The sequence below is a fragment of the Streptomyces cellostaticus genome, from assembly GCF_023630175.1.
GTDB lineage: Bacteria > Actinomycetota > Actinomycetes > Streptomycetales > Streptomycetaceae > Streptomyces > Streptomyces cellostaticus_A.
In genome coordinates, this window is the sequence record NZ_JALLIN010000044.1 from 1 (window position 1) to 55,267 (window position 55,267).

The following is a 55,267-nucleotide window of genomic DNA, read 5'->3' on the forward strand; positions in this document are numbered from 1 at the left end:
GGGGGCCCGGCGGGGGGGGGGCCCCCCACCCCGTGGTCGGACGGTGTCCGCTCAGCTCGTCAGGGTGCCGGTGGCGAGGAGGCCGAGGAGCGCCACACCGATCACGATCCGGTAGATCACGAAGGCGTTGAAGGAGTGCTTGGCGACGAACTTCAGCAGCCAGGCGATGGAGGCGTAGGCGACCACGAAGGACACGATGGTGCCGACGGCCAGCGGAGCGGCGCCCACGCCCGCGCCGAGGGCGTCCTTCAGCTCGTAGATGCCGGCGCCGGTCAGGGCCGGGATGCCGAGGAAGAAGGAGAGCCGGGTGGCCGCGACCCGGTCCAGGTCGAGGATGAGCGCGGTGGACATGGTGGCGCCGGAGCGGGAGAAGCCGGGGAAGAGCAGCGCGAGGATCTGCGAGCAGCCGACCAGCATCGCGTCCTTGAAGGAGGTGTCGTCCTCACCCCGCTTGTGCCGGCCCATCTGGTCGGCCGCCCACATCACGCCGGATCCGGCGATCAGGGAGCCGGCGACCACCCAGAGCGAGGCGAGCGGGCCTTCGATCAGCGGCTTCGCGGCCAGGCCCACCACGACGATCGGGACGGTCGCGGCGATCACCCACCAGGCGAACCGGTAGTCGTGGTGGTAGCGCTCCTCGGGCCTGGTCAGGCCGCGGAACCAGGCGGAGACGATCCGCTTGATGTCCTTGGAGAAGTACACGAGCACGGCCGCGATGGCGCCGACCTGGATCACGGCGGAGAACCCGACGACGGACTTGTCGTCCACGGGGATGTCCATGAGCCCCTCGGTGATCTTGAGGTGGCCGGTGGACGACACGGGGAGGAATTCGGTCACCCCCTCGACGACTCCGAGGACGACGGCCTGACCGACGGAGATGGCGCTCATGGGATCCAGTTCTGAGAAGGGTTGGTCGACAGTGCTGTAGACGTTCCTACCATGCCCGGTTCGGCGGACCGGGCGCTACGCCCACAGGGCGCCGGCGAGCCACACCCCGGCGAAGGCCGCCGTCAGACCGGCGACCACGCTCGCCGCGGCGTTGGCCGCAGCGTAGAGGGCCGCACCGGCCTCGGTCAGCCTGAGCGTCTCGTAGGAGAACGTCGAGTACGTCGTCAGAGCCCCGCACAGGCCGGTACCCAGCAGCAACTGCAGGTGCTGACCTGCGGCTCCCGCGGCGGCGGCGCCGGTGAGCAGCCCCAGGACCAGGCAGCCGGTGACGTTCACCACGAAGGTGCCCCAGGGGAAGAGCGAGTCGTGCCTGGCCTGGACGGCCCGGTCGGTGAGATAGCGCAGGGGCGCGCCGACCATGGCCCCCAGCACGACCAGCAGCCAGTTCACAACGACCTCTTACCCTCCGGGTCCGTTTCGTCCGGGTGCGCGGTCCGCCCCGTGTACCGGACCACCTCGCACTCCTCCAGGGTGACCAGGCCCTCGTCGACCAGTTCGTCCAGGTGCGGCAGGAACGCCCGGATCCGCTCCTCGGTGTCCACGACGACGATCGCGACCGGCAGGTCCTCGCTCAGCGACAGCAGCCGGCTGGTGTGGATGCGCGAGGAGGCACCGAAGCCCTCGACACCCCGGAACACGCTGGCCCCGGCGAGACCGGCGGCGTGCGCGCGGTGGACGATCTCGGAGTAGAGGGGCTTGTGGTGCCAGGTGTCGTCCTCGCCGATGTACACGGTGAGCCGCAGGGCCCGGCCGGTGAGGGATGTCATCGCTGCCTCCTGGTGAGCAGGAAACGGGCGGCGGCCGAGGCCGCCCACACCGCCGCGAGTGCCGCGAGCAGGGTTGCGGCGAGACAGGCGAGAGCGGTGCGCGGGTGCCCGCCGTCGGCCAGCTTCTGGATGTCGACGGCGTAGGTGGAGAAGGTGGTGTAGCCGCCGAGCACGCCGGTGCCGAAGAAGGGGCGCACCAGGCGGTGCGCGGCCCACACGTCGGTGATCAGCACCATGAACACGCCGATCACGGCGCAGCCGGTGACGTTGGTCCAGAAGGTCGTCCAGGGGAAGCCGCCGGGCGGCGTGGGCCAGGCGAGGGCGAACGCGTAGCGGGCCGTGGCCCCGAGGGCGCCGCCGGCGGCGACCACCGCGACGACGGGGGCCTGGGTACGCCACGGGGACCGCCGCCGTGGCGCGGGGCGGGCTCGGAGGCTTTCGGCTTCCGGGGCTGTCATGCTCGTCGGTCTCCTGTTCGGCCCGGTCACGACGGGTGATCACGGCCGGGCACCAGGGTACCGCCGGGTCGCCCGGGGGCCGGAGCCGCGCAGACGGCGACGCCCGGCTCCCAGAAGCTGCCGAGCACCAGCAGGCCGCCGGTCACGCAGACGCTGGTGACCATGCGGAAGCGGGAGCGGTGGCGGCTCAGGTGGTGCACCGTGCGGCCGTGGTCGTCGACCGCCACCACGCCGATCGTTCCGCCCGGGCGGAACGGGGCTCTGACGGCGGCGCGGGCGGCCGCGCGGCGGACGCCCGGCGGGGCGCGGTGCAGCAGCCCGAGCGGAGGGACGCGGGGCCCGGCCAGGGCCACCCAGATCGGGCCGTCCGGGCCCTCTCGCCACATGTTGTCGGGCATGCCCGGCAGGTCGGCGAAGTGTTCGGACCGGCCGGCGCGCGGTCCGCCGAGGTGGTAGCGGGTGAGCCGGCAGGCCCCTGTCTCCGCGACCACCAGGAAGGTGCCGTCGCCGCTCACGGCGAGGCCGTTGGCGAACTGGAGGCCGTCCAGCAGCACTTCGGGGGTGCCGCCGCCGGGCGGGAGGCGCAGCAGCCGGCCGGTGCCGGTGTGCTCGACGATGTCGCCGATCCACTGGTCCAGGGGGTAGCGGCGGCTGGAGGCGGTGAAGTACACGCTGCCGTCGGCCGCGGCGACGGCGTTGCTGCAGACCCGCAGCCGCTCCCCCGCCACCGAGTCCGCCAGCACCCGCACGGCGCCGTCGGGGCCGACCCGCAGCAGGCCGCGTTCCGCGTCGCACACCAGCAGACCGCCGTCGGCGAGCGGCTCCAGACCGAGCGGGCGGCCGCCGGTGTCCGCCAGTGTCTCGACCCGGGCCCTGCGCGGGTCGGCCAGGTGGCGGATCCGCAGGACGCGGCCGTCCGCCGTCCCGGTCAGGACATGGCCCTCGGCGTCGGTCACCACGTCCTCGGGGCCGCGTCCGCCCAGGCGCACGCGGTGCAGCGGCACCAGTGCCGTGGTCATACATCCTCACCAGCCCTTCTCGAACATGCGGGCCACCTCGGCGATGCGGATCTCGTCACGCCGGTAGTGGGTGCGGCACCGGATCCGCCGGGTGCGCAGCAGGCCCAGGCGGGCCAGCAGGTCGAGGTGGGCGGCGGCGGTCCGGCGGGGCACGCCCAGCCTGGCGGCCACGGCCCGTGCGGTGACGCCCGACTCGGCGGCTTCGCCGGGCCGGCGCCCGGCCGGGAAGTACGCCGCCGGCTCCTTGAGCCACTCAAGGATGGTCTGCCGTATGCGGCCCTGGGGGGTTCCCGTCATCCGTCCGCCTCCGTCTCCGGCCTCCTCGTGCGCGGTGTTCCCACTGTGGCGCAGCCGGGCACGTCGCGTAGGGGACTCGTCGGCCCTTGACCGGTACCGAACGGCCGCCGCGTGCCGGGATCCCGCCGCCATGGGGCAGGCCCGGCCGTCCGCTCACGACCGGGCCCCGCCGGCGCCGGTCCCGGGCGGGCCGGGGCCGCCCGGCACGGTGACGGTGGCCGTGGCGACGGCGCGGCGACGACACCCGGAACCCGTTCGGCGCGACCGGTCAGGATCGGAGAAGCGGTGGCGGGTCCGCCCGCCCTAACGTGGGAGTCACCGGCGGACGACAGCCGGGGCAGCGACTTTCGAGGAGTGGGATTCCATGACCGCCGGCGCGCAGACGATCATCTACCCCGTCAAGGACCTGGAGAAGGCCAAGGCGCTGTTCTCGGCGCTGCTGGGGGCCGAGCCCTACGCGGACGAGCCGTACTACGTCGGTTTCAGGACCGCCGGGCAGGACATCGGTCTCGACCCGAACGGGCACGCCAAGGGCATGACCGGGCCGGTCCCCTACTGGCACGTCACCGATCTGCGGGAGCGGCTGGCGGCGCTGGTGGCGGCCGGTGCCGAGCCGCTGCAGGACGCGCAGGACGTCGGCGGCGGCCGGTTGATCGCCTTCGTACGGGACGCGGACGGCAACCTGGTGGGCCTGCTCCAGGACCCGGCCGCCTGAGGCGCCGCCGGACGCCGCCGCTCGACGGGCGGACCCGGACCGAAGCGAAACTAGTTGCACACTCAATGATTGGCCGGAACGGTGCTACGGTGCCGGTATGGCAGTCAACACGGCCGATGCCCGGCTCGAGGAGCGCTGGCGGGACATCCTCACCGTGCACGCGCGCACGATGTGCGAGATCGATCGCGTCCTGCATCCGCACGGGCTCGGCGCCAGCGACTTCGAGGTGCTGGACATCCTCGCCTCCGAGTCACCCGCGAACGGCGACCAGTGCCGGGTGCAGAACCTGGTCGGGCGGGTCCATCTCAGCCAGAGCGCGCTGTCCCGGCTGATCGGGCGGCTGGAGAAGGACGGCCTGGTCGAGCGCTCGGTGTGCGCGGAGGACCGGCGCGGGGTGTGGGTCGCGCTCACCCGCAAGGGCCGCGACCTGCACACCCGGGTACTGCCGCTGCAGCGGGCCGTGCTGGAGCGGATGCTGGCCGAGCGGGCCGGATGACCCCGGGCGGACCGCGGGACGCCCTGGTGGGCCCCGCGGTCCGCTCACGCGTGCGGGCCGCTCAGCGGGCCAGCAGGGTGCGCACCCCCTGGGAGGTCAGCGTCAGCCCGTGGGCGGAGCTGCCGTCGATCGCGAGGGAGAGGTCCTCCTCGGGCCACTGGGAGGCCAGGGCGCCGAGCGGTATCAGGCGGTAGCGGGAGATGAACGGCAGCAGCTCGGCCATCGTCCCCTCCGAGGTGAAGACCGGGACGACCGGATCGCCGTCGGCCTGTTCGAGGATGGGCAGCGCGACGGTCGAGCCGTCGGCGCCCTCACCGTCGACCGCCTCGTCCGGCACCGGGACGAGCACCTCGCTGTGAGCGAGCGTGTCCAGGGCGATCTGGTCCTCGGCGTTCACGGCGAGCGCGTCGAGCGCCTGCTGTGCCGGCGTGGGCGGGTGGTCGTCGTGGGCGGGTGTCTCCATGGCAGATCCCCAGGTAGCGGCGGTACGGGCACACGGCCGGGTGGCCCGGGCGTGCTCCCGCCTCGCGTACCCGGTTCCGATGAGGGCCATGCGTGCGGATTCCGGGGAGGAGCGGCGGCCGACCGGTGAGGACCGGCCGGGCACGGGCCGGATCGGGCGGGGCGACGGGTGCTCCGGCGGGAACGGCCGCCCGCCGGGCCGGTGCGGCACACGGCTGCCCGCGCCCGTGCGGGACCGGCTGCCGGTGCGCGGGACGGCCCGGCCGCCGGGCGGGGTCACCCCTCGTCGCGCGATGCCGCCCCGAGCCTGTCGAAGGCGGTGGGGCGAGGCCGGTCCCGCATGAAGTCGCTGATGCGCAGGGCGCATTCGCGTGGGGACAGCACGCTGGTGTCCACCTCGACGTCGTGCGCCCCGTGCGCGTGGACGTGGTCGTACTGGAGGGCGGCCAGTCCGGGTTGCCGGTCGCCCCGGACGCGTTCCCGGCGCTCCAGCTCGGCCAGGGGGCAGCGGACCGCGACCAGGACGGTGTCGCCGGGCACCAGCAGGCCGAGCAGGTCGAGCAGCCGCCAGCGGCGGCTGAGCGGATGGTCCACCACGAGGTTGTTGCCGCCCGCCGCCATCCCGGCGACGGCACGGTGGAAACCCATGACGGTGCGGTCGATCTCGGCCGGGAGGTCCGCGTCGGCGGCCGGGCGGCCGCCGCGCATGGCGTGGAAGGTGTCGACGGGCATGTGGAACCAGGTGCCGTCGAGGACCTCGAGCAGCGCCCGGGCGATGCTCGACTTGCCCGAGCTGGAGGTGCCGTTCAGCAGGACGACCGTGCCCCCGGCCGGTGTGTCGGGGATGCGCGCGTGATCCCGGTCGGCCGGGTGCGGAGCCGCTTCGGTCGCCATGGGTGGTCCTTCCTTCGGCGAGGGCCCTGAGCCGGGCGAGGCGCCGTGATCATCGCATCCCGGCGGGCACTGCGGCACGAGGGGTGGCCCGCCGGGGCCCGTGCGGGCGGGCGGGACGGGGCCCCGACTCGTCGTGACGGCCCGTGGTGGCCTAGTCTTCTGCGCTGGTGACGGCCCGGGCAACGAGGCCGGTTCTTTGGGGGTTGGTGGCATGGTCGCTGGTCGGGTGGTGCGGTTCGACGGTTCCCGGGGTTACGGGTTCATCGCTCCGGAGGATGGCACCGAGGACGTCTTCCTGCACGTGAACGATCTGCTCATCCCCGAGCAGCAGGTGCGTCCGGGCCTCGCGGTGGAGTTCGAGGTCGAGGAGGGCGACCGGGGTCTGAAGGCCTCGGCGGTGAAGCTGGCCCCGGGGGCCGCCGCCCGGCCGCCGGTGCTGCTCAGGAGCGGGGGTACGGGGACCTTCCCGGTCGCCGCGAGGCAGCCGGACGGCGACGACTCGCTGTGCGACGTCCTCACCCCGGACGAGTACCTCCACGAGGTCACCGAGATCCTGCTGGCCGCCGCGCCGTCCCTGACCGGGGAGCAGATCCTCCAGGTCAGGCTCGGGCTGCTGCGGTTCGCCAGGAACCACGGATGGACCGAGGACTGAGACGCCGGACGCCGAGCGCCCGGGACGTTCCCCGGTGCCTGTCACGGAAGTCCCCCGGTCCTTCGGCCGGGAGGGGCTCTCGCGACGGGCCCCAAGGGCCGTCCCGGAGTCCCCGGCGGGCGCACGACGACGCCACGGCACCTCGCCGCGTTGTCGGATCGCCCGGACACGACCGGCATGAGGACGACCCTCCGCCGTGCGACGCACCGCATCCGGCGCCGTGCGCCGACCCACCGGGGATCACGGGACAGCCCTCAGACCCCGTGCGGGACGACGGCGACCGGGCACCGCGCGTGGTGCAGCAGGGTGTGGGCGATCCTGCCGAGCTGCAGACCGGGGCGGCCCTCGCGCCGCACGGCGCCGACCACGATCAGATCGGCCCCGGCCGAGGCCTCCAGCAGCACCCGGCGGGTGGGGCCCTCGACCGCCCGGCGCTCGATCTCCAGCGCCGGGTGCTCCCGTTCGGTCTCGCGCAGCGCCTCGTCCAGGCCGGCCAGGGCCCGCTCCTCGCGGGACCGGGCGGCGTCGTCGGCGATCAGCATGTGGTCCACGGGCTGCTGGGCCGGCGTGTGCCAGGCCCGTACGGCCGTCAGGCCGCAGCCGTGCGCCCGCGCCTCGCGGGCGGCGAACCGCAGGACGGCGTCGGTGCCGGCCGACTCGCCCACTCCGGCCACGATCCGGCCCCGGGTCCCCGTGACGGCGGGCTCCGTCCCCCGGACCACGACGACCGGGCACTCGGCGCGCGCCGCCACCGCGAGGCTCACCGAGCCCAGCAGCAGGCCGGCGATCTCGCCCCGCCCCCGTACGCCGGTGACCAGGGCCGAGGCCGTGGGCGCCGCCGCCAGCAGTACGGCCACCGGGTCGGCGGGCAGCACCTCGGTGGACACCTTCACCTCCGGTTCGCGCACCCGGACCCGTTCCGCGCCCGAGGCGACGATGTGCTGGGCCATGACCTCCTCGGCGGGCCGGCCGGTGCCGAAGGACGGCAGGGCGCCCTCGTAGCGCTCCCACAGCGAGGCGTGGACCAGGCGCAGCGGCAGCCCGTGCCGAGCCGCCTCGGCCGCCGCCCAGTCGACCGCGAGCAGGCTGGGGTCCGAACCGTCGACGCCCACGACCAGCGGGAGTTCCATCGTCGCCCTCACCTTCTCCGTCCGGTTGCCGCGTACCCCCGTTCTCCCCCGTTCTCCCCCGTCGTCGGCCGGCGCCGCCGGCCCGGCCGGTCCCCGGTCAGGGGCCGGGGCTGATGCGGCGGCCGGTGAGCCGGGTGGGCCGGATCGACACCCACATCTCCCGTTCGCCGCCCGCCCACGGCTCGCCGTGGGCGCCCCCGGTGAGACGCCGTGCGGCGTCCGGGTCCGTGACGGCCCGTGCGGGGCCCACGGCGAGCACGCTCCAGCCCTGGCTGAGCGCCTCGTCCAGGTGGTCCACCTCGAAGGCGACCTCGGTGCCCACGGCCGCCGCGGGCACCGATCCCGGTGCGGTCCGGAAGGCGATCGCGTCGTCGACGACCTCGTAGTTGACCGGGACGACCGCGGGCCGCCCGTCGTGCGCCGTCACGGCGACGCGGCCGATGCCGTGCGTGGCCAGCAGGGCGCGGCACTCGTCCGGGCCGAGGTCCCGCAACCGCGGATGGAGGAGCGCGTGGCCCTGGCCGGGCGGCAGCCCGGTGCCCCCGCCGCGCAGCGCGGCGACGGTGGTGCCGAGCGCGTCGGCCAGCCTGACGAGGGTGGCGAGCGTCGGATCGGCGGGGTGTTCCTCCAGGTAGGCGAGGTAGTCGGGCGACATGCGGGCGCGGCCCGCCGTCTCCTCCCGGCTGAGTCCCCGCCGACGGCGTTCCACCGCCACACGCCGGCCGATGTCGCCGGCTCCGGGGGCGCCGAACCCCGGGCCGGCCCCGGACACGGCGCCGGGCGCCACCGGGTCCTGGTGACCGGGCGGGGGCGTGCCGTGCGCGATGTGGCGGATGTGGGCGTCGGGGCCGGGGAACACCAGCGACACCTGGTCCGTGTCCGACCAGCGCACGTCGTAGGGCGGTGTGCCGTCCTCGTGGTGGAGTCCGACGATCTCGCCGTCGCGCCGGGCGACACCGGTCGCCGCGCTTTCGACGACGAGCTGGTCGCCGAGGTGAGCTCGCATGGTCGCCGCCTCTCCTCAGAGTGCCGCCGGCCGCAGGGCCGGGCCCGGACCGGTCGTCTCCAGGCCCCGGACGTCCCGCTCGGCGGTGGTCAGGAGCTGCTTGGCGAGATCGACCATGGCCCGGCCCGCCGCCAGTTCGTCACCGATCTCCGGTACGTTCGCGTCCGCCGGGTGACAGCGCGCCGTCCCTTCGCCGGTGAGCGCCGTGGTACCGGTGTCCAGCACCACGTGTGCCTTCGTCGTCCCCTCGTCGTCCTCGAAGAGGTGGAGGCGGACCTTCCACTCAGCCGTGTGCGCCATCGTCTCTCTCCTCATCCGGATACCGGTCCGTGGGCGGCCGGCCGGAGCGGGCCGCGGGCGGCGGGTCCCGCCCCGGGCGGGTGGGTGCCTGCGGCGGCCATCCGCTCCTCGATGCGCCGCCGGACGTCGGAGGCGAGTGCGGCGAGCCGCCCGGACACCGTCGCGCGGGGCGCGACGGGGGCGCGGACACGGCGCGCGGCGGGCGGCAGCCCGTCCAGGTCGGTGGCGAACCGCGCCCGGCCGTCGTCGAGGGTGGCCCTCCCGACGGTGCGCCGCCCGCCGAGCATCACGGTCTCCAGCAGCGGGGTGCCGTCGCCGGGCGGCCGCTCGTCGGCGAGGGCGATCACATCGGCGTAACCGGGTCGTCGGAACACCTGCTTGGGGCCGGGCGCCGTCACCTTCGCCGACGACAGCTTCATCACCGGCCGGCCGTCGTACTCCACCATCTTGTACGCGGAGTCCAGACAGGGCGCGTCGGCCGAGACGCCGACGCGGGTACCGACGGCGAACACGTCGATCGGGGCTCCGGAGCGCATCAGGTCGTCCACCGCGTACTCGTCGAGCCCGCCGCTGGCGATGATCCGTACGTCCGGCAGACCGGCCTCGTCCAGGAGGGCCCGGGCGCGTACCGCCAGCGCCCCGAGGTCGCCGCTGTCCAGCCGTACCGCCGAGCCCGGTCCGCGGTCCAGGTCGCGCAGGACGCGGGCCGCGACGCGGACGCCGGCCTCGGTGTCGTAGGTGTCCACCAGCAGGGTCACCGGCCCCGGGTGGGTCCGGGCGAAGGCGCGGAACGCCTCCTCCTCGCCGGGGAACGCCTCCACGTAGGAGTGGGCCATGGTGCCCACCGCGGGTATGCCGGTCGCCGTGGCGGCGGCCACGTTGCTGGTCCCGGCGAAGCCGACCAGCGCGCCGAGCCGGGCGGCCTGGAACCCGGCCTGCGGGCCGTGGGCGCGCCGCAGGGAGAAGTCCACGACCGGGTGTCCGTCCGCCGCCAGCACGCAGCGCGCGGCCTTCGAGGCGATGAGCGTCTGATGGCTGATCCGGTTCAGCACGTACGTCTCGACGAGCTGCGCCTCGGGCAGGGGCGCGGTCACCTCCAGCAGGGGTTCGCCCGCGAGCACGATCCGCCCCTCCGGCACGGCCCGTACCCGGCCGGTGAACTCCAGTCCGAGCAGGGGCCGCAGTTCCTCCGGCGGCCGGTGCAGCGCGGCGGCGAAGTCCGCGACGTCCTCGGGGCCCACGTGCAGACCGGAGAGGTAGTCCAGAGCCGAGTCGAGACCCGCTGCGACCAGGAAGCCGCGCTCCGGCGGCAGGTCGCGGACGAACAGGCTGAACGTCGCGGGGCCGGACATGCCCTCCCGCAGGTAGGACAGGGCCATGGTGACCTCGTACAGATCGGTGGTCGTGGCCTCCGACATCGGCGTCGCCTCCTCGGCTCCCCCCGTCGTCCCACGATCGGACCGCGGCGGGCCCCGCTCACAGGGCCGAACGGCCCTGCCGCGCCGACGTCCGGCCCCGGCGGCCGGGCGGCCGGGTCGACCGCCACCGGCCGGCCGCGGTCTCGCCCCGGCCCCGGTCAGGTCCGGGGCACGACCGCGACCGGACACGGCGCGTGGTGGAGCATGGCGTGGCCGATCAGGCCCAGTTGGAGGCCCGGGTGCCCGTGCCGCCGGGGAGCGCCGACGATCAGCAGGTCCGCGGCGGACGCGGCGCCGAGCAGTTCCCGGCGGGCCGGCCCCTCGACCACCCTGCGGGTCACCCGGACGTCGCCGTAACGCTCCGTCAGACCGCGCAGCGCGTCGTCGAGCACCTGGGCCGGCGGGCGGCGGTGTGCCTCCAGGGCCCACGAGGGGGCCCGCGCCGTGGCGTGGGCGTCGATCGGCGCGGTCCAGGCGTGCACCACCACCAGCCCGCAGTGCCGCACCTGCGCCTCACGGAAGGCGAACGGGACCGCCGTACCGCTGCCCTCCCCGTTCTCCACGCCCACGACGACGCTGCCGAACCTGGACTCCCGGTGCTCGGCGGCGCCGCGCACCACGACGACCGGGCACTCGGCCCGGGCCGCCACGGCGAGGCCGACGGATCCCAGGAGCATCGCGTCGAGATCTCCCAGCCCTCGGGAGCCGAGGACCAGCGCGAAGGCGTCGTGTCCCTGGCCGATCAGGGCGGTGGCCGGGTCCGCGTGCAGCACCTCGCTGGTCAGCGGCACCGTGGGCGCACAGCGGCGGACACGCTCCGTGGCGGCGTCGATCAGGGCGGAGGCGTCCCGTTCCCCCGTCGTCACGTGCACCAGGTGCAGCGGCAGGCCGTGCCGGAGCGCCTCGCCGGCGGCCCAGTCCACCGCCGCGAAGCCGGCCTCGGAGCCGTCGAGGCCGACCACCACGGGAATCGCCACCGCCGTCCCTCCTCTCGGGCCGGAGGACCCGGTCACCCGGGTCTCCAGCTTCGTACGGGACGGGTGCGGCCGCCACGCGACCGGAGCCGGGGCCGGCCGGTCCCCCGGGCGGGGCCCCACGGCCCTGGTGCGCGTGGGCCGGAGGCGGTGTCCTGGGGTTGAGCCGAGGGCCGCGAGGAGACACGGAGAAGCGGCACGGAACCGTGCACCGTGCGATCAGGGCCCGCGAGAAGCGGGCGGCCCCCGGCTCCGGGCGTGCCCGGGGCGGTGACAGGCAGAGAGCCCGGCCATCCGGAGGTGTGTCATGGCGGACCCGGTCGTCGTCGGAGTGGACGGATCGCCGTCGAGCCTGGACGCGGTGGAGGTCGCGGCACACGAGGCGGCCGTGCGGGGCACGGAGCTGCGCCTGGTGCACGCCTTCGGCTGGCCGTCGATCCCCCTGCCGCCCGGCGGGCCCCCGTGGAATCCGGCCGCGGCGGGGGCGCGGAAGATGGTGGACGGCACCCTGGTGAAGGCCGAGGGGAGGGCCCGTGCGGCCGTACCCGACCTGGCGGTCACCCGCGAGGTGGCCGTCGGCGAGCCGCTGATGGTGCTGGAGATCGAGTCGCACACCGCCTCGCTCGTCGTGGTCGGCAGCCGCGGGCTGGGCGGGTTCGGCGGGCTGCTGCTCGGCTCCACCGGCGTGCACCTGGCCGCGCACGGCCACTGCCCGGTGCTGGTGGTGCGCGGCGGAGCCGATCCGGACGGCCCCGTGCTGCTGGCGTCCGACGGCTCACCGGCGGGCGGGGCCGCCGTCGGTCTCGCCTTCGCCGAGGCGTCGCTGCACGGCGCGGACCTGCTGGCCCTGCGGGTGTGGAACACCTGGAACGCCGACACGGGCGAGCCCGCCCATCCGCTGGACGTGGTGGTGGACGCCGAGCGGCTCCAGGCCCAGGAGGAGCGGGCGCTGGAGGAGAGTCTGCGGCCGTGGCGGGAGCGTCATCCGCAGGTCGCGGTGGAGCGGCGCGTGGTGCGGTCCCGGGTGCGTCCGGCGCTGATCGAGGCCAGCGGTGAGGCGCGGCTGGTCGTCGCCGGTGCCCGCGGCCGCGGCGGCTTCACGGGCCTGCTGCTGGGCTCGGTGAGCCAGGCCCTCCTGCACCACGCGCGCTGTCCGGTGGCCGTGGTGCGGGGCACCGGGACCTGACCCCGCACCGGCTGGTCCGGGACCGGGCGGACACGGCGGCCCATGGGGCCCGTGGGGCCGGCCGGACGGACGGCGCGTGTCCGCGCCCGGGCGGGCCGGGGCGCCGGGGTGCCGCCGGCTTCCTCGCGCCGGCGGCCTCGCGGCGGCGGCCTCGCGCGTCCGAGCCGCCCGCGTGCGGGGAGGTGCCCTCCGGCCGACGTGCCGCGAAGGACGCTGGACAGGTACCGCCACCCGGACCTCCGATCCGAGGAGAGGCGTCATGAGCCGCTACGTGTACGACTTCCAGGACGGAAGCCGCGACCTGTCCGCCCTGCTCGGCGGCAAGGGGGCGAACCTGGCCGAGATGACCCGGCTGGGCCTGCCGGTGCCGCCGGGGTTCACCGTCACGACCGACGCCTGCCGCGCCTTCCTGGCGACGGGCGAGGAACCGGAGGGCATGTCGGCGGAGGTCTCCCGGCACCTGTCCGCGCTGGAGGCGGCCACCGGGCGGCTGCTCGGGCAGCCCGACGACCCGCTGCTGGTCTCCGTGCGCTCCGGCGCGCGCTTCTCCATGCCCGGCATGATGGAGACGGTCCTCGACATCGGCCTGAACGACGCGTCGGTGCTCGGCCTGGCCAAGGTCTCCGGCAGCGAGCGCTTCGCCTGGGACTCCTACCGGCGGCTCGTCCAGATGTACGGCAGCACCGTGATGGGTGTCGATCCGGCCCGGTTCGACGTGGTCATGAACCGGCTGAAGGAGGCCCGCGCGGCCCGCGACGACCTCCGTCTCGACGCGGGCGACCTCGCCGGGCTGGTGGAGGCGTACAAGCGGCTGATCCTGGACGAGACCGGCCGGTACTTCCCGCAGTCCCCCGCCCAGCAGCTCCAGCGGGCGGTCCTCGCCGTGTTCCGGTCCTGGAACGCCGAGCGCGCCCGTCTCTACCGGCGGCGCGAGCGCATCCCGGACGACCTGGGGACCGCGGTCACCGTGCAGCGCATGGTCTTCGGCAACCTGGGCCCGGACTCCGGCAGCGGTGTCGCCTTCACCCGCGACCCGGCCACCGGGCGCCCCGGACTGTACGGCGACTACCTGTCGAACGCCCAGGGCGAGGACGTCGTCTCCGGTGTCCGCGACGCCGTGCCGCTGGCCGAACTCGAGCGGCTGGACCCGCGTGCGTACCGCCGCCTGCGCGATCACGCGCGGACTCTGGAGCGGCACTACCGCGACCTGTGCGACATCGAGTTCACCATCGAGCGCGGCACCCTGTGGATGCTGCAGACCCGGGTGGGCAAGCGCACCGCGGGGGCGGCGTTCGCCATCGCCGCCGAGCTGGTCGAGGAGGGGCTCATCACGGCCGACGAGGGCCTGGCCCGGGTCGGCGGCGACGGGCTGGCACGGCTGATGTTCCCCCGCTTCGACACCACCGCCGCGGGCACCCCGCTCACCCGCGGCGTACCGGCCTCGCCGGGCGCCGCGGTGGGCGCGGCCGTGTTCGACTCCGCCGAGGCGGTACGGCGGGCCGCGTCCGGCGAGCGGGTGGTACTGGTGCGGGAGGAGACCACACCGGACGACCTGCCCGGGATGGTCGCCGCGCAGGCGGTGCTCACCGGCCGGGGCGGCAAGACCAGCCATGCGGCCGTCGTCGCCCGCGGCATGGGCAAGGTGTGCGTCTGCGGCGCGCGGGACATCACCGTCGACGCCGGGGCGCGGCGCTTCACCACCCGGGCCGGCACCGTCGTCGACGAGGGCACCGTCGTCTCGGTGGACGGCTCCAGCGGCGACGTGTACGCGGGCGCGGTCCCGCTCGCCGCCTCGGCGACGATGCGCTATCTGGAGACGGGTGAGCAGCGGGGCAGCGAGGTCGCCTCGGTCGCGCGCGCCCTGGAGCACGCCGACGCGGTACGGCGGCTGGAGGTGCGGGCCAACGCCGACACCCCCGAGGACGCGGCACGGGCCCGGCGGTTCGGGGCGCGTGGCATAGGCCTGTGCCGGACCGAGCACATGTTCCTCGGCGAGCGGCGCAGGCTGGTCGAGGACATGATCCTCGCCCCGTCGGGTGCCGCGCGCGAGCGGGCCCTGGCCGCTCTGCTGCCGCTCCAGCGGCGGGACTTCGCGGGCATCCTGGAGGCGATGGACACCCTGCCCGTCACCATCCGGCTGCTCGATCCGCCGCTGCACGAGTTCCTGCCGGACCGCACGGATCTCGCCGTGCGGGTCGCCGCCGCACAGGCGGCGGGCGACCCGGCGGCCCCCCGTGACACGGCGCTGCTGGCGGCGGTGAACCGGATGCACGAGGCGAACCCCATGCTCGGGCTGCGCGGCGTACGGCTCGGGCTGGTGGTGCCCGGACTGGTCGCGATGCAGGTACGGGCGGTCGCCGAGGCGGTGGTCGAACGGGTCCGCGCGGGCGGCTCGCCGCACGCGGAGATCATGGTGCCGCTCGTCGGCGCCGTCGAGGAACTCCGCCTCGCCCGCGAGGAGGTGCGGCGGGTGCTGGCCGAGGTGAGCGAGGAGACGGGCGTGCCGGTGGAGTGCCCCGTCGGCACGATGATCGAGCTGCCCCGGGCCGCGCTGACGGCGGGCCGGATCGCCGCCGAGGCGGAGTTCTTCTCCTTCGGCACCAACGACCTGACGCAGACCACCTGGGGCTTCTCCCGGGACGACGTGGAGGCCGCGTTCTTCCCGGCCTACCTCGACAAGGGCGTGTTCGCCGCCTCGCCGTTCGAGACCCTGGACCGGGAGGGGGTGGGCCGGCTGGTCCGGATCGCCGTCGAGGAGGGCCGTGCCGCGCGCCCGGGCCTGCAGACCGGGGTGTGCGGCGAGCACGGCGGCGACCCGGCGTCGATCCGCTTCTTCCACGCCGTGGGAGTGGACTACGTCTCCTGCTCTCCGTTCCGGGTTCCGGTGGCCCGGCTGGAGGCGGGGCGGGCGGCGCTGGACGGCGTCGACACGGGGGACACCAGGTGAGCGCGGCGGCGTTCCGGTGACACATGCCGGGCCGGCTCTCCTCGGGCCGGCCCGGCCTGTGCGGGCGGGGGGCCCGGCGGGAGCCACCAGTCGGGTTCTTCTCCGCCGGCGGGAGCCACGGGGACCGGCCCGGTCTTCCGGTGTCTCCGGTGTGCCGGTGTGCCCCGGTCTTCCGCTGTGTTCGGCTTGGTTTCCGTGCGGTCGGTTTGGTTTCCGTGCTGTCGGTTTGGTTTCCGTGCGGTCGGGGAGCGGTTCGCCTGCCGTCCGGGCGGCGTCGGTTCGCCCGCGGTCCGGTTCAGCAGGCGTCGGGCACGACGGCCACCGGGCAGGCCGCGTGGTGCAGGAGGCCGTGGGCGACGCGGCCGAGGTGGAGCCCGAAGCGGCCGTGCCGGCGCCGGGCGCCGACGACGAGCAGCCCGGCCTCCTGGGAGGCGGCCAGCAGGACGTCCCGGGCGTGCCCCTCGGCGGCCCGGCGGGTCACCTCGAGACCGGCCGGCGCGTCCGCCAGGGCCTCCTCCAGCGCCTCGACGGCCCGCTCCCGCTCGAAGTGGGCGGGCTCGCCGGCGAGCAGCGGGTGCGCGGTGGTCGCGTGCCCGGGCCGCCGCCACGCCCGTACGGCCTCCAGGGGCACCCGGCGCAGCACCGCCTCCTCGGCGGCGAAGCGCGCGGCGGCCGAGACCGTCGGCTTCTCGCCGACACCGAGGACCACGGGGCCGCGCGGCGCCGGGCCGGACAGCTCGTCGTGCGGGCCGGACAGGTCGTCGTGGCTGCCGCGCAGCACGATCACCGGGCAGTGCGCCCGTCCCGCCACCATGAGGCTCACGGAGCCCAGGAGCGCCTCTGCCACCCCGCCGCGGCCGCGGCAGCCCAGCACCACCGCCAGGGCGGTGCGGCTCTCCCGCACCAGCCCGTGGTCCGGCTCCTCGGGCAGCACCTCGGTACTGACCGGGACCTCCGGTCGCCGCCGCTCGGCGCGCAGCCGGGCGGTGCCGACCACGTCCTGGGCCATGACCTCCTCCTTCGGCCTGTGCAGCTCCTGGGCGAGCAGGGCGCCCTCGTAGCGGTCCCAGAGCGAGGCGTACACCAGGCGGAGCGGCGCGCCGCGCAGGGCGGCCTCGTCGGCGGCCCAGTCCACGGCCCGCAGACTCGGCCCGGATCCGTCGACGCCGACGACGATCGGAAGCTGCATCGGGCTCTCCTGCGGTCGAGGGTCAGGTGTGCGGGACGACGGCCACGGGGGCCTCGACGTGGTGCAGCACGGCGTGGGTGACATGGCCGACGCGGGCACCGAGGGGGCCGGTGCGGACCCGGCGGCCCACGACGACCAGGGCGGCGTCGCGGGCGGCGCCCACCAGGACCCGCGCGGCGCTGCCGCACCGGCTCGCCTCGATCACCTCGACGTCCGGGAACTTCTGCCGCCAGGGGCTCAGCAGCCGGGTCAGGACGGTGGCCTGCGCGCGCGCGTGCGCGGCGTGCGCTCCGGCGTCGCCCCCGAGGGGGTGCACGGAGCCGGGCGGCTCGTTCCAGCCGTGCACGACCCGCAGGGCGGTGTCCCGGCAGGCCGCGGCGTCGAAGGCGAACTCCAGCAGCGTGTCGTCCGGCGCGCCGGTGTCGAGGCCGAGCACGACGGGCCGGAAGGGCGCGCCGGCCGACGGCACGCCCGACGGGTCCGGCCGGTGCTCGTCGGCGGCCTGCTCACCGGCCCGCACCAGTACCACCGGACGCTCGGCGCGGGCGATGACGGCCAGGCTGACCGAGCCGAGCAGGAATCCGCCGACCGGGCCGAGCCCGTGCGAGCCCAGCACCATCAGCTCGGCGGCGGCGGCCGCCTCGGTGAGGGCATCGGCCGGGTCTCCGGTGAACTGGTCGGTGACCACCTCGACACCCGGGTGGCGCAGCCGTACCCCCTCGGCGGCCTCGGGCGGGACGCCCCCGGTGCCTTCGGCCGCGCCGGGCCAGCGGACGTTGACGATCTTCAGCGGGAGCCGGCGCAGCAGGGCCTCACGGGCCGCCCATTCGACGGCGGCCCGGCTCTCGGGCGAGCCGTCGAGGCCCGCGGTGACGGTTCGGGTCATGGTCTCCACCTCCGGGGACGATGGGCGGTACGGGCGCGTGGGCGTGGGTGTGGGAGCCGGACCGGTGGGCCCGGGCGCCCGGCGCCCGCGGCCTGGTGAGGTCAGTCCGTGCGCAGGAGGTTCTTCACCTCCACCACGTCGGTGATCCGTTCGACCTCGGACAGCAGCCGGGCGCCGGTCGCCGGCGGCACCTGTCCCGCCAGTTCGACGATGCCGTCGTGGACGGTCACGTCCACCGCCCGGCGGTCGCCCGGCGGGCAGACGGCCCGGATCCTGGTCTCCACCTCCGCCTGGATTCCGGCGTCGTCCCTGATCAGCGTCTGCAGCAAGGCGTCCCGGCCCACGACGCCGACCAGCCGGCCCTCGTGGTCGGCGACCGGCAGCCGCTTCAGCCGGGACAGCGCGGCGAGCCAGGCGGCCTCGGCGACGGTGGCGCCGGGCAGCACGGTGATCGCGGGGCTGGTCATCAGGTCGGCCGCCGTCTCGCCCCGGGCCTTGCCGTGCAGACGCCGCTCCCGGAGGCGTCCGACGGGTCCGGGGCGGTGGCCGGAGGCCTCGAAGGCGACCTTGGCCAGCAGATCCGACTCCGAGACGACGCCCAGCACATGGTCCTCCCCGTCCACGACGGGCAGGGCGCCGACCTGTTCACGCGCGAGCAGCCGGGCGATCTCGCGGTAGGACAGGTCGTTCCGCAGGGACGCGGCGGGCACGTCCATCACGTCGCGCACCAGCGCCGGGCCGGTCCCGGACTCCGGACCGCTCCCGGGCTCCGCTGCGGAGGGCGGGGCGGGCGGTGCGGCCCGGGGTGCCGGACGGGAGGTCCCGCCCGGCGGGGCCTCCAGGGTGCCGGTGTGCCGGGCCGCGGCCGCGGCCACGGCGCCCAGGTACCGGACGAGCATGTCCTGCCGGGCACTCTCACCGGGGCTCCAGGGCCGGCCGGGCCGGGTCCGCCGGGCCTCCGCACCCATGGAGAAGTTCTCGTGGCTGTTCACGGTGGCCTCCGCGCTGCGTCGGGTTGCCTGTGCTGCGTCGGGTTGCCTGTGCTGCGTCGGGTTGCCCGCGCTCCCAGTGTCGCCGCGCCCGCGTGCGCACCGCCTAGAGCCGAACGGCCCTGCTGGAGCGGCGTGACGGCCCTATCCGGCGCGGGCCGGGGCGGGGACGGTGGAACCGGAGGAGCAGCCGACCGGCAGGAGGCCGGGAGATGAGCCTGCGGGACTTCCTGGAGCGGTTCCGTCCCACCGGTACACCGGGAGCGGCCGCTGTCGGCGTGCCCGCCGACCGGGCGGCGGAGCGGGCCGCTGAACTGGAGCCCGCGCTGACCCGGCTGACGGACGTTCAGCGGGAGGCCGCCCGGATCCGCGCGGCGGCGCACGAGGCGGCCGAGGTCCTGCGGCGGGACGCCGCGCGGGAGGCGGAGCGGATCGTGGCGGACGCGCGGGAGCGGGCGCCCGAGGTACGGCGGCGAGCTGCGGCGCCCGTCCTCGAGGACGGACGGCGGGAGGCCGCCGCCGTGCGCGCCGCGGGTGGACGGACCGTCGAAGCCGTCCGCGAGCGGGCCCGCGCACGCATGCCCGAACTGCTGGCCCGGACGGTGGCCGAGGCCCTGCGCCAGGCCGCCGGGCCCGCGAGAACACCGTGAACGCCGCATGGGTGGCCGCGACGGTCCGTGCCCGGGCCCTCGCCCGACGCTGCCCGGGCACCGACGGGGCACGGGCGCTCGCGGCCGGCGCCGGCCTGGACCAGGCGCTGCGGGAGCTGGCCGGAACACCGTACGGGCGGTACGCGGCGCCCGCGGCCGGGCTGCCCGAGGCACAGCGGGCGGTGTCCGCGACGCTGCTGTGGCACCTGCGGGTGCTGGCGGGCTGGCTGCCGCGGGGCGGAGCCCGCCTGCTCGTGCCGCTGGCCTGCGGCTTCGAGGTCGCGAACGTGGCCGCCCGGCTGACCGGGGACGCTCCCGGGCAGGTCCCGGCGGAGCCGTACCGGCTCGGTGCCCTGGAGACCGCCTGGCGCCGGCTCGAACGCGCCGGGACCGGAGCCGAGCTGCGTGCCGTGCTGGCCGCCTCCGCCTGGGGCGATCCCGGCGGTGACAGCGCGGGCGCCGTGCTCACCGGGATGCGGATGGCCGCCGCGCGGCGGACCGCCCTCGCGGTGCCGCAGGCGCGGGACTGGGCGGTGGGGCGCGCGGCGCTGCTCACGGCGCGTGAACGGTTCGTGCACGAAAGGCCGCTGACGGAGCCGGTGCGGCGCGACGCGGCCCGGCTGCTGGGGTCGCGGGCGGCGGGCGCGGCCTCGTACGCGCGGTTCCGCGGCCTGCTGCCGGCCCCGGCCCGCCGGCTCCTGGCCGAGGCCGGGGAGCCGGGAGCGCTGTGGCGGGCCGAGGTGCGCTGGTGGCGCACGCTCCGCGACGACGGTACCGCCCTGCTGCGCGACGCCCGGTTCGGTCCCCGCGCGGTCGTCGGCGCCGTCGCCGTGCTGTCCGTGGACGCCTGGCGGGTGCGGGCCGCCCTGGAGTCGGCGGCGCGGGGAGGCCGGGTCGGGGAGGCGTTCGATGCGCCGGCCTGAGCCGATGACGCCGGTCAGGATGCGCCGGGTGGCGGTGGTCGTGCCCGGCGCGGCGCTGCGCGACGCACTGGTGCGGATCGCGGAGGCGGGCTGTGTGGAGCTGGACCGGGCCGAGGACGCGGGCCCGGGGCCGGCGGCGCTGCGGCTGCGCCGGCTGCGGGCGCGCGCCGGGCCGGTCCCGGCGGAGACCGGCCCGGCCGTCCTGGCCGGCGCCGCCCCCGACCTGGACCGGCTGGAACGGCGCGACGGTGCGGGGCTGCTGACCGGCGAGGCCCAACTGGAGGAGCGTGCCGGTGCCGCCGTCCGGCGGGGCGACGTGGCCGCGCTCGCCGGGTGGTGCCCGGCGGCCCGGGTGCCGCACGTGGCGGAGCGGCTGGCCGCGGCGGGCGGTGCCCTGGTGCCGCTGCCCACACCGCGCGGCACCGATCCCCCGGTCCTGCTGCGGCGGTCGGGGCGGGTGTCGTTCACCCCGCTGGTGACGACGTACGGCACCCCGAGGTACGCGGACCTCGACCCCTCGTGGCCCGCGGGACTCGCCTACGTCGCGATGTTCGGGATCATGTTCGGCGACGTCGGGCACGGCGCGCTGCTGCTGCTCGGGGCCGTGGCGCTGCGCCTCGGCCGGCCCCGGCGGCTGGTGCCGCTGCGCCGACTGTGGCCGTTTTTCGCCGGTGCCGGGATCGCGTCGATGCTGGCGGGCGCCGCGTACGGGGAGTTCTTCGGGCCGACGGGTCTGCTGCCCGTGCTGTGGCTGGCCCCGCTGGAGAGCCCGGCGCGGCTGCTGGCCGCCGCCGTGGTCCTCGGAGCGGTGCTGCTGGCGCTCGCGCACGCGGCGGGTGCGGTGAACCGGGTGCGGGAGGACGGCTGGGCGGCCGGACTGTCCGCGGCGTCCGGGTGCGCCGGGCTGCTGTTCTACCTGGGACTGGTCCTGGCCGTGGCGGGCCTGCTGCTGGGCGTGCCGGCACTGGTGGCGGGCGCGGCCGCGCCGGCCGTGGCCGGGCTCGCGCTGCTGGCGTCGGGTCTGTTCCGGGCCACGGCGGGCGGCGGCGCGGGGGTGGCGGAGACGGCGGTGCGGCTCTTCGACGTGGTCGTACGCGCGGGGACCAACACCCTGTCCTTCGCGCGGCTCGCGGCCTTCGGCCTCACCCATGCCGCGCTCGCCGACCTGGTGTGGCGCGGCACCACCGCGCTGGCCGGCCGCGGGACGGCCGGGGCGGCGGGCGCGGTGGTGCTGTTCGCGGCGGGCACGGCCGTCTCCCTCGGCTTGGAGGCCCTGGTGGCCGGGGTGCAGGCGCTGCGGCTCGCGTTCTACGAGCTGTTCTCCCGGCTCTTCGAGACGGAGGGCCGTCCGTTCCGCCCCTGGCACGTCCCCGTGGCGGAACGTGCCGAGACGCTGCTACGAAGGTGATCCCATGCTCACCTGGCTGATCGTCCTGCCGGTCCTCCTGGCCGTGTTCGGTGCCGTGGGACCGCTGCGCCGGCGCCGCCCCGGACGGACGCTGCGCTGGCTGCTGGCGACCGACCTCGCTCTGCTGGTGGGCGCCTGCGCCGTCCTGGCCACGGCGCTCACGGCACCCGCGCAGGCCGCTCCGCAGGCGGCGGCGCAAGGCGGCGTGGGCGGCGCCGCCCTGATCGGGGCGGCCATCGCGGTGGCCGGGGCCTCGATCGGGGCCGCCGTCGCGGTCGCCTACACGGGTGCCGCCGCGCTGGCCGCGCTCAGCGAACGCCCCGAGATGTTCGGCCGGGCGATGGTGATCGTCGGCCTGGCGGAGGGCATCGCCGTGTACGGGCTGGTGGTCGCGATCCTGCTGATCGGAAAGGCCTGACGATGGGTACCGTTGCCGCCATCGGCGCCCGCACGGACGTGGGCGGGCTGGCCCTCGCCGGGGTCGACGTGCTGGTCGCGGAGGACCCGGACGCGGTCCGCGCGGCCTGGCGCCGGCTCCCCCGCGCCGTCGCCCTGGTGATCCTCACGGCACCGGCCGCCGAGGCGCTGGGCACCGGGGTGACGGCCCCGGATCCGTCCCGGCCGCTGACCGTGGTGATGCCGTGATGGCCGCGCCCGCGGACGCGCTGGAACCGGTGCGTGCCGAACTGCTGCGGGCGGCGCGCGCCGAGGCCGGGGCGGTGCTGGAGGGGGCGCGGGCCGACGCGGAGGAGACGCTGCGCGTCGCGCGCGCCACGGCGGACCGGGTGCTCGCCTCGGCCCGTGCGGCCGGCGCCGCGGACGGCACCGCCGCGGCCGCGGGTGAGCGGATCCGGGCGGCCGAGGACGCGTGGACCGCCGAACTCGCCGCACGTGCCGCGGCCTACGCGGACCTGCGGGCCGGGGTGCGCTCGGGTGTGCGGCGGGCACTGGCCGAGGACGCTCCGGCGCGGGACCGGCTGGTGGCGGCGGCGCGGGACCTGCTGGGCGCGCGGGCGCGCATCACGGACGCGCCGGGCGGCGGGGTGGTCGCCGAGGTGCCCGGACGCCGCGTCGACCTGTCGGCGGACGCCCTCGCCGACCGGGCCCTGGAGCGTGCCGGTGCACGGGCCGAGCACCTGTGGGAACTGCCGTGACCGGCCCGGGCGCGGGGCTCCCGGGCGGCGAACCGGGCCCGGCCGCCGTCCGGCACCCGGGCCCGCGCGATGCCCCGGCCCGGCACGGCGCTGCGCCCCGGATCCTGCGGGTCTGCGGGCCGCTGGTCGAGATGGAGTGCCCCGCGTCGGTCGCGATGCACGATCTCGTGTCGCTGGGCGCCGCCGGGCTGCCGGGCGAGGTGGTCGCCGTCCACGGCGGCACGGGCACCGTCCAGGCGTACGAGTACACGGGCGGCCTGGCGCCCGGTCAGCCCGCCGAACCGCTGGGCCGGCCGCTGTCGGTCGCGCTCGGCCCCGGTCTGCTCGGCGGGGTGTTCGACGGCCTGCTGCGGTCCCTGTCCGGCGTCGGCGACCTGCTGCTGCCCGGTGCCGGGGGTGTCGCGCCGGACGGGCGTACCTGGCGGTTCGCGCCCCGCGTGGCCGAGGGCGCCCGGGTGGCGGCCGGCGACGTCCTCGGGGAGATCGGGGCGCGGGTGCCGCTGAGCCTGCTGGTGCCGCCCGGCCGCGCCGGGACGGTGACCGCCGTCGCGGCGCCGGGCGAGTACCGCGCCGACGCCGTGCTCGCCGAGGTGGCGGGGTGCGCTGTGCGCATGACGCAGGACTGGCCGGTCCGCAGGCCGCGGCCGGCCGCCGGGCGGCTGCCCGCCGATCAGCCGCTGCACACCGGGCAGCGGGCGGTCGACCTGCTGTTCCCGGTGGCCCGGGGCGGTACGGTCGCGGTGCCCGGCGGCTTCGGCACCGGCAAGACCATGCTGCTGCAGCAGATCGCCAAGTGGTGCGACGCCGACGTGATCGTGTACGTCGGCTGCGGCGAGCGCGGCAACGAGATGGCGGACGTCATCGAGGAGCTGTCCGAGCTGGCCGATCCCCGTACCGGAGGACGGCTGTCGGAGCGCACTGTGACGATCGCGAACACCTCCAACATGCCGATGATGGCCCGCGAGGCGAGCGTGTACACGGGCGCGACGGTCGCCGAGTACTTCCGCGACATGGGCCTGGACGTCGTCGTGATCGCCGACTCCACCTCCCGCTGGGCGGAGGCGCTGCGCGAGTTCGCCTCCCGGATGGGGGAACTCCCGGCCGAGGAGGGCTATCCGGCGGGGCTCGCCTCCCGGCTGGCGGCGTTCTACGAGCGGGCCGGCCCGGTGCGCACCCTGGGCGGCGCCCGCGGTTCGGTCACGGTGATCGGTGCCGTGTCCCCGCCGGGCGGTGACCGCACCGAGCCGGTCACCGCGCACACCGAGCGGTTCGTGCGGTGCCTGTGGAGCCTGGACCGGGACCTCGCCTACGCCCGCCACTACCCCGCCGTCTCCTGGGTGGACTCCTTCTCCCGGGACGCGTCCGCGCTGGCCGCCGCGCACGCGCTGGCCGGTGACCCCGGGTGGGCGGGCCGGCGGGCCCGGGTGGCGGGTCTGCTCGCCGAGGCGGACCGGCTGGCGGACCTCGTCGAACTGGTCGGCGTCACGGCCCTGCCACCCCGGGAGCGGATCAGCGTGCTCGCCGGACGGCTGCTGCGCGAGGCGGTGGTCCAGCAGAGCGCGCTGTCCCCGGCGGACGCCTACAGCGCGCCGGGGAAGACCACGGCGCTCGTGGAGGCCGCGCTGCAGGTGATCGACCGCTGCCTCGAACTGGTGGACGGCGGCACGGGGGCGGACGCGGTCGAGGCGGTCGACTTCACCCCGCTGCTGCGGGCCCGGGAGGCCGCCGGTCCCGCCGGGACCGCTGCGGTGGACCGGGCCCGCGACACCGTGCTGGACCGGCTCGGGCGGACGGCATGAGCGGGGCCGCGGACGTCGAGTACACGGGGGTGCGGGAGCTGCGCGGCCCGCTGGTGGTCGTCGAGGGGGTGAGCGGGGTGGGCTGGGACGAGTTCGCCACGATCTCGGTCGGCCCGGGTGAACGGCGGCACGGGCTGGTCCTGGAGGTGGACCGCGACCTCGCCGTGGTCCAGGTGCTGGAGGACACGGCGGGCATGGACCGGACCCGGACCCGGGTGGCCTTCTCGGGCGCGCCCCTGCGCGTCCCCGTCGGCACCGGCTGGCTCGGCCGGGTCTGCGACGGGCGGGGCGAGCCCGCCGACGGCGGCCCGCCCGTGCTGGGCGACACCGACGCGGCGGTGGGCGGCGCCCCGATCAACCCGGTGCGCCGTGAGCCGCCGAACGAGCCGGTGCTCACCGGCGTGGCCGCCGTGGACGTGCTGACCACCCTGGTGCGGGGCCAGAAGCTGCCGGTCTTCTCCGCCGCCGGGCTGCCGCACCTGGAGCTGGCCGTGCAGATCGCGGCCCAGGCCGCCTGTGCGGGCGAGCCGTTCGCCGTCGTCTTCGCCGGGATGGGGCTGACCCACGCCGACGCCGCGTTCGTCCGGACCGCTCTGGCCGGGCGTTCGGCGGCACGGGACCTGGTCCTGCTGGTCAACACCGCCGACGACCCGGTGATCGAGCGGCTGCTGACCCCGCGCATCGCCCTGACGGTGGCCGAGCACCTGGCGTTCGCGCAGGGCCGCCATGTGCTGGTGGTGATGACCGACATGACGGCCTACGCGGAGGCACTGCGCGAGGTGTCCGCCGCGCGCGGCGAGACACCCGCCCGCCGGGCCTATCCGGGGTACCTGTACAGCGACCTGGCCTCCCTGTACGAGCGGTGCGGCCGGATCCGGGGCCGTCCGGGTTCGGTGACGGTCCTGCCGGTGCTCACGATGCCGGCCGGGGACATCACCCACCCGGTGCCGGACCTCACCGGATACATCACGGAGGGCCAGATCGTGCTGTCGGCGGAGGCGCACGCCGCCGGCGCCTATCCCCCGGTCGACCCGCTGGCCTCCCTGTCGCGGCTGATGCGCAGGGGCGCCGGAGCGGGGCGGACTCGTGCCGACCATCCGGATGTCGCGGCGCAGCTCATCGCGGCGCTGGCCCGGTCGCGGCAGGTGCGGGAGCTGGCCGACCTCATCGGGCGGCCGGCGCTCTCCCCGACCGATCTGCGCCATCTGGACCTCGCGGACGTCTTCCGGGAGCGGTTCCTCGCCCAGGGCGCGACCGAGAACCGCTCGCTCGACGAGTCCCTGGACCGGGCCTGGGAGGTGCTGCTGACGCTGCCGCGCAGCCAGCTCGGCATGCTCCCGGCCCGACTGCTCGACGCCCGGCGGCCCCCGTCCGCCGACGGCACCGACCGGGCGGGGACACCGTGAGCGGGCACGGGGGCCGGGTGCCGGTGGGGCGGGCCGGCCGGTCGCGGCTGCGCCGCGGCCTCGCTACCGCCGAGCGCGGGGCCGACCTGCTGGAACGCAAACTCCGGCTGCTGCTGGACCGGGAGGGCGCGGCCCGCGCGGCGGCCGGGGAGGCGGGCCGCGCCTGGCGGGAACGGCTGGCCGAGGCGGACACCTGGCTGGTGCGCGGGCTGCTGCTCGGCGGTGAGCGGGCGCGGGCCGAGGCGGCGCCGGCGGACCGGGCGCGGGCCGTCGTGCGGTGGGACACGCTGATGGGCGTACGGCATCCGGCGGCCCTGTCCTGGACGGACCCGGTGCGCGCCCCGGAGGAGCCGGCGCCGCCCAACACGGCACTGGCGCACGCCGAGAGGGCCTACCGGGCCGCGGTGCGGGCGGCCGCCGAGCACGCCGTCCAGTGGGCCGCGGCCGAGCTGCTCGCCGCGGAGGCCACCCGGACCCGGCGGCGGGTGCGGGCCCTGCGCCGGCACTGGATCCCCCGGCTGCGGCGGGAGCTGGCTGCGGTGGAGCTGGCGCTGGAGGAGGCGGAGCGCGAGGAGGCGCTACGGCGCCGCTGGGCCGGGACACGCCCGGGACGCTGACCGCGGGCGGATCGGACCGGCGCCGGCGGGCCCGCACCGGGCCCGCCGGGGACGGATCGCGCGTCAGTCCTTGTGCTGGATCTCGACGTGCCTGGCCTCCGTCCTCTCGGTGCCCAGGCCCACGCTGACGGTGAGCACACCGTCGGTGTAGTCGGCCGTGACGTCGTCCTCGTCGGCGCCGCGCGGCAGCGTCACGCTGCGGCTCATGGCGCCGTACCGGAATTCGCTGTGGTTCTTGTCCACGTCCCGCTCGGTGCGCTCGGCCTGGACCGTCAGGACCCCTTCGCCGACGACGACGTCGATGTCGTCGGTGACCATCCCCGGAAGTTCGGCGCGCATCACGTAGCGGCCGCTCTCCGTGTAGTCCTCGATGCGCAGGGCGGGCATCGTGAACTTGCTGGGAATGGTCTCGAACCAGTCGGGCATGTCCGGGAACGGGAACTTCTGCCTGCGTGTCAGTGTGGCCATCGCCGTGTCCTCCTCGGCGGTCGTCGGATCTGCCGACACCTCCAGTGCAGCGCGTGCGGTCCCGGCGCGCGTAGGCCGAACAGCCCTTCTTCCGGGCCCCTGGGCCCTTTCCGCCGCCGGTGCCGGAAGCCGGGACCCCCGGCACTGGCAGTCCGGCCGTCCCGGGACTTCCATGGAGGGAGCGGTGGTACTCCCCCGTGCCATCGCGGCGAGGAGGCGAGGACGATGAACGTACTGCCCCGGCCCCCGGTCCCGGCCGCCGCGGACGAAGGAGGCCGCCATGCCGGCTGCAGCTGACCGCCGGCCGGTCGTGGTGGGCGTCGATCCGGACCCGGGCCGGCGGATGGCCCTGGCCTGGGCGGCCGACGAGGCGGTCCGGCGGCGGGTGGCGCTGCGCCCGGTGCACGTCGAGGGAGTGCCGACCCGGGGCACCCGGGCGCCGGACGTCCCGTCGTCCTGGGAGCGGTGGAACGACACGCTGCACCGGGCGGGCGAGAAGGTGCTCGGCGACGCCGTGGACTTCGTCACCGAGCGCTGCCCGGACGTCGTCGTCGATCCGCTGCTCGCGGAGGGCGACCCGGTGTGGGTGCTGCGTGAGCAGAGCCGGGAGGCCACGGCGGTGGTCGTGGGCTCGCGGCATCTGAACCGGACCGAGGAGGTGTTCGGCTCGGCGGCCGTCGCGCTGCCGGTGGCGGCCCACGCGCACTGCCCGGTGGTCGTCGTGCCCGAGCCGGAGCACGTCACGCAGGAGCCCGCGTACTTCGTCGTCGGCGTCGACGGCAGCGAGCGTTCCGCCGTCGCCGTCGACCTGGCGTTCGAGGAGGCCGCGCTGCGCGGGGCCCAGTTGCGGGCCCTGTACGTCTGGCAGCCCGGGCCGCTGCGGATCTTCGACGAGTACGCGGCGCAGCAGGAGTGCCGGCGGCTGCTGTCCGAGACGGTGGCCGGGCGCCGGGCCCGCTATCCGGAGGTGGACCTGCGCCACGAGTTGCTGACCGGGCATCCCGTGCGGGCGCTCGCCGACGCCTCCGCGCACGCGCTGGGCCTGGTCGTGGGTACCCGGGGGCACGGCGGCTTCACCGGCATTCTGCTGGGCTCGGTCAGTCAGGGGCTGCTGCGGCACGCCCGCTGTCCCGTCCTGGTGGTTCCGTCGCCGACGGCGTGAACCGGGTCCGCCGCACACCCCGGGAGGAACAGTGAGCAAGCGTGCCCGAACCCTGCCGCGGATCGAGTCCGAGCGCTGCGGTGCCCGGCTGCCGTCCCGGGGCACCGCGCGCGCCCCGGCCGTGCGCCCCCAAAACGGCCGCGCCACCCGGGAGTCCCGGGGCGCCGCGGGTGAGTGGATGCTGCTGCCCGGCGGCACCTGGCGGCGCGTCCGCACGATCCGCGTACCGAGTCTGTTCGGCTGACGGGCGCCGCCCGCGCGCGGAGGCCGAGGACCGCCGTGCGACGACCCCGGCCCGTCGGGCATCCTGGGGAGGTGAGGGGCGAAACGGTGAGGGGAGCCGTGGTGGGAGAGCGCGCACAGAACGGGCGTGAGGCGGAGGCGTCAGGGATGTCCCCGCAGTTGCGTCTGGACGCGCTGCTGGACGATCTCCAGACCCAGGTGGCGCAGGTACGGGCGGCACGGGACCGGGTGCACACCCTCCTGGAAGCCGTTCTGGCCGTCGGTTCCGACCTGGACCTGGAAGTGGTGCTGCGCCGCATCGTGGAGTCGGCCGTCACCCTGGTCGACGCCCAGTACGGCGCGCTCGGCGTGCTGGGCGACGAGGGCACGATCAAGCAGTTCGTCACGGTCGGGATGGACGAGGAGACCATCGCCGGGATCGGTCACTTCCCGCGCGGCGAGGGCATACTGGGGCTGCTCATCCGTCACCCGGAGCCGCTGCGGCTGGCGGACCTCCACCGGCACGCCGCGTCCGTGGGCTTCCCGGCCGGGCATCCGCCGATGAACAGCTTCCTCGGCGCCCCCGTACGGATCCGCGAGCAGGTCTTCGGCAACCTGTACCTGACCAACAAGCGCGGCGGGGCGGGGTTCGACAACGACGACGAGGCGGTGCTGCGCACCCTGGCGGCGGCGGCCGGCGTGGCGATCGACAACGCCCGGCTGTACGAGGACGCGCAGCGCAGGCAGCGGTGGCTGGCGGCCAGCAACGACCTGACCCGCAGCCTGTTGTCCGGCGCCGAACCCAGGACGGTGCTGGAGTCCTTCACCGCGAAGGTGCGGGAGGTGGCCGGCGCGGCCCTGGTGACCCTCGCGGTGCCGGTCGGCGATCGCGGTGAGCTGGTCATCGAGGCGGCCTCGGGGGCGGGTGCCGACAGGGTCCGCGGCCTGGTTCTGCCCCCCTCGGCGCTGGCCGCCAAGGTCTTCACCTCGGGTGAGACGATCACCAGTGACGCGCTGAGCGCCGACCCGCGCGCGGAGGGCGGCAGCGCCTCCGTGGTGGAGCTGGGGCCGGCGTTCTTCGTACCGCTCGGCACGCCTGAGCACGTCCGCGGGGTGCTGCAGGTGGCGAACCTGCCCGGCGGCGCGCTCTTCGCCGACGCCGTGAGCGACATGGTCACCGGGTTCGGCAACCAGGCCGCGCTGGCCCTCGACGTCGCCGAGCACCGGCGGGACACCGAGCGGATGGTGGTGCTCGACGACCGCGACCGGATCGCCCGGGATCTGCACGACCTGGTCATCCAGCGGCTGTTCGCGGGGGCGCTGTCGCTGCAGTCGACGCTGAGCCGGGTGTCCGACCGGCCGCAGGCGAGCGAGCGGATCCGGCGGGTGGTGGACGACCTGGACGACACCATCAAGATCATCCGCTCCACCATCTACGCCCTGCGCGAGGGGGACCAGGCACGACGCGGCAGCGGGCTGCGCGCCCAGCTCGTCGCGGCCACCGAACGGGCCACCGAATCGCTCGGCTTCGCCCCGGCGCTGCGCATGACCGGGCTGCTGGACACCGTCGTCTCCGCCGAGCAGGGCGAGCAGTTGCTCGCCGTGCTCGGCGAGGCGCTGTCCAACGCGGCCCGGCACGCGCGCGCCACGTCGGTCGACGTCGCGGTCGGGGTCACCGACGCCGCCCTGCGGCTGCGGGTGGCCGACAACGGCCGGGGCATCGATCCGTCCGTCACCCGGTGCAGCGGGCTGGCCAATCTGCGGCGGCGGGCGGAGGAGCTGGACGGCTCGTTCGTCCTGTCGGCGAACGAGCCGAGCGGCACGGTCGTCGAGTGGACCGTGCCGCTGGCGCCCTGACCGCCGGGCCCGCTCAGCCGTCCCAGGTCCAGTCGGCCACCTCGGGCATGTCCGTCCCGTGCTCGCGGATGTACACGTGGTGGCGCCGGCGGGCGTCCTCCATGTGCTGGCGTACGGCCGCCGCGCGCACCGCCAGCCCGGGGACCCGGTCGATCACGTCCATGACCAGGCGGTAGCGGTCCAGGTCGTTGCCGACCACCATGTCGAACGGTGTGGTCGTGGTGCCGATCTCCTTGTAGCCGCGCACGTGCAGGTTGCGGTGCCCGGTGCGCCGGTAGGCCAGGCGGTGGATCAGCCACGGGTAGCCGTGGTAGGCGAAGACGACGGGCCGGTCCGGGGTGAACAGCCCGTCGTACTCGAAGTCGGTCATCCCGTGCGGGTGTTCCTCCTTCGGCAGCAGCCGCGCGATGTCCACCACGTTGACCACGCGCACGGCCAGTTCGGGCAGGTGCCGGCGCAGCAACTGGGCGGCGGCCAGCGTCTCCTGGGTGGGCACGTCGCCGGCGCAGGCCAGGACGACGTCCGGGTCGCGTGTTCCGTCATCGGTGCCGGCCCACTCCCAGACGCCGGCGCCGCGCGCGCAGTGCACCCTGGCCTGCTCCATCGGCAGCCAGTCGAAGCAGGGCTGCTTGCCCGCGACGATCACGTTGACGTAGTCGCGGCTGCGCAGCGCGTGGTCGGCCACCGACAGCAGGGTGTTGGCGTCCGGCGGGAAGTAGACCCGGACCGCCTCGGGACTCTTGTTGAGGATGTGGTCCACGAAGCCGGGGTCCTGGTGCGAGAAACCGTTGTGGTCCTGGCGCCACACGTGCGAGGTCAGCAGGTAGTTGAGGGAGGCGATGGGGGCCCGCCAGGGCAGCCGGCGGGTGGTGCGCAGCCACTTGATGTGCTGGTTGACCATCGAGTCGACGATGTGGACGAATGCCTCGTAGCAGGAGAACAGCCCGTGCCGGCCGGTGAGGAGGTAGCCCTCCAGCCAGCCCTGGCAGGTGTGTTCGGAAAGGATCTCCATGACCCGGCCGTGCCGGTCGAGGTGTTCGTCGACCTCGAGGGTCTCGGCCTGCCAGGCCTTGCCGCTGGCCGCGTACACCGCCTGCAGCCGGTTGGAGGCGGTCTCGTCCGGGCCGACCAGACGGAAGTCGCGGCGCTCGGTGGTGGCCCGCATGACGTCCTCGAGCATGTCGCCGAGGACACGGGTCGGTTCGTGCAGTGTGGCGCCGGGCTTGTCGGCGGCGACCGCGTACCGCTCCAGCGGGGGCAGCGGCAGTTCGCGCGCCAGCAGGCCGCCGTTGGCGTGCGGGGTGGCGCCGAGCCGCCGGCCGCCCTCGGGGACGCAGGCCAGGACGTCCGGTCGCGGCACGCCCCGCTCGTCGAAGAGTTCCTCGGGCCGGTACGAGCGCAGCCACCGCTCCAGTTGCCTGAGGTGCCCGGGGTTGTCCCGGACGGCGGCCAGCGGGACCTGGTGGGCGCGCCAGGTGCCCTCCACGGGCACTCCGTCGACCTCGGCCGGGCCGGTCCAGCCCTTCGGGGTGCGCAGCACGATCACCGGCCAGCGGGGCCGTTCGGTGGCACCGTCCTCGCGGGCGGCGCGCTGGACGGCGGAGATGCGGTCCAGGACGGTGTCCAGGGCGGCGGCCATGGCGCGGTGCACGGTGGCCGGGTCGTCGCCGGTGACGTGGACCGGGTCGTGGCCGTATCCCCTGAGCAGGTCGTCGAGTTCGGCCTCGGGGAGCCGGGCGAGCAGGGTCGGATTGGCGATCTTGTATCCGTTGAGGTGCAGGATCGGCAGGACGGCGCCGTCGTGGACCGGGTCGAGGAACTTGTTGGAGTGCCAGGAGGCGGCCAGCGGCCCGGTCTCCGCCTCGCCGTCGCCGATCACACAGGCGACGACGAGGTCCGGGTTGTCGAACGCGGCGCCGTAGGCATGGGAGAGCGCGTAGCCCAGTTCACCGCCTTCGTGGATCGAGCCGGGCGTCTCCGGGGCCACGTGGCTGGGCACCCCGCCGGGGAACGAGAACTGCCTGAAGAGCCGGGCCATCCCGGCCGCGTCGCGGGTGACGTCGGGGTACGTCTCGGAGTAGGAGCCCTCCAGCCAGGAGTTGGCGAGCACGGCCGGTCCGCCGTGGCCCGGGCCCCAGACGCACAGGGCGTTCAGGTCGCGGGCCTTGATGACGCGGTTGAGGTGGGTGTGCACCAGGTTGAGGCCGGGTGAGGTGCCCCAGTGGCCGAGCAGCCGCGGCTTGATGTGCTCCGGGCGCAGCGGTTCGGACAGCAGCGGGTTGGCCATGAGGTAGATCTGACCGGCGGACAGGTAGTTCGCGGCGCGCCAGTGGGCGTCCAGCGACCGCAGTTCCTCCTGTGCGAGGCGGTCGGGCACCTGCTGGGTGTCGACGGACATCGGGGTTCCTTTCCGTACCGGGTCGCAGGACCCGGGTCCTGGGGGTGGGCCGTCGGCCGAGGCTGTTCCCGGCCGTGCCCGGGTGCGGGGAGGCCGAGGCGGGCGGCGCGGCCGCGGTGGACGGGGCGGGGGCGGCGGGTGAAGCACCTGAACGGCTCGGCGAGCGTGTGGAACAGCCGGGTCGCGGGCCGGACCGCGAACAGCGGCAGCGGCAGCGGCAGCGGCAGCGGCACGAGTCAGCGCACGGGCCGCCACCGTTCCCGGCACCGGCACACCGGGCCCGGCTCGTCGCGCGGAGCGGCGCCGGGCCGGTACGGACGCCGGGCCGGCCGGGTGGGACAGCGGCTCGGTGGGCGCCGGATGCCCGGACGCACCACGGAGCACGCGGGCGGCCACCACCGCGCGGCGTGGCGGCTCCGAAGACCCCGTGGCAGGGCGGGCCGGGCCACCCTGGCCTGGACGCGCGCCGTTCCGGCCGCTCGCTCCGCTCTCCCCACGGCTGGGCCATGCCGTCCCCCTCCGTGTGGGCAGTGGTGCGGCCCGGCGGTCGGCAGGGGCCGCGGATCTTCCGGCCGTGCGGGGCGATCCGGAGGTCTGCTCCCACTGTCCGCGTCCGGGGCCGCCGGCGGAGGGGGCCGAACGGCCCAAGCGCCCGGCCCGTCGGTCCCCGGTTCCGCCCGTCCGGCGGACACCCGAAGGCCGGTGGCGGGGCCCGGGGGCCCGGCCGGGACATCCGGCGGACGGTCCCCCGCCCGGCGGGCGGCCCGGCCCGGCGGGGCATGTAGTGAAGGGCCGTTGGGCCCTAACGATGTCCGGTCCGCGGGAGGGACGATGGACGGATGTTCCCCACCGACGGCTTCCGGGTGCTCGACCGGCAGGAGTGCCTGCGCCTGCTGGCCGAGGTGCCGGTCGGCCGTGTCGTGTACACACGACGCGCGCTGCCCACGGTGCTGCCGGTCAACTTCTCCGTGGACACGGACTCCGCCGTGGTGCTGCGCACCTCGGCGAGCTCGGAACTCGTCCGGGCGATCGACGGGGTCGTGGTGGCCTTCGAGGCCGACGACTTCGACACCGGGGCCCGGACCGGGTGGAGCGTGGTCGTCACGGGCCGCGCGACGGTGGTGACCGGACCCGCCGAGCACGAACGGCTGTCGCGCACCGGCCCGCGCTCCTGGGTGGTCACGCACGACGGGGTCTTCGTCCGCATCGAGGCCGAGCTGGTCACCGGCCGGGAGCTGCCGGGCCGGCCCGACGCCCGCTGAGGGGGACGCGCCCGCCGGCGGGCGCCGCCCGGACCCGGGCCGGGGCCCGGCCCTCGGCGTGCACCGCCCACCCGTCCGGGGCGAAGCAGTCGTACCGGAAGTGCCCTGTCGCGTACGGCAGTCGGCCCACCGGGCGCCGGTCGCCGGCCCGGGAAGCGGCCGTCGCGCGACCTGACCGGCACGGCACCCCGCCGCCGCGCCCTCCGGCCGGGGGCATCCCGCCGCCACGCCCTTCGGCGGACCGGGCCCTTCGCCTCCTCGGAGGTCAGGCCGCACCGACGATGTCCAGGACCTCGCGGACGGGACGCCGGGGAGTGGCCGGGCCGAAGGGACCGTAGCCCAGGCGCAGCACCATCTGGACGTGGCCCCGGCCGACGACCGGATCGCGCACCAGCGGACGCAGGTCCGGGCTCTCCAGCGCGTGGGAGGTCAGGGAGGTGGCGAGACCCGCGAGGGTCGCCTCCAGCAGGACGCGTTCCAGTGCCTGGCCCGCGCGCAGCCAGTCGGCGGGAGTGTCGCCGGAGGTGCTCAGCAGGGCGAGGTGCGGATTGCGCTCGAACGCGGCGGCGCCCCGGTCGGCCACCGGCCGGCGCCCGGCGAAGTCCCGCAGCGGAGCGCGGCCGTCCCGCATCCGGGGTCCGAAGGCGTACTCGGGCACGCCGTCGGTGGCGATGTCCGCCTCGGGACCGAGCCGGGTCCAGCGCCGCAGGTCCGCCATGCCCTCGGGGTGCACGGCGTCCCGGCTCTCCGCGTCCTGGACCAGGTCGAGCACGGTCTCCACGTGCCAGGGCCCGGCGAAGAGCAGTTCGGCCCCCTCCTGCGCGGCCGCGGTCCGCAGGGCGGCCCGGGCGTCGTCGGGGATGTCCTTCTCGTCGAAGGGGTGGCGGCTGGTGTGCCGGCGCTGGATCGCCGGGTGCAGCCGCGCCAGGTCGGCCACGTCCCGAGCGGCACCGCCGTGCGCGGACGCCGGGGCCGGCGGCGGGGCCGACCGGACCGACGCGAGCAGCAGCGGTTCCGCCGGATCGGGCAGCAGCCGTACCTCCGGGCTGATTCCGGCGTGCGCGGCGGCGACGCGCAGGTTGAACAGCGCCGCGCCGCAGCCCATGTACAGCGCCCGGTTGGCGGGGTCGGAGTGGGGCATGGCCCGGCCGAGGTCCGGGCGCAGTTCGAGCACCCCCTCGTCCTCCCGCAGGCGGAAGCGCCATGGCTGCGCGTTGTGCATGGACGGGGCCAGGACCGCCGCCGCGACCAGGGCGGCCGCGGTCCTCGCGTCGAGTTGCTGCGGGTCCATCACACGCTCCTCACGGCTCGGGCCGCCTCGGCTCCCCGTCCCCAGTATCCGGTCGGCCGGCGCCGCGGACGCCGCGGTGCCGGGTGTGTCTCAGGCCGTACCGGGACGGACGAGCACGTTCTCGCCGGAGCGGCCGGCGGCGTAGTCCTCGATGTTGGTCACGGTGGTCCGGGCGATCTGGCCGACGGCGTCCCTGGTGAAGTACGCCTGGTGGGACGTGACCAGGACGTTGCTGAAGGTCATCAGCCTGGCCAGGCGCTCGTCGGTCATCACCTCGAGCGACTTGTCCAGGAAGAACACCCCGGCCTCCTCCTCGTACACGTCGAGGCCGACACCGCTCAGCCGGCCCGCGCGCAGCGTCTCCAGCAGGGCGTCGGTGTCCACCAGGCCGCCGCGACTGGAGTTGACCAGGATGGCGTCGTCCTTCATCAGGGCCAGGGACGCGGCGTCGACGAGATGGTGCGTGTCGGGCAGCAGCGGGACGTGCAGACTGACCAGGTCCGCCTCGGCGAACAGCCGCTCGCGCGAGACGTACTCCATGCCGAGGGCGAGGCAGTCCGGGCTCTCCGCGATGTCCCAGCCCAGCAGCCGCATCCCGAATCCGTGGGCGATCCGGGCGAACGCGGTGCCGATCTTCCCGGTGCCCACCACCCCGGCCGTGCGGCCGCGCAGGTCGCGGCCCATCAGGCCGTCGAGCCGGAAGTCGAAGTCCCGGGTGCGCCGGGCGGCCCGGACGATCCGGCGGTCCACCGCGAGAGCCAGGGTCCAGGCGAACTCGGCCACCGAGTAGGGCGAGTAGTACGAGACCCGGGCCACGGTCAGCCCGAGTTCCCCCGCGGCGGTCAGGTCGATGTTGTTGTACCCGGTGGAGCGCTGGGCGATCATCCGGGTGCCGCCCTCCGCGAGGGACCGCAGCACGGCGGCGTCCAGGGTGTCGTTGACACTGCTGAGCACGACCTCGTGCCCGGCGGCCGTCGGCGACGTGTCCCGGTCCAGGAACAGCCGCAGGCAGCGCAGTTCGTGGCGGCCGGCGGCCACGGTGTCGAACGCCTCCCTCAGCAGCGGTTCCTCGTCGGCGAGGACGCCGTACGCAACGATCTCCACGTGTTCTCCTCCGTCGCACCCGGTCACCCCTCCACCGTAGGGCGGGGCCGCCACCCGGTAAGAGGGCCGACCGGGCCGCGACGCGGGTCCGATCGTCCCCGGACACCCCGTCACCATGCCCGGCAGCGGCGCCCCGTCGCCGCGCGGTGACACCCGGCAGCGATCCGGGCGGGCCGCTCCTCGGCCGGGAGCCGCGCCTCGCGCGGCGCGCGGGCGACGGGCCCTGCGGTCCGTGCCGTCGAACCGCGCTCGTCGAGCCGTGGGCCACCAGGACCCGCCCGGTCCCGGCGGTCCGGCCTCCTCTCCCCGAGGGTGCGGCCGGTCGCCGTCACCACCGTGGTCCGTCCGCGGTTCCGCCTCAGCGGAGCCGGCGCAGATAGGGGTCCTGGGCGTCGCGCGGGACCAGGCGCACCCGCGCGTCGAGCACGCGGACCCGGTCCGGGGTGGCGAGTACGGGGTCGAAGTCGGCCGCGGCGAGCTGCGGCAGGTCGGCCGCCATCCGTGACATTCGGTGCAGCAGCAGCTCGAGTCCCTCGAGGTCCGCCGGGCCGCCGCCGTGCGCGGCGAACAGCAGCGGGGCGCAGCGCGGCGCGGTGATCAGGTCGTGCACGTCGTGGTCGGTCAGGGGGGCCAGCCGGGCGGCGTGGTCGCCGAGCACCTCGGTCGCGGTGCCGCCGAACCCGAACAGCACGAGTGGTCCGAAGACCTCGTCCTGGACGACACCGGCGAGCAGTTCGATGCCGCGGGCCGCCGGCGGCTGCACGACCGCGCCGGCGAGCAGTCCGGCGAACCTGTTCTCGAAGTCGCGGAAGGCGGCGCGCACTTGGGAGTCGCCCTGGAGGTCGAGGTGCACGGCGTGCCGTTCGCTCCGGTGGACCAGGCCCGGCCAGTGCGCCTTCATGACCACCCGGCCGTCCGGGCCGCGCAGCCGTTCGGCGGCCGTCACGGCCTCGTCCTCGCTCTGAACCCATGCCCAGGGCAGTTGCGGGATGCCGTAGCAGGCCAGCAGGTCCGCGCAGGCGCGCGGGTCGAGCCAGCCGCCGTCGGGACGCGTGGCCAGGAAGGTCCGCACGACCTCCCGGGCGCGTTCCGTCTCGACGCCGTCCAGGTCCGGGACGGTGCCCGCGGGGCGGGCGAGCCAGGCGGAGCGGCGGGCGGCGTGGGCGAGCGCCCGGGCGGCCGCCTGCGGCTCGGCGTAGGAGGGAACGGCGCCGCCGCCGGCGGCGGGCAGCAGCCGGACCGGGAGGTCCTGTTCGAGGCGGACCGCGGCCACCGGCCTGGCCCCGTGTCCGGGGGCTCCGGTGACGGCGCGGACCAGGTCGTCCCCGGTCGCTGCGGCGACCGCGGTGGGCACCAGCGCGACCAGGACGGCGTCGACGCCCGGGTGCCGGGTCAGCCGCTCCAGGCAGTCGGTGAGCTGCTCCTGGGTGACGGCGGCGGTGGCGTGGACCGGGTTGCCGGCCGCGGCGCCTTCAGGGAGCACGGCGAGCAGGTCGCCGATCAGTGCCGAGGTGAGCGGCGGCAGGGTGAGTCCCGCCTCGGCGCAGGCGTCGGCCGCGAGCACACCGGCGCCGCCCGCGTTGGTGACGATCGCGACGCGGGGGCCGGCGGGCAGCGGCTGGGAGTGCAGCAGCGCGGCGGTGCCGAGGAGTTCGCCCACCGAGCGGGTCGCGGTGATGCCCGCCTGGTCGAACAGGGCCTGCCGGGTCATGGTCCGGGTGGCGGCGGCCGCGGTGTGCGAGGCGGCGGCGCGGCGGCCGGCGGGGGTGCGGCCGGCGTCCACGGTGAGCACCGGCATGCGGCGGGTGACCCGGCGGGCGGTGCGGGAGAAGGCACGGGGGCCGCCGAAGGACTCCAGGTGCAGCAGGGCCAGGTCGGTGCGGCCGTCGCTCTCCCACCACTGGAGCATGTCGTTGCCGCTGACGTCGTACTTGTCGCCGAGGGACGCGAAGGAGGAGACGCCGATGCCCAGCCGGGACAGGCCGTCGAGCAGGGCGATGCCGACACCGCCGGACTGCACGGCGACACCGGCGGTGCCGGGGCGCGGGTGCCCTGCGGCGAACGTGGCGTCCAGGCGCAGGCCGGACTCGGTGTTGGAGACACCGAGGCAGTTCGGGCCGACGAGGCGCATGCCGTGGGCGCGGCACGCGGCCAGCAGCGCTCGTGCCTGGTCGGCGTCGAGGCCGGCGGTCACGACGACCAGGGCCCGCACGCCCGCCTTGCCGCACTCCTCCGCGACGGCCGGGACCGCCGCCGCGGGCACGGCGACGACCACCAGGTCGGGGGTGACCGGCAGGTCGCCGACGGCCGGGTAGGAGGGCACGCCCAGGATGTGCTCGACGTTCGGGTTCACCGCGAACAGGCGGCCGCTGTATCCGCCGGCCTTCAACTGGTGCAGGACCGCCCGGCCCACCGAGCCGGGGGTGCGTCCGGCGCCGGCGACGGCGACCGCGCCCGGGCGCAGGAGCGGCTCGAGGCTGGCGACGTCGGCGACCCGGCCCCGGGCCTCCACGGCCGAGAGGTAGGTGTCGTCCTGGTCGAGCCGGATGGTGCACCGGACCTCGGGCCCGTCGAAACGGCGGCTGACGCGCAGGCCGAGATCGCGGAAGAGTCCGAGCACCTGGCGGTTCTCGCTGAGCGCGTCGGCGGTGAACGTGGTGACGCCGTCGGCGCGGGCCGCCGAGACCAGGTGTTCCACGAGCAGCGTGCCCACACCGAGGTGGTGCACCGTGTCGCCCACGGCGAGCGAGATCTCGGCCGTGTCCCGCTCCCCCGCCGAGTCGTACTCGGCGAGGCCGAGCACCCGGTCCCCGCTCCGGGCCAGCAGGGCCCGGCGTCCGGGGCGGGCCGGGGCGCAGGCCCGGTCGGCGGCGCGGGCGCCGGAACGCCGGCTGACGGAGAAGAACCGCAGCCGCAGGTTCTCCGGGGACATCTCCGCGTAGAACCGCCGCAGGCCGTCGTGGTCGGCCGGGGTCACGGGACGGATGCACACGGTGGTGCCGTCCGCGAGCAGCGCGTGGACCGGGGGGTGGTGGAGCACGTCGTCCGACATCACGGATCTCCTCCAGGCGTCGCGGTGTCTCGAGCATCCGCCGGTTCGGGCGCCGCTCCCATGGGCTGTCCGGGCCTGGCACGGGGCCGTACGTCCCCGGTGGACCGCCGGCCGGGGGCGGCGGTGGCCGCGGGTGACGGCCCGCGACGGACGGCCACCGGGACGGAGGGGGAAGCGTGGCGGACCGCCGCCGGGAAGGAGGGAAGCGGTGGCGGTCCGCCACCGGGAAGCGGCGAGCGGTGGCGGACGGTCTCCGGCGGAAAGTACGGTGGCGTCCTGGTGTCCGGCCCCTGGCGTGGGCGACCGCGCGGGCCGGCGGGCGGCGGTGGAGGCGGCATGGCCGGTAAGAAGGCGGCGAAGCTGCCGCGTGAGGTGTACGAGCGGGAACTGCTGTGCCTGCAGACGGAGTTGGTGAAGCTGCAGGAGTGGGTGCGGGCCGAGGGCGCCCGGCTGGTCGTGGTGTTCGAGGGCCGGGACGCGGCGGGCAAGGGCGGCACCATCAAGCGGGTCGCCGAGCATCTCAATCCCCGGGTCGCCCGGATCGCGGCACTGCCGACGCCGACCGAGCGCGAGCGCACGCAGTGGTACTTCCAGCGGTACGTGGAGCATCTGCCGGCCGCCGGGGAGATCGTGCTGTTCGACCGGTCCTGGTACAACCGGGCCGGGGTCGAGCACGTGATGGGCTTCTGCACCAAGGAGGAGTACCAGCTTTTCCTGCGCCAGTGCCCGATCTTCGAGCGGATGCTGGTGGAGGACGGGATCCTGCTGCGCAAGTACTGGTTCTCGGTGAGCGACACCGAGCAGCAGGAGCGTTTCCGGCGCCGGCTGGAGGATCCGCTGCGGCAGTGGAAGCTGTCCCCGATGGACCTGGAGTCGATCACGCGCTGGGAGGCCTACTCCCGGGCCAAGGACGAGATGCTGGTCCACACCGACATCACCGAGGCGCCGTGGTTCGTCGTGGAGAGCGACGACAAGCGGCGGGCGCGGCTGAACATGATCGCCCACCTGCTCGGCTCCGTCCCGTACCACGAGGTGCCGCCGCAGGTGCTGCGGCTGCCGCCGAGGCCGCCGTCGACCGGCTACGAGCGTCCGCCACGCGATCTGCAGACGTACGTGCCCGATCACGCGGGAGGCCTCTGAGCGGCCACCGCTCCGCGGCCCGGCCGCTCCGTGCCCCCGGCCACCGCCGCGCCCTCGCGGGGACACGGCGGCGGGGAGGGGACGGAGCCGTGCGTCAGTCGTGCGCCACGACGGCGACGGGCGCGGCGGCGTGGTGCAGGACCGCGTGGGCGACGGTGCCGATGTGGGCGCCGACGGGTGAGCGGCGGACACGCCGGCCGACCACGACCAGCGAGGCGCCGCGGGAGGCCTCGACCAGCAGCAGTGAGGGGCTGATCCAGCGGGACTCCGTGACGACCTCGACGCCGGGGTGCTTCTGCCGCCAGGGCCGCAGGGCCTCGTCCAGGGCGGCGGCGTGGGCGCGCGCCACCGTCGTGGTGACCTCGGGGTCCATGGCCATGCCGTAGGAGTAGTAGTACGACGGCGGGTTCCAGGCGTGCACCACCCGCAGCGGCACCGAACCGCGCTCGGCCGCCTCGAACGCGAACTCGATCGGGGCCGCGTCCGGCGCCCTGACATCCAGTCCCAGTACGACGGGGCCGGCGGGATCGCCGGTCACGGCGGTGCCGTGCTCGCCGACGGCTTCCTGCTCGCCGGAGCGGATCAGGACCACCGGCCGCTCACTGTGCGCCACGACGGCCTGCCCCACCGAGCCGAGCAGGAAGCCGCCGAGCCCTCCGAGGCCGCGCGAGCCGAGCACGAGCAGTTCGGCCTCACCGGCCGCGGCGGTCAGCAGCTCGGCCGGCTGCCCGGTGAGCTGCTCGGTGCTCACCTCCAGGCCGGGGTGGCCCGACCGCAGGGCGTCGGCGGCCTCGCGCAGGATCCGCTCGGTCCAGTGCTGGTGGGTGTCGGCGCCCAGCAGCGGGGCCTCGGCCATGGGCTCCGGCACCGGCTGCCAGACCTGGACGAGCTTCACCGGCAGGCCGCGCAGTCGCGCCTCACGGGCGGCCCACTCCGCGGCGGCCCGGCTCTCGGCCGAACCGTCGACGCCTACGGTGATGGTGCGGGACATGATCTCCACCTCTCGTGGATCGCGGGACGCCGTCACGGCGTCGTCCTGAAGGGTTCGCGCGGCGCGGGGCCGCTGCTTCCACGCGGGCTGTCGGCCCGGTGCGGACCTCCCGCCCGGGCGGCCCGCACGGTGTGCCTGGCGGCACGTGCCGGCGCGCCGGGTCCGGCGGCCCGGGAGCGGGCCCGGTGCCGAAGCGGGGCCGGTGCCGAAGCGGGGCCGGCAGACGGTGGTCCGGGCTCCGGCGGGAGTGCTCGTGCACGGCCATGGTGAGGCTCTCCCCCTTCCGGGATGCCCGGGACGTCGTCTCCCGACGCACTCACTCTGGCCGGGTACGTGGCACCGCGCCGGGTGCCGAAGGTCTCGGTCCGCGGGCCGAACGTCCCTGTCCTGGGCGGGACGCCGGACGGGCGGGGACGCCGGACGGTCAGCGCCCGTCCCGGGCCCGTCTGTCCTGGATCTGGGTGGCGATGACGGCGGCCTGGATGCGGCGCTCCACGCCCAGCTTGGCGAGCAGCCGGGAGATGTGGTTCTTCACCGTCTTCTCGGCGAGGTACAGCCGCAGACCGATCTGGCGGTTCGTCAACCCCTCCCCGATGAGCGCCAGGATCTCCCGTTCGCGGTCGGTCAGGCCGGGCAGTTCGTCCTGGTCCTCGTGCGGGCGCGGGCCTCCGCGCAGCCGGGCCATCAGCCTCGTGGTGGCGCTCGGGTCGAGCAGGGACTGCCCGCGCGCCACGGTGCGCACGGCGGACACCAGGTCCGAGCCCTGGATCTGCTTGAGGACGTAGCCCGAGGCGCCCGCCATGATCGAGTCGAGCAGCGCCTCCTCGTCGTCGAAGGAGGTCAGCATCAGGCAGGCCAGCTCGGGCATGCGCGAGCGCAGCTCCCGGCACACGCCCACGCCGTCGCCGTCGGGCAGCCGGACGTCCAGCACCGCGACCCGCGGGCGCAGCGCGGGGACCCGCACCAGGGCCTGCTCCACGGTGCCGGCCTCACCGATCACCTCGATGTCCGGCTCGTCGTTCAGCAGGTCGCGCACCCCGCGCCGCACCACCTCGTGGTCGTCCAGCAGGAACACCCTGATCGGGTCGCCCTGCTCGCCGTCCGCCATTGACCGCTCCTCGCCCGCGCTCCTCGTGGCCGCCCGCGGGTCGCCGGCGGCCTCCCTACGGATCATTGCCGCGTGCGGGCCGGACGGCCAGGGCCGAACGGCCCTGGTGCGCGCGCCGCCGCGCGCTCGCGGTCGCCTGCCCACGGCCGGCGCGGCCGGCGCCTGCCGGGTGGGGCGGCGGGCCGCACGACGAGCGGGCGGCCGCGTGCCGGAGGAGAGGGGCCACGGCACGGCCCGTGTGCCGCTGGTGGGAGGAGAGGTGTCACGGCCCGTGCGCCGCGCGGGGGACGCACAGCCGCACGCCGTACATCGTGCGTCCGCCGACCAGTTCCCTGCCGGTGACCAGTTCCGGCTCGATGCGCACGAAGACCTCCTCGGGAGAGGGCACCCAGGAGCGCGGGCCGATGCGGTCCAGGCGTTCCACCTCGGCCGGTTCCGTGACGACCCCGGCCCGCCCGGTGACGACGACGCTCCACCCGGACCCCTGGTCCGCGTCGACCGCGTCCGCCTCGAAGGCCACGACCGAGCCGTCGACCGCGCGGGCCATCTCCGAGGCCGCCGAGGTGCGCAGCAGCACCGCCCCGTCACCGTCGAGGCAGAAGTTCACGGGCACGACGGCGGGCAGGGCCTGGCGCGTGTGCACGATCCGGCCGACGGGCGCCGTCGCCAGCAGGCGCATGCACTCGTGACGGCCGAGTTCGCGGAATCCATCGTTCGGGTCCATCGGACAGCCCGTCTTTCCCCTGGTGGACCGGGTCTCGCTCCATGCTGGGCCGGGTACCGGGCGCGGTGCGAGGGGCCACGGGTCCCTCCGGTCGCGGAGAACGGCCCGTGGCCGCACGGCGCGCCGGGTGGGCCGGGCGGCCCATCGGCGCGGCCCGGGAGTGCCCCGGTCGGCCCATGCCGCGGCGCCGCCCGGGTTGCGGCCCCCGGAGCGTGCCGAGGGGGAGGTGGGGGCGTGAGGGAGGTGGGTACGGTTACGCGAGGCCGGCCCCATGAGCGGTGGACCGGGGCGGGGGCGGTCACCGCTGCGGCGGGGGCGGAGGAATCCGCTCCGGCGGCGCGGCCACGTGCCCGAGGCACGGCTGCTGCTCGCCGTGTGGATGCTCGTCGTCGTGGTGGGCGGCACGCCGGCCGGCCTCGTGACCGCCCAGGCCGGCGGCCGGTCCTTCGGCCGGCAGCGGGCCGAGCGGACGCCGGTCGGGGCCGTGCTGCCCGCCGACGCCCCGCGCGCGGCTCGCGTGGGCAGGGGCGACGACCCGCCCTCGGCGCGGGTGCGCCGGACGGCACCGGACGGCACCGCGGCAGCACGCTGGTGGCCGGCGGGCGACCGGCGGGCCGGTTCCGCCGTGGAGATCCGGCTCGACGCCCGAGGCGGCCGCCCGGTCGGCGCTGCTGGGCGCCTCGGCCGCACCGGCCCTGAGCGGCGCCGCGTCCGGCGTACGGTGCGCGGTGTCGGCTGGACAGGCGCATCGAGGAAGAGGACCGGACGTGGGCCCTGCCCGGTCAGCGGTGGGGCCGCAGAACCGGCTGACCTGCGGCATCACCGGCTCACCCGTGCCCAGGCCGTACGGCCCTGCGGGCCCGGCGGCATGACGGTCCGTGAGGACGGGATCCTCCGTACCCGGAATCCCTCCGTCAGCAAGTCCGCTGTAAGTAGGCTGATATGCATGAAGGCACTTTTGTTGTCTGGTGGCTCAGGTACCCGTTTGCGCCCCATAACCCACACCTCGGCCAAGCAGCTCGTACCCGTCGCGAACAAACCGGTTCTGTTCTACGGCCTGGAGGCGATCGCGGGGGCCGGAATCACCGAGGTCGGGATCATCGTCGGGGACACGGCCGAGGAGATCCGGGGAGCGGTCGGCGACGGTTCCGCGTTCGGGCTCGACGTCACCTACATCCCGCAGGAGGCCCCGCTGGGCCTGGCCCACGCGGTGCTGATCGCCCGTGAGTTCCTGGGCGACGACGACTTCGTGATGTACCTCGGCGACAACTTCGTCGTGGGCGGCATCACGGACCTGGTGGAGGCCTTCCGCGCCGAGCGCCCCCAGGCGCAGATCCTGCTGACGCGGGTGCCGGACCCGACCGCGTTCGGCGTGGCCGAACTCGACGCGGCGGGGCGGGTGATCGGCCTGGAGGAGAAGCCGCGGCACCCCAAGAGCGAACTGGCCCTGGTGGGTGTGTACCTGTTCACCCCGGCGATCCACGAGGCCGTGCGCTCCATCGAGCCCTCGTGGCGCGGCGAGCTGGAGATCACGCACGCCATCCAGTGGCTGATCGACGCGGGACGTGACGTGCGCTCCACGACGATCTCCGGCTACTGGAAGGACACCGGGAACGTCACCGACATGCTCGAGGTCAACCGCTCGGTGCTGGAGACCCTGGACCGCCGGATCGACGGCACCGTCGACGACGACAGCGAGGTCATCGGGCGGGTGCGGATCGAGCCCGGGGCGAAGGTGACCGGCAGCCGGATCGTCGGTCCGGTGGCCGTCGGCGCGAACACCGTGATCACCGACTCGTACATCGGCCCCTTCACCTCGATCGCCGGCGACTGCCGGATCGAGGACAGCGAGATCGAGTACTCCATCGTGCTGCGCGACTCCTCGGTGAGCGGTGTCCGGCGGGTGGAGGCCTCGCTCATCGGCCGCAACGTGGAGGTGACGCCCTCTCCCCGCAAGCCCGCGGCGCACCGGCTGGTCCTCGGCGACCACAGCAAGGTGCAGATCTCCTCATGACGGCCGGCACCGCGGCCACCGGCCTTCCGACCACAACGACCACACCGACCACACCAGGAGACCCACTCGGTGAACACCAGGATCCAGCCCACCGCCCAGGTCGACGAGAGGGCCGCGATAGGTGACGGCACGACGGTCTGGGATCTCGCCCAGATACGGGAGGACGCCCGGCTGGGCAGCGGGTGCATCGTCGGCCGGGGGGCGTACGTCGGCCCGGGGGTGCGGATCGGGGACCGCGTGAAGCTCCAGAACCACGCCCTGGTCTACGAGCCCGCGGTGCTCGGCGACGGGGTGTTCGTCGGCCCGGCGGCGGTGCTCACCAACGACCACTTCCCCCGTTCCGTGGACCCGCAGGGCCGGCTGAAGCGCGGCGGCGACTGGGAGGCCGTGGCCGTCGTGGTGGGCGAGGGGGCGTCGCTGGGGGCCCGTTCGGTGTGCGTGGCGCCGGTACGCGTCGGCCGCTGGGCCCTGGTCGCGGCGGGTGCCGTGGTGACCCGGGACGTGCCGGACTTCGCGCTGGTGGCCGGCGTACCCGCCCGCCGGATCGGCTGGGTCGGGCGGGCCGGTGTCCGGCTGGTGGAGCGCGCGGGCGAGCCGGGCGGCTGGGAGTGCCCCGAGACCGGTGAGCGGTACGACGAGAAGGACGGCGAACTCCTGCCGCTCCCATGACCAGTTGATCCCACGAAGAACCGGTGCCGATTCTCCCAAAACACCGTTCGTCGAACATGTGCAGGCATAACATGTGTGCGAACTGTGCAGGCTCAGCACAGGGACCACACGATTCGGCAGTGCCCGGGGGGGTTTTCACAGTGAGGACGTCTGTGCCTCGAGCGAGGAGCGGCAGCCGCTCCGGCGCCTGACATCTGCATTGCCTTCACACCGCCCGGCCGTTCACGCCGCGGCGATCTCAAGTCTGCGCGAAAACAGGACCCACAGGGGGGTTGGTGTGTCCGAACGATGACCATCACACGTCTCGCGGCGCTCGGTCGTGAGGAACCGGCGCTGCTCACGCTCGCCCAACGACTGCTCACGGTCGCCGAGTCGGGGCTTCCGTCGATGCTGCTCCCCGGCAAGGAGGCCTTCGCCTTCACCATGGCCGGGCACAGGTCGCCCGACGGCTCCTGGACACTGGAGCGGCGCGGGACCAGCACCCGGTACGCGGCCATCACCGCGCTCGGGGCCCGGTTCCTGCCGGAGGACCGCCAGCGCGCGGTGCTCGGCGGGCGCAGCGCCCAGGAGTTCACGGGCCTGCTGATCGAGTCCCTGCCCGCGGTGGCCAACCTCGGGGACGCGGCGCTCATCGCCTGGGCCGCCGCCGACACCGGCCATCCCAAGCTGTCCGACGCCCTGGACCGGATGCACGCCCTCGACGACGAGGGCCGGCCGCAGTACACCGTCGAGGCGGCGTGGGTGCTGTCCGCCCTCGCGGCGGCGCACGGCACGGTCGACGTGGAGGGGCGCCTGCCCGCGGCCCGCGACCGCCTGCTGCGGGCCCGGCTCGGGAACAGCCCGCTGTTCCCGCACGCCACCGGCCCCGGCCTGGTGCCCTGGTACCGGGCCCACGTGAGCTGCTTCGCCGACCAGACCTACCCGCTCCAGGCCCTCGCCCGGGCGCACGCCTGCGGCCACGGGGGCGGCGATCCGGAGGCGCTGGCCGCGGCCGACGCCTGCGCCGCGCGCATCTGCGAGCTGCAGGGGGACGGCGGGCAGTGGTGGTGGCACTACGACGCGCGCACCGGCGGGGTCGTGGAGGGCTATCCGGTCTACAGCGTCCACCAGCACGCGATGGCGCCGACCGCCCTGTTCGACCTCGCCGACGCAGGCGGCACCGACTTCGCCGCGGCCGTCCGCAAGGGCCTCGGGTGGATGACGGAGGTACCGGAACTGGCCGGAGACCCGCGGAAACAGGAGCCGTTGATCCTCGACGATCTCGGTGTCACCTGGCGCAAGGTCTTCCGGGGCGATCCGAAGAAGGCCGTGCGCGCCGCCCGGGGCCTGGGCACCAGGGTCGCTCCGGGCCTGCGGCTGGGACCCCTGGACCGGGTGTACCGCCCCGTCTCCGTGGACCGCGAGTGCCGGCCGTACGAGTTCGGCTGGATGCTCCACGCCTGGCTGGGAGGCAGCGTATGAGCGGGCGTCGCTCCCTGTTCGGGGTCGAGCTGGACCCCCTGACCATGGACCAGACCGTGGAACGCTGTCTGGCCGCGGTCCGGGAGGACCGGCAGCTCGAGATCGGTGTGGTCAACGCCGCGAAGCTGGTGAACATGCGGCGGGACCAGCGGCTCGCCGGGGCCGTGGCCGGGTGCGATCTCGTGCTCGCCGACGGGCAGGCCGTGGTCTGGGCCGGCCGGCTCCTGCGCGCCCCGCTGCCGGAACGGGTCGCCGGTATCGACCTGTTCCTGCGGCTGCTGGCCGAGGCGGAGTCGGCGGGGATGTCCGTCTACTTCCTCGGTGCCCGGCAGGAGGTGCTGGAGCGGATGCTGGTCGAGGTGGCCGACCGCTTCCCCGGCCTGAAGGTGGCGGGCAGCCGGAACGGCTACTTCGACGACACCGAGCAGCCGGCGGTCGCGGACGCGATCGCCCGCAGCGGTGCGCAGTTGCTGTTCCTCGGCATGACCTCGCCCAAGAAGGAGATCTTCACCGCCGCGTACGGCGAGCGCACCGGCGCCCGCGTGGTGCACGGGGTCGGCGGCTCCTTCGACATCCTGGCCGGGGTCACCAGACGGGCCCCGGCGATCTGGCAGCGCTGGGGCGTCGAGTGGCTGTACCGGGCGCTGCAGGAGCCGCGCCGACTGGGCCGACGCTATCTCACCACCAATGCTGCCTTCGTCCTCATGACGGCGCGCGAGTTCATCCGGCTCACCCCGTCGCCCGCCTCCGCGAACAGGAGTCACTGATGCGCGTCGTCGTGGTCGGACAGGGATACGTCGGCCTGCCACTGGCCATTCGGGCCGCCGAGGTCGGTCACGAGGTGATCGGCTACGACGTCGACTCCCGGCGGATCAAGAGCCTCGCCGCCGGGGAGTCGTTCGTCGAGGACGTCTCCTCGGAGCGGATCCGCGCCGCGCTGGACAGCGGCGCCTACCGCCCCAGCGACGCGGCCCGCGACTGCGGCGGCTTCGACGTCGCCGTGGTGACGGTGCCGACGCCGCTGCACGAGGGCACACCCGACCTGCGGTACATCAGGGAGTCGGCGGTCACCCTCGCCCGCTATCTGCGCCCCGGTGCCACGGTCGTCCTGGAGTCGACCACCTACCCCGGCACCACCCAGGAGCTGTTCGCCCCGATCCTGGAGGACGGCTCGGGCCTGGCCGCGGGCCCCGACTTCCACCTGGGCTACAGCCCGGAACGGATCGACCCCGGAAACGCCGTGTGGGGCTTCAAGGAGACCCCGAAGGTGGTGTCCGGCGTCGACGCGGCCTCGCTGCAGGCGGTGCGTGACTTCTACGGGCAGCTCGTCGACACCACCGTGCCGGTGCGCTCGCCCAAGGAGGCCGAGCTGGCCAAGCTGCTGGAGAACACCTTCCGGCACGTCAACATCGCGCTGGTCAACGAGATCGCGATGTTCGCCCACCACCTGGACATCGACGTGTGGCAGGCCATCGACGCCGCCTCCACGAAGCCGTTCGGCTTCATGAAGTTCACGCCCGGACCGGGGGTCGGCGGCCACTGCCTGCCGATCGATCCCTCGTACCTGTCCTGGCGGGTGCAGCGCGAACTCGGCCAGAGCTTCCGCTTCGTGGAGCTGGCCAACGACATCAACAACCACATGCCCGAGTACGTGGCACGGCGCATCAGCGACCTGTTCAACGAAAGGCGCCGGTCCGTCAACGGCTCGAACATCCTGCTGCTGGGCCTGGCGTACAAGAAGAACACCGGCGACGCCCGCGAGTCGCCCGCCCTGCGCGTCTCCCAGCTCCTGCTCGACATGGGAGCCCAGGTCAAGGCCTCGGACCCGCACGTGGTCGAGAGCCTGCCGGTGGACACCCGGCTGGTCCGGGTCGACCCGGTGCCGGAGGAGCTGGCCGCCGCCGACGTGGTGGTCCTGCTCACCGACCACGACAGCTTCGACTACGAACTCATCGCCGAACACGCCCGCTTCGTCCTCGACTGCCGCCGCCGGCTGTCGGCCGGGCCCACGATCGAGGTGCTCTGAACCATGCCCCGCATCGTCTGCGTCGCCGGTGCGCGACCCAACTACATGAAGATCAAACCGGTGATGGACGCGCTGGAACGCCGGGGCGCCGAGGTGATCCTGGTCCACACCGGTCAGCACTACGACCCGGCCATGAACGAGGTGTTCTTCACCGACCTCGGCATCCGGCCGCCCGACCACTTCCTCGGGGTCGGCTCCGGCACCCACGCGGAGCAGACCGGGCGGGTGATGACCGCGTTCGAGCCGCTGCTCGCCGAGTTGTCCCCGGACGTCGTCGTGGTGGTCGGCGACATCAACTCCACCCTGGCCTGCGCCCTGGTCACCGCCAAGGCGGGCCCGCTGCTGGCCCATGTCGAGGCCGGGCTGCGCAGCCGCGACTGGGGCATGCCGGAGGAGGTCAACCGGGTCGCCACCGACCGGGTCAGCGACTACCTGCTGGCCCCCTCCCCCGACGCCGCCGGGAACCTGCGCGCCGAGGGGTACCGGGACGACCAGATCCACCTGGTCGGCAACGTCATGATCGACACGCTGCTGGCCAACCTGGAACGGGCCCGCGCCTCGGACGTCCTCGTCCGGCACGGCCTGGCCAGGGGGGAGTACGGTCTGGTCACCCTGCACCGGCCCGCCAACGTCGACGACCCCGAGATCCTCGCCGGGCTGCTCAAAGCCCTGGGCGAGGTCGCCGGCCGCTGCCCGCTGCTGCTGCCCGTGCACCCGCGCGCCGCCGAACGGCTGGCCGCCGTCGGCGTCCCCGGCGGGATCCGGCTGGTGCCGCCCGCCGGGTACCTCGACTTCATCGCGCTGCAGGACTCGGCCCGCCTCGTGCTGACCGACTCGGGCGGTGTGCAGGAGGAGACCACCGCGCTGGGTGTGCCCTGTGTGACCCTCCGGGACAACACCGAGCGGCCCGTCACCGTGGAGCAGGGCACCAATGTGCTGGCGGGCCGCGATCCGGCGCGCATCGTCTCCACCGTGCACCGGGTGCTGGACGATCCGCCCGCGCCGCGCCGGCCCGAACTGTGGGACGGCCTGGCGAGTGACCGCATCGCCGCCGTGCTGCTGGAGGGAGGGACCGCGAGCAGCCGGCCGAGGCCCACCGACCAAACATCCACCATATGATCCGCTTGCAACATATTCTCATCGGGGGTCGGGGCGTGAGGGGGCACCACCATGGATCTCGCTGAGATCTTCCGGGTCATGCGCAGGCGCTGGTACGTCCTGCTGCCCGGACTGCTGCTGACCGCCGTGCTGGCGGCCGGTGTGGCACTGGTGGTTCCGGTCACCTACCAGTCGCAGAGCACGGTGGCCCTTCTGAACTCCCAGAAGGCCACCGTGGCCTACGACGGAAATCCGTTCCTCAGCACCCAGACCTCGCTCACCGGCATGGCCGACAGCCTGGCCCGCAACCTCAACTCCGACGGCTCGCTGCGGGAACTGAAGTCCCGTGGCGCCAAGGGCACGTTCGAGGCCAAGCTCGCCGACAACGCGCAGGGGCCGCTGATGTGGCTGACCGTCACCGGCACCGACAAGGCCGCCGTCCTGGCCTCGGACCGCATCCTGGCCGCGTACGCCAAGGAGCGGCTGGACCAGTTCCAGAAGCAGCAGTCGGTCGCTCCGAAGGCCATGATCCGCATGACCACGATCGTGCCTCCGCAGACCCCGGTGGCCCAGACCAAGACCCGGCTGGAGTACCTGGTGATGGCCGGGGGCCTGGGTCTGGTGCTGAGCCTGGTCGCGGCCTTCTACGTGGAGGCGCGCCACCGGCCCCGCCGGCCGGCGCGCGCGGCGGAGCCCGCACGCACCGCCGCCGGCGCACCGCCCGCCGCCGGGCCCGCGGCCGGGGAACCGGCCGCGGAACGGACGATCGCACTCAGGACGCCGCCCAGCTGGTCGCGGTCCGCCGAGAACAGGCCCGCCGCGGAGCCGGGGGCCGCGCGGCCCGCCATGGCCGCGGCGCCCGCCGCCGAGCCGCTCGACGAGGAGTCGACTCATGGACAGCGTTCGCACACCGGACAGCGAGACCGCTGAGCCGAGCGACACCCCCGCTCCCCCCTCCCTCGGGCGCAAGGTCCGTTCCGCGGCCCGGTGGAGTCTGATCAACACCGTGGTCATGCGCCTCGGCAACTTCGCCACCGGCATCCTGCTGGCCCGATTCGCCCTCGGCCCCGCCGAATGGGGCGTCTACGGCATGGCCCAGACCGTGCTGCTGGTCCTGCTCTCCGCGAACGAGCTGGGCGTCGGCCTGGCCATCGTCCGCTGGGACGGCGACCCGCGCCGGTTCGCGCCGACCGTGCTGACGCTCGGCACCGCGTCCAGCGTCCTGCTGTACGCCGCGATCTTCGTCTCGGCGCCGACGGTGGCCGGCCTGCTGGACTCTCCCGGGGCCTCGGGCGTGCTGCGGGTGATGTGCCTGTGCCTGGTGCTGGACGGAGTGGCCCAGGTGCCCGCCGGCTTCCTGACCCGGGAGTTCGCGCAGGGCAGACGGATGGTGATCGACGCGCTCAACTTCGTCCTGAGCACCACCGTGACACTGGTGCTGGCCTTCGCCGGCTGGGGCGCGATGAGCTTCGCCTGGGGAGCGGTGGCCGGCAATGTCGCCGCGCTCGTGGGCTGCGCGCTCGCCGCACCGGGCATGCTGCGGTTCGGCTGGGACGCCCAGCAGGCCCGCGCGCTGCTCGGGTTCGGGCTCCCGCTGGCCGGCGCGAGCCTGCTCGCACTCGCCGTGGTCAACGTGGACACCATGGTCGTCGGCTCCTCCCTCGGCTCGGTCGCCCTGGGCTTCTACGTCCTGGCGTTCAACATGTCGGGCTGGCCGGTGCGCATCATCTCCGAGGCGGCCCGCCGTGTCTCCTTCGCCGGCTTCTCCCGGCTGGCCGGGTCCCCGGAGGCCCTGGCACAGGGCTTCAGCCGTGCCCTGGGCGTACTGGTCACCGGCACCGTCCCGCTGTGCGTACTGCTCGGCGGACTGGCCGAGCCGGTCGTCCGCCTCGTGTACGGGAGCAAGTGGGCGCCCGCGGCATCGGCGCTGCCCTGGCTGATGGCCCTGGGCCTGGTCCGCATCGGCTGCGAACTCGCCTACGACTGCCTGGTCGCCGCCGGACGGCGCCGCTCCCTGATCCTCGTCCAGGGCCTGTGGGTCGTCGCCCTCGTCCCCGTCCTCGTCGTCGGCGCCCGCCTCGGTGGCGTCGTCGGCGTCTCCCAGGGGCACGTCATCGTCGCGGCCGGTCTTGTCGTCCCCGCATTTCTGTACGCCCTGGGCCGGACCGGGATCGGCCCCGCCCACATCGTCAGGGCCTGTACCTGGCCCTTCCTCGGGGGAGCCGTGATGGCCGTGGTGACCCTCGTCGCGAAGCGGCTCCTCGGCGACGGCACCGTCGCCCTCTTCGTCATCGGCGCCACCGCCCTCGCCTGTTATGTGGTGTGCGTCCTGCCCAGCCGCCGCTTCCTGCTCGGCGCCCGAATCCCGGAGGCCGTGTGACCAGGCTCCGTCAACTTGCGGTCTTACTGGCCCTGTTGCTCTGCGTCGCGTGCGCCTCGGGTGCCGGTGCCGCGCCGTCCGCCCAGAGTCCCGCCCGCGGCACGGCCCACCCGGCGCCACCCTCGTCCGGGGCATCCTCGGCTCCGCCGGCCCCCTCGTCGCACCCGGTGGGCCCCCCGCCGCGGCCGGTGGGCCCGTCGCCCGGGAGTTCCTCGCCGCGCGGAGCGTCCTCGCCGTCCGCTGCGCCGGCGGCGCAAGCCGAGGCGGGCTTCCCCGACGCCCGCTCCACCGGTCCGCGCGTCCCGCTCGAGCCCCACTCCACCGGGAACATGAGCATCAGGACCGACGGCACCGTCATCAGAGGGTGGGACATCACCGGCTCACTCGACATCTACGCGGACGACGTGACCGTCATCGACTCGAGGATCACCTCCACCAACTGGTGGGGGATCAACCTGCGCCCCGGGCACCGCGGTCTGCGGATCCTGCACAGCACCATCACCGCCGTTCCCGGCAAGGGGCCCGACAACGGGGGCGTCGACTACGCCGTCTCCAACATGGGAGTCAGTCCCGTCGAGGTGGGCTGGTGCGACGTCTCCGTCTTCGGCAACGCCCTCTCCATGGGGCAGGGCAACCTCCACGACAACTACGTCCACGACCTGGTCCCCTTCCGCAACGCCGGCGGCGAGTGGCAGCACACCGACGCGGTGATCAGCGGCGGGAGCAACCAGGGCAGCCTGGTCATCCGGCACAACACCCTGCTCAACTCCGTCCCCGTCGACCGGGGGGCCTCGGCGGCCATCGGCCTGTTCGCCGACACCGGCCCCGTCTCCAACACCGTCATCGACGGCAATCTGCTGGCGGGCGGCGCCTACGCCCTGTACGGGGGCGGTGAGGGTGCCACCGGGATCCAGGTCACGGACAACGTCTTCTCCACCCGGTACCACCGCAACTCCGGCCACTACGGCGCCGTCACCGCCTGGAACACCGCCGGTTCCGGCAACGTCTGGCGCGGCAACCGGTTCACCCACGGGCACGCCATCGCGCCGCAGCCGGCCGGCTGAGGAAGAGGATCATGCGACGCATCGCCCGCGCCCCCTGGGAACTGCTCAAGCGCGCCTTCGGCTGGCTCGTCCTGTTCGAGCTCCGCAACAAGGTCCTTCTCGCCCCGTCCGCGCTGCGGCTGCGCCGCGTCGAGACGTCCGAGGCCCGCCGCCTCGACACCGCCATCGGTCCCCGGCCGGCGGCCCTCGTGGCGACGGTGATCGCGACGCACCGCCGGCCCGACGAACTGCGGGCGGCCGTACGCTCGGCACTGGACCAGACCGTCCGAGACCAGGTCGTCATCGTCGTCGACGACGGCGCCGGCCTCCCCCGGCTGCCCGACGACCCGCGGCTGTTCGCCGTCTCACTGGCGCGGAACACCGGGGTGGCCGGCGTGGTGCGCAACGTGGGCATCCGTCTGACCCGCTCGCGGTACGTGGCGTTCCTGGACGACGACAACCTGTGGGAGCCCGACCATCTGGAGCGGGCGCTGGCGGTGCTGGAGGCCCCCGGCGGCCCCGACGCCGTCTACACGGCGCTGCGCCGGGTCCTGCCGGACGGGACCGAACGGGACGTCCTGTCCGTGCCGTTCGACCGCCGCCGGGCGGCCCGCGAGTCCTTCCTGGACACCAACGCCTTCGTCGGACGACGGAACCGGGCGCTTCGTTTCAGCCGGCTGCGCCGGACCCCGCAGGTGCTGCCCCGTGAGGACTGGGAGCTGGTGCACCGCTACAGCCGCGCCCACACCGTGCGCCACGTACCGCACCCCACCGTGCGGTACCTGGTGAACCCGGCCAGTTTCTACACCACTTGGTCCGGCTGAGGCCCGGTACCCGGCGGCGTCTCACGGCCCGGGCGTCACCCGCAGCGCGCCCGGCCTGAGCAGCGCGGTCGCGGCGGCCCGGCTCGCCCTGCGCCCGAGGGCCGCGCGGGACGCCTCGCGCAGGAGCACGGCCGCCCGGAAGCACACGGTCGCGCCGGGTCCGTGCCGCCGCCCGTACAGACGCACGCGGTTGAGGGTGAGCAGGGTCCACAGACGGGGCGAGACCCGGGAGTCGCCACCCAGGTGGACGGCCTCGGCCGTGGGCTCGAGCTGGGTGGCCCAG

At 75.2% G+C, this 55,267-nt stretch carries 54 protein-coding genes (1 of these 54 cut by a window edge); 29 read left to right on the plus strand and 25 right to left on the minus strand.

The window, feature by feature from the left end:
• Positions 1-51: 51 nt before the first annotated feature.
• The 6 genes from MXD57_RS24675 to MXD57_RS24700 all read right to left on the minus strand — a co-directional run bounded on the left by MXD57_RS24675 (position 52) and on the right by MXD57_RS24700 (position 3,489).
• Positions 52-888, minus strand: coding sequence for an undecaprenyl-diphosphate phosphatase (locus tag MXD57_RS24675; RefSeq protein ID WP_250404119.1), 837 nt, complete (start codon positions 886-888; stop codon positions 52-54).
• A 75-nt stretch (positions 889-963) separates the two neighbouring features.
• Positions 964-1,338: a fluoride efflux transporter CrcB gene (gene crcB / locus MXD57_RS24680; RefSeq protein ID WP_250404121.1), complete on the minus strand. Its 375-nt coding sequence runs from the start codon at positions 1,336-1,338 to the stop codon at positions 964-966.
• On the minus strand, positions 1,335-1,715 hold the full coding sequence (locus tag MXD57_RS24685) for a DUF190 domain-containing protein (protein WP_250404123.1): 381 nt from the start codon (positions 1,713-1,715) through the stop codon (positions 1,335-1,337). Before MXD57_RS24685 ends, crcB begins: the two co-directional genes overlap by 4 nt.
• Positions 1,712-2,173, minus strand: coding sequence for a fluoride efflux transporter FluC (locus MXD57_RS24690; protein WP_250404125.1), 462 nt, complete (start codon positions 2,171-2,173; stop codon positions 1,712-1,714). The genes MXD57_RS24685 and MXD57_RS24690 overlap by 4 nt, the downstream gene beginning before the upstream one ends.
• 26 nt (positions 2,174-2,199) lie before the next feature.
• A complete protein-coding gene (locus tag MXD57_RS24695; protein WP_250404126.1) occupies positions 2,200-3,192 on the minus strand; it encodes an SMP-30/gluconolactonase/LRE family protein in 993 nt (330 codons plus the stop codon).
• Between the two features lie 6 nt (positions 3,193-3,198).
• Entirely contained in the window at positions 3,199-3,489 is a 291-nt protein-coding gene (locus MXD57_RS24700) for a helix-turn-helix domain-containing protein (RefSeq protein ID WP_250404128.1), read from the minus strand.
• A 364-nt stretch (positions 3,490-3,853) separates the two neighbouring features.
• On the opposite strand from MXD57_RS24700, the gene MXD57_RS24705 reads away from it, so the two are divergent.
• Together MXD57_RS24705 and MXD57_RS24710 are read left to right on the plus strand one after the other, a co-directional pair.
• Positions 3,854-4,204 (plus strand): VOC family protein, encoded by a 351-nt coding sequence (locus tag MXD57_RS24705; protein WP_250404130.1) that lies wholly within the window; start codon positions 3,854-3,856, stop codon positions 4,202-4,204.
• Positions 4,205-4,301: 97 nt separating this feature from the next.
• On the plus strand, positions 4,302-4,700 hold the full coding sequence (locus MXD57_RS24710; RefSeq protein ID WP_250404132.1) for a MarR family winged helix-turn-helix transcriptional regulator: 399 nt from the start codon (positions 4,302-4,304) through the stop codon (positions 4,698-4,700).
• Positions 4,701-4,761: 61 nt separating this feature from the next.
• Here the strand turns inward: MXD57_RS24710 and MXD57_RS24715 are convergent, their stop codons facing one another.
• Both MXD57_RS24715 and MXD57_RS24720 read right to left on the minus strand, forming a co-directional pair.
• Positions 4,762-5,163, minus strand: coding sequence for an SseB family protein (locus tag MXD57_RS24715; RefSeq protein ID WP_250404134.1), 402 nt, complete (start codon positions 5,161-5,163; stop codon positions 4,762-4,764).
• Positions 5,164-5,438: 275 nt separating this feature from the next.
• Positions 5,439-6,056, minus strand: a complete 618-nt coding sequence (locus MXD57_RS24720) for a chloramphenicol phosphotransferase CPT family protein (RefSeq protein ID WP_250404135.1) — start codon at positions 6,054-6,056, stop codon at positions 5,439-5,441.
• A 211-nt stretch (positions 6,057-6,267) separates the two neighbouring features.
• Between MXD57_RS24720 and MXD57_RS24725 the strand changes: the two genes are divergently transcribed.
• Positions 6,268-6,708, plus strand: a complete 441-nt coding sequence (locus MXD57_RS24725) for a cold-shock protein (protein ID WP_250404137.1) — start codon at positions 6,268-6,270, stop codon at positions 6,706-6,708.
• Positions 6,709-6,962: 254 nt separating this feature from the next.
• On the opposite strand, the gene MXD57_RS24730 is transcribed toward MXD57_RS24725, so the two are convergent.
• From MXD57_RS24730 to MXD57_RS24750, 5 genes are all read right to left on the minus strand, one after another.
• Entirely contained in the window at positions 6,963-7,838 is an 876-nt protein-coding gene (locus MXD57_RS24730) for a universal stress protein (protein ID WP_250404139.1), read from the minus strand.
• Positions 7,839-7,935: 97 nt separating this feature from the next.
• Positions 7,936-8,844: a pyridoxamine 5'-phosphate oxidase family protein gene (locus MXD57_RS24735; protein ID WP_250404141.1), complete on the minus strand. Its 909-nt coding sequence runs from the start codon at positions 8,842-8,844 to the stop codon at positions 7,936-7,938.
• A gap of 15 nt (positions 8,845-8,859) precedes the next feature.
• The gene (locus MXD57_RS24740) at positions 8,860-9,144 is read right to left on the minus strand and encodes a DUF1876 domain-containing protein (protein ID WP_250404143.1); all 285 of its coding nucleotides are present in this window, start codon (positions 9,142-9,144) and stop codon (positions 8,860-8,862) included.
• Between the two features lie 11 nt (positions 9,145-9,155).
• A complete protein-coding gene (locus tag MXD57_RS24745) occupies positions 9,156-10,562 on the minus strand; it encodes a nicotinate phosphoribosyltransferase (protein WP_250404145.1) in 1,407 nt (468 codons plus the stop codon).
• Between the two features lie 158 nt (positions 10,563-10,720).
• Complete coding sequence (locus tag MXD57_RS24750; protein ID WP_250404146.1) at positions 10,721-11,539, minus strand: universal stress protein; 819 nt, start codon at positions 11,537-11,539, stop codon at positions 10,721-10,723.
• A 304-nt stretch (positions 11,540-11,843) separates the two neighbouring features.
• On the opposite strand from MXD57_RS24750, the gene MXD57_RS24755 reads away from it, so the two are divergent.
• The gene (locus tag MXD57_RS24755) at positions 11,844-12,722 is read left to right on the plus strand and encodes a universal stress protein (RefSeq protein ID WP_250404147.1); all 879 of its coding nucleotides are present in this window, start codon (positions 11,844-11,846) and stop codon (positions 12,720-12,722) included.
• A gap of 259 nt (positions 12,723-12,981) precedes the next feature.
• Positions 12,982-15,669 (plus strand): pyruvate, phosphate dikinase, encoded by a 2,688-nt coding sequence (gene ppdK / locus MXD57_RS24760; RefSeq protein WP_250404150.1) that lies wholly within the window; start codon positions 12,982-12,984, stop codon positions 15,667-15,669.
• Between the two features lie 295 nt (positions 15,670-15,964).
• On the opposite strand, the gene MXD57_RS24765 is transcribed toward ppdK, so the two are convergent.
• The 3 genes from MXD57_RS24765 to MXD57_RS24775 form a co-directional block, all read right to left on the minus strand.
• The gene (locus MXD57_RS24765) at positions 15,965-16,858 is read right to left on the minus strand and encodes a universal stress protein (RefSeq protein WP_250404152.1); all 894 of its coding nucleotides are present in this window, start codon (positions 16,856-16,858) and stop codon (positions 15,965-15,967) included.
• Positions 16,859-16,880: 22 nt separating this feature from the next.
• The gene (locus tag MXD57_RS24770; RefSeq protein WP_250404154.1) at positions 16,881-17,744 is read right to left on the minus strand and encodes a universal stress protein; all 864 of its coding nucleotides are present in this window, start codon (positions 17,742-17,744) and stop codon (positions 16,881-16,883) included.
• Positions 17,745-17,845: 101 nt separating this feature from the next.
• Entirely contained in the window at positions 17,846-18,736 is an 891-nt protein-coding gene (locus tag MXD57_RS24775; protein WP_250404156.1) for a CBS domain-containing protein, read from the minus strand.
• Positions 18,737-18,945: 209 nt separating this feature from the next.
• On the opposite strand from MXD57_RS24775, the gene MXD57_RS24780 reads away from it, so the two are divergent.
• Genes MXD57_RS24780 through MXD57_RS24820 form a run of 9 tightly spaced genes read left to right on the plus strand, consistent with a single transcriptional unit; the run spans position 18,946 to position 26,690 of the window.
• A complete protein-coding gene (locus tag MXD57_RS24780; protein WP_250404158.1) occupies positions 18,946-19,383 on the plus strand; it encodes a hypothetical protein in 438 nt (145 codons plus the stop codon).
• Complete coding sequence (locus MXD57_RS24785) at positions 19,380-20,306, plus strand: hypothetical protein (protein ID WP_250404160.1); 927 nt, start codon at positions 19,380-19,382, stop codon at positions 20,304-20,306. Before MXD57_RS24780 ends, MXD57_RS24785 begins: the two co-directional genes overlap by 4 nt.
• Positions 20,293-21,714 (plus strand): V-type ATPase 116kDa subunit family protein, encoded by a 1,422-nt coding sequence (locus MXD57_RS24790; protein WP_250404162.1) that lies wholly within the window; start codon positions 20,293-20,295, stop codon positions 21,712-21,714. Before MXD57_RS24785 ends, MXD57_RS24790 begins: the two co-directional genes overlap by 14 nt.
• A gap of 4 nt (positions 21,715-21,718) precedes the next feature.
• A complete protein-coding gene (locus tag MXD57_RS24795) occupies positions 21,719-22,132 on the plus strand; it encodes an ATP synthase subunit C (RefSeq protein WP_250404163.1) in 414 nt (137 codons plus the stop codon).
• Between the two features lie 2 nt (positions 22,133-22,134).
• Positions 22,135-22,359: a V-type ATP synthase subunit F gene (locus MXD57_RS24800; protein ID WP_250404165.1), complete on the plus strand. Its 225-nt coding sequence runs from the start codon at positions 22,135-22,137 to the stop codon at positions 22,357-22,359.
• A complete protein-coding gene (locus MXD57_RS24805) occupies positions 22,359-22,868 on the plus strand; it encodes a hypothetical protein (protein WP_250404167.1) in 510 nt (169 codons plus the stop codon). Before MXD57_RS24800 ends, MXD57_RS24805 begins: the two co-directional genes overlap by 1 nt.
• Positions 22,865-24,667, plus strand: coding sequence for a V-type ATP synthase subunit A (locus MXD57_RS24810; RefSeq protein ID WP_250404169.1), 1,803 nt, complete (start codon positions 22,865-22,867; stop codon positions 24,665-24,667). Before MXD57_RS24805 ends, MXD57_RS24810 begins: the two co-directional genes overlap by 4 nt.
• A complete protein-coding gene (locus tag MXD57_RS24815) occupies positions 24,664-26,073 on the plus strand; it encodes a V-type ATP synthase subunit B (RefSeq protein WP_250404171.1) in 1,410 nt (469 codons plus the stop codon). The genes MXD57_RS24810 and MXD57_RS24815 overlap by 4 nt, the downstream gene beginning before the upstream one ends.
• Positions 26,070-26,690, plus strand: coding sequence for a V-type ATP synthase subunit D (locus MXD57_RS24820; protein WP_250404173.1), 621 nt, complete (start codon positions 26,070-26,072; stop codon positions 26,688-26,690). The genes MXD57_RS24815 and MXD57_RS24820 overlap by 4 nt, the downstream gene beginning before the upstream one ends.
• Positions 26,691-26,753: 63 nt before the next feature.
• Here the strand turns inward: MXD57_RS24820 and MXD57_RS24825 are convergent, their stop codons facing one another.
• Entirely contained in the window at positions 26,754-27,158 is a 405-nt protein-coding gene (locus tag MXD57_RS24825; protein WP_250404175.1) for an Hsp20/alpha crystallin family protein, read from the minus strand.
• Positions 27,159-27,438: 280 nt separating this feature from the next.
• Between MXD57_RS24825 and MXD57_RS24830 the strand changes: the two genes are divergently transcribed.
• The 3 genes from MXD57_RS24830 to MXD57_RS24840 all read left to right on the plus strand — a co-directional run bounded on the left by MXD57_RS24830 (position 27,439) and on the right by MXD57_RS24840 (position 30,399).
• Positions 27,439-28,320: a universal stress protein gene (locus MXD57_RS24830; RefSeq protein WP_250404177.1), complete on the plus strand. Its 882-nt coding sequence runs from the start codon at positions 27,439-27,441 to the stop codon at positions 28,318-28,320.
• Positions 28,321-28,351: 31 nt separating this feature from the next.
• On the plus strand, positions 28,352-28,564 hold the full coding sequence (locus MXD57_RS24835; RefSeq protein ID WP_250404179.1) for a hypothetical protein: 213 nt from the start codon (positions 28,352-28,354) through the stop codon (positions 28,562-28,564).
• Between the two features lie 146 nt (positions 28,565-28,710).
• Positions 28,711-30,399, plus strand: a complete 1,689-nt coding sequence (locus tag MXD57_RS24840) for a sensor histidine kinase (RefSeq protein ID WP_250404221.1) — start codon at positions 28,711-28,713, stop codon at positions 30,397-30,399.
• 13 nt (positions 30,400-30,412) lie between these two features.
• On the opposite strand, the gene MXD57_RS24845 is transcribed toward MXD57_RS24840, so the two are convergent.
• Complete coding sequence (locus tag MXD57_RS24845; protein ID WP_250404180.1) at positions 30,413-32,797, minus strand: phosphoketolase family protein; 2,385 nt, start codon at positions 32,795-32,797, stop codon at positions 30,413-30,415.
• 839 nt (positions 32,798-33,636) lie between these two features.
• Between MXD57_RS24845 and MXD57_RS24850 the strand changes: the two genes are divergently transcribed.
• A complete protein-coding gene (locus MXD57_RS24850) occupies positions 33,637-34,059 on the plus strand; it encodes a pyridoxamine 5'-phosphate oxidase family protein (RefSeq protein WP_250404182.1) in 423 nt (140 codons plus the stop codon).
• Positions 34,060-34,324: 265 nt separating this feature from the next.
• On the opposite strand, the gene MXD57_RS24855 is transcribed toward MXD57_RS24850, so the two are convergent.
• The 3 genes from MXD57_RS24855 to MXD57_RS24865 form a co-directional block, all read right to left on the minus strand.
• A complete protein-coding gene (locus MXD57_RS24855; RefSeq protein WP_250404184.1) occupies positions 34,325-35,350 on the minus strand; it encodes an Acg family FMN-binding oxidoreductase in 1,026 nt (341 codons plus the stop codon).
• A gap of 90 nt (positions 35,351-35,440) precedes the next feature.
• Positions 35,441-36,454: a 2-hydroxyacid dehydrogenase gene (locus MXD57_RS24860; RefSeq protein WP_250404186.1), complete on the minus strand. Its 1,014-nt coding sequence runs from the start codon at positions 36,452-36,454 to the stop codon at positions 35,441-35,443.
• 358 nt (positions 36,455-36,812) lie between these two features.
• A complete protein-coding gene (locus MXD57_RS24865) occupies positions 36,813-39,506 on the minus strand; it encodes a bifunctional acetate--CoA ligase family protein/GNAT family N-acetyltransferase (RefSeq protein ID WP_250404188.1) in 2,694 nt (897 codons plus the stop codon).
• Positions 39,507-39,842: 336 nt separating this feature from the next.
• Between MXD57_RS24865 and ppk2 the strand changes: the two genes are divergently transcribed.
• The gene (gene ppk2 / locus MXD57_RS24870) at positions 39,843-40,646 is read left to right on the plus strand and encodes a polyphosphate kinase 2 (RefSeq protein WP_250404190.1); all 804 of its coding nucleotides are present in this window, start codon (positions 39,843-39,845) and stop codon (positions 40,644-40,646) included.
• A 94-nt stretch (positions 40,647-40,740) separates the two neighbouring features.
• Here the strand turns inward: ppk2 and MXD57_RS24875 are convergent, their stop codons facing one another.
• The 3 genes from MXD57_RS24875 to MXD57_RS24885 form a co-directional block, all read right to left on the minus strand.
• Positions 40,741-41,637, minus strand: a complete 897-nt coding sequence (locus MXD57_RS24875; RefSeq protein ID WP_250404191.1) for a universal stress protein — start codon at positions 41,635-41,637, stop codon at positions 40,741-40,743.
• Positions 41,638-42,061: 424 nt separating this feature from the next.
• A complete protein-coding gene (locus tag MXD57_RS24880) occupies positions 42,062-42,745 on the minus strand; it encodes a response regulator (protein ID WP_250404193.1) in 684 nt (227 codons plus the stop codon).
• 262 nt (positions 42,746-43,007) lie between these two features.
• A complete protein-coding gene (locus MXD57_RS24885) occupies positions 43,008-43,469 on the minus strand; it encodes a pyridoxamine 5'-phosphate oxidase family protein (protein WP_250404195.1) in 462 nt (153 codons plus the stop codon).
• Between the two features lie 946 nt (positions 43,470-44,415).
• Between MXD57_RS24885 and MXD57_RS24890 the strand changes: the two genes are divergently transcribed.
• From MXD57_RS24890 to MXD57_RS24935, 10 genes are all read left to right on the plus strand, one after another.
• Positions 44,416-45,483: a glucose-1-phosphate thymidylyltransferase gene (locus MXD57_RS24890; protein ID WP_250404222.1), complete on the plus strand. Its 1,068-nt coding sequence runs from the start codon at positions 44,416-44,418 to the stop codon at positions 45,481-45,483.
• Between the two features lie 69 nt (positions 45,484-45,552).
• Positions 45,553-46,152: an acyltransferase gene (locus MXD57_RS24895; protein ID WP_250404197.1), complete on the plus strand. Its 600-nt coding sequence runs from the start codon at positions 45,553-45,555 to the stop codon at positions 46,150-46,152.
• 288 nt (positions 46,153-46,440) lie between these two features.
• Positions 46,441-47,613, plus strand: a complete 1,173-nt coding sequence (locus tag MXD57_RS24900; RefSeq protein WP_250404199.1) for a hypothetical protein — start codon at positions 46,441-46,443, stop codon at positions 47,611-47,613.
• On the plus strand, positions 47,610-48,380 hold the full coding sequence (locus MXD57_RS24905) for a WecB/TagA/CpsF family glycosyltransferase (RefSeq protein ID WP_250404200.1): 771 nt from the start codon (positions 47,610-47,612) through the stop codon (positions 48,378-48,380). Before MXD57_RS24900 ends, MXD57_RS24905 begins: the two co-directional genes overlap by 4 nt.
• On the plus strand, positions 48,380-49,639 hold the full coding sequence (locus tag MXD57_RS24910; protein ID WP_250404202.1) for a nucleotide sugar dehydrogenase: 1,260 nt from the start codon (positions 48,380-48,382) through the stop codon (positions 49,637-49,639). Before MXD57_RS24905 ends, MXD57_RS24910 begins: the two co-directional genes overlap by 1 nt.
• A gap of 3 nt (positions 49,640-49,642) precedes the next feature.
• A complete protein-coding gene (gene wecB, locus MXD57_RS24915) occupies positions 49,643-50,758 on the plus strand; it encodes a non-hydrolyzing UDP-N-acetylglucosamine 2-epimerase (RefSeq protein WP_250404204.1) in 1,116 nt (371 codons plus the stop codon).
• A gap of 51 nt (positions 50,759-50,809) precedes the next feature.
• The gene (locus tag MXD57_RS24920) at positions 50,810-51,667 is read left to right on the plus strand and encodes a Wzz/FepE/Etk N-terminal domain-containing protein (RefSeq protein WP_250404206.1); all 858 of its coding nucleotides are present in this window, start codon (positions 50,810-50,812) and stop codon (positions 51,665-51,667) included.
• Complete coding sequence (locus tag MXD57_RS24925) at positions 51,630-53,117, plus strand: oligosaccharide flippase family protein (protein ID WP_250404208.1); 1,488 nt, start codon at positions 51,630-51,632, stop codon at positions 53,115-53,117. Before MXD57_RS24920 ends, MXD57_RS24925 begins: the two co-directional genes overlap by 38 nt.
• A gap of 329 nt (positions 53,118-53,446) precedes the next feature.
• The gene (locus tag MXD57_RS24930) at positions 53,447-54,181 is read left to right on the plus strand and encodes a hypothetical protein (protein ID WP_250404209.1); all 735 of its coding nucleotides are present in this window, start codon (positions 53,447-53,449) and stop codon (positions 54,179-54,181) included.
• Positions 54,182-54,192: 11 nt separating this feature from the next.
• Positions 54,193-54,984 carry a glycosyltransferase family 2 protein gene (locus tag MXD57_RS24935; RefSeq protein WP_250404211.1) on the plus strand — a complete coding sequence of 264 codons (792 nt, stop codon included), beginning with the start codon at positions 54,193-54,195 and terminating at the stop codon, positions 54,982-54,984.
• 21 nt (positions 54,985-55,005) lie between these two features.
• On the opposite strand, the gene MXD57_RS24940 is transcribed toward MXD57_RS24935, so the two are convergent.
• Positions 55,006-55,267: the 3' portion of a glycosyltransferase family 2 protein gene (locus tag MXD57_RS24940; protein ID WP_250404213.1), read on the minus strand. Its footprint extends 650 nt past the window's final position; the window shows 262 of its 912 coding nt (coding positions 651-912); its start codon lies beyond the right edge, outside the window; the stop codon is at positions 55,006-55,008.

Coding starts and splice junctions, on each gene's coding strand:
- MXD57_RS24745 (WP_250404145.1), bottom strand. CDS start 10,562: ATGTCGGAGGCCACGACCACCGATCTGTACGAGGTCACCATGGCCCTG.
- MXD57_RS24890 (WP_250404222.1), top strand. CDS start 44,416: ATGAAGGCACTTTTGTTGTCTGGTGGCTCAGGTACCCGTTTGCGCCCC.
- MXD57_RS24725 (WP_250404137.1), top strand. CDS start 6,268: ATGGTCGCTGGTCGGGTGGTGCGGTTCGACGGTTCCCGGGGTTACGGG.
- MXD57_RS24790 (WP_250404162.1), top strand. CDS start 20,293: ATGCGCCGGCCTGAGCCGATGACGCCGGTCAGGATGCGCCGGGTGGCG.
- MXD57_RS24740 (WP_250404143.1), bottom strand. CDS start 9,144: ATGGCGCACACGGCTGAGTGGAAGGTCCGCCTCCACCTCTTCGAGGAC.
- MXD57_RS24770 (WP_250404154.1), bottom strand. CDS start 17,744: ATGACCCGAACCGTCACCGCGGGCCTCGACGGCTCGCCCGAGAGCCGG.
- MXD57_RS24715 (WP_250404134.1), bottom strand. CDS start 5,163: ATGGAGACACCCGCCCACGACGACCACCCGCCCACGCCGGCACAGCAG.
- ppdK (WP_250404150.1), top strand. CDS start 12,982: ATGAGCCGCTACGTGTACGACTTCCAGGACGGAAGCCGCGACCTGTCC.
- MXD57_RS24865 (WP_250404188.1), bottom strand. CDS start 39,506: ATGTCGGACGACGTGCTCCACCACCCCCCGGTCCACGCGCTGCTCGCG.
- MXD57_RS24805 (WP_250404167.1), top strand. CDS start 22,359: ATGGCCGCGCCCGCGGACGCGCTGGAACCGGTGCGTGCCGAACTGCTG.
- MXD57_RS24830 (WP_250404177.1), top strand. CDS start 27,439: ATGCCGGCTGCAGCTGACCGCCGGCCGGTCGTGGTGGGCGTCGATCCG.
- MXD57_RS24845 (WP_250404180.1), bottom strand. CDS start 32,797: ATGTCCGTCGACACCCAGCAGGTGCCCGACCGCCTCGCACAGGAGGAA.
- MXD57_RS24910 (WP_250404202.1), top strand. CDS start 48,380: ATGCGCGTCGTCGTGGTCGGACAGGGATACGTCGGCCTGCCACTGGCC.
- MXD57_RS24935 (WP_250404211.1), top strand. CDS start 54,193: ATGCGACGCATCGCCCGCGCCCCCTGGGAACTGCTCAAGCGCGCCTTC.
- MXD57_RS24730 (WP_250404139.1), bottom strand. CDS start 7,838: ATGGAACTCCCGCTGGTCGTGGGCGTCGACGGTTCGGACCCCAGCCTG.
- MXD57_RS24695 (WP_250404126.1), bottom strand. CDS start 3,192: ATGACCACGGCACTGGTGCCGCTGCACCGCGTGCGCCTGGGCGGACGC.
- MXD57_RS24825 (WP_250404175.1), bottom strand. CDS start 27,158: ATGGCCACACTGACACGCAGGCAGAAGTTCCCGTTCCCGGACATGCCC.
- MXD57_RS24735 (WP_250404141.1), bottom strand. CDS start 8,844: ATGCGAGCTCACCTCGGCGACCAGCTCGTCGTCGAAAGCGCGGCGACC.
- MXD57_RS24780 (WP_250404158.1), top strand. CDS start 18,946: ATGAGCCTGCGGGACTTCCTGGAGCGGTTCCGTCCCACCGGTACACCG.
- MXD57_RS24765 (WP_250404152.1), bottom strand. CDS start 16,858: ATGCAGCTTCCGATCGTCGTCGGCGTCGACGGATCCGGGCCGAGTCTG.
- MXD57_RS24900 (WP_250404199.1), top strand. CDS start 46,441: ATGACCATCACACGTCTCGCGGCGCTCGGTCGTGAGGAACCGGCGCTG.
- MXD57_RS24925 (WP_250404208.1), top strand. CDS start 51,630: ATGGACAGCGTTCGCACACCGGACAGCGAGACCGCTGAGCCGAGCGAC.
- MXD57_RS24875 (WP_250404191.1), bottom strand. CDS start 41,637: ATGTCCCGCACCATCACCGTAGGCGTCGACGGTTCGGCCGAGAGCCGG.
- MXD57_RS24685 (WP_250404123.1), bottom strand. CDS start 1,715: ATGACATCCCTCACCGGCCGGGCCCTGCGGCTCACCGTGTACATCGGC.
- MXD57_RS24880 (WP_250404193.1), bottom strand. CDS start 42,745: ATGGCGGACGGCGAGCAGGGCGACCCGATCAGGGTGTTCCTGCTGGAC.
- MXD57_RS24855 (WP_250404184.1), bottom strand. CDS start 35,350: ATGGACCCGCAGCAACTCGACGCGAGGACCGCGGCCGCCCTGGTCGCG.
- MXD57_RS24700 (WP_250404128.1), bottom strand. CDS start 3,489: ATGACGGGAACCCCCCAGGGCCGCATACGGCAGACCATCCTTGAGTGG.
- MXD57_RS24675 (WP_250404119.1), bottom strand. CDS start 888: ATGAGCGCCATCTCCGTCGGTCAGGCCGTCGTCCTCGGAGTCGTCGAG.
- MXD57_RS24690 (WP_250404125.1), bottom strand. CDS start 2,173: ATGACAGCCCCGGAAGCCGAAAGCCTCCGAGCCCGCCCCGCGCCACGG.
- MXD57_RS24905 (WP_250404200.1), top strand. CDS start 47,610: ATGAGCGGGCGTCGCTCCCTGTTCGGGGTCGAGCTGGACCCCCTGACC.
- MXD57_RS24840 (WP_250404221.1), top strand. CDS start 28,711: ATGTCCCCGCAGTTGCGTCTGGACGCGCTGCTGGACGATCTCCAGACC.
- MXD57_RS24755 (WP_250404147.1), top strand. CDS start 11,844: ATGGCGGACCCGGTCGTCGTCGGAGTGGACGGATCGCCGTCGAGCCTG.
- ppk2 (WP_250404190.1), top strand. CDS start 39,843: ATGGCCGGTAAGAAGGCGGCGAAGCTGCCGCGTGAGGTGTACGAGCGG.
- MXD57_RS24815 (WP_250404171.1), top strand. CDS start 24,664: ATGAGCGGGGCCGCGGACGTCGAGTACACGGGGGTGCGGGAGCTGCGC.
- MXD57_RS24800 (WP_250404165.1), top strand. CDS start 22,135: ATGGGTACCGTTGCCGCCATCGGCGCCCGCACGGACGTGGGCGGGCTG.
- MXD57_RS24705 (WP_250404130.1), top strand. CDS start 3,854: ATGACCGCCGGCGCGCAGACGATCATCTACCCCGTCAAGGACCTGGAG.
- MXD57_RS24885 (WP_250404195.1), bottom strand. CDS start 43,469: ATGGACCCGAACGATGGATTCCGCGAACTCGGCCGTCACGAGTGCATG.
- MXD57_RS24720 (WP_250404135.1), bottom strand. CDS start 6,056: ATGGCGACCGAAGCGGCTCCGCACCCGGCCGACCGGGATCACGCGCGC.
- MXD57_RS24850 (WP_250404182.1), top strand. CDS start 33,637: ATGTTCCCCACCGACGGCTTCCGGGTGCTCGACCGGCAGGAGTGCCTG.
- wecB (WP_250404204.1), top strand. CDS start 49,643: ATGCCCCGCATCGTCTGCGTCGCCGGTGCGCGACCCAACTACATGAAG.
- MXD57_RS24795 (WP_250404163.1), top strand. CDS start 21,719: ATGCTCACCTGGCTGATCGTCCTGCCGGTCCTCCTGGCCGTGTTCGGT.
- MXD57_RS24930 (WP_250404209.1), top strand. CDS start 53,447: ATGAGCATCAGGACCGACGGCACCGTCATCAGAGGGTGGGACATCACC.
- MXD57_RS24710 (WP_250404132.1), top strand. CDS start 4,302: ATGGCAGTCAACACGGCCGATGCCCGGCTCGAGGAGCGCTGGCGGGAC.
- MXD57_RS24920 (WP_250404206.1), top strand. CDS start 50,810: ATGGATCTCGCTGAGATCTTCCGGGTCATGCGCAGGCGCTGGTACGTC.